Source organism: Hymenobacter puniceus (assembly GCF_014333525.1).
Taxonomy (GTDB): domain Bacteria; phylum Bacteroidota; class Bacteroidia; order Cytophagales; family Hymenobacteraceae; genus Hymenobacter.
Window position 1 is genome coordinate 403247 of the sequence record NZ_JACSCX010000004.1, and the last position, 57671, is coordinate 460917.

A 57671-nucleotide genomic window follows, 5' to 3' on the forward strand; every position below is an offset into this window, starting at 1 on the left:
CTGCAAAACGTGTGGAGCATCGGCGGCGAGCGGGGCTGGTATAAGGTGGACTGGCTGTGGCGCATCCGCGGCCTCATGGACAAGGTAGTGGGCGGCGTGGGCTTGCGCCGCGGCCGCCGCTCCCCCACCGACCTGCGCGCCGGTGACCCGCTCGACTTCTGGCGCGTGCTCGTGGCCGACCGCGCCCAGGGCCGCCTGCTGCTCTATGCCGAAATGAAACTGCCCGGCGAGGCGTGGCTGCAGTTCCGCGTGCTACCCAACGACGACGGCTCGCACACGCTGGAACAGCTGGCCGCCTTCCGCCCGCGCGGTTTGGCCGGGCGCCTGTACTGGTATTCGCTGGTGCCGTTTCATTTCATCATTTTCAAAGGCATGATTGAGAATATCGTGCACTACGGTGAAGCTATGCCGCTGCCCCAGCCCGCTGTGCCAGCCAAACAGCCTGCATAGGAGGGGTTGAGCAGCTATTGGGTAGCTGAAAACTGGATAGCTACCTCACTATTGGCCTTGTACCTGTTGGCGCTTTCATCCTGAAATATATTGCGTAAACAACAATACCATAGGACATCTTAAAGTCTCATAAGCTGACATTTAATCCACTATCAATCAAGTTGATATTTTACAATTACACTATACACAAAGTCTGACCGGGCCAAATTGTGGTTGGTAGCCGATGATGTGAAACGGTAGCTTAGCTCCCGTTACCACCCTATTCTTATAACAGCCAGTCCGGATTGGAGTGGCGCGCTAATTTCAGTGGCTCAGCAAGGTGTATGTGGCCGTCTTTCTACTGGATTGACGGCCATTTGATTTTACGCCGAAAGCTGCCCTGACTCAAGACTGGTGGGTACCTGTTTCTCCCGGATTTCTCACCGCTGCGCTTATGCTCTGCACCCTTACACTGCCGTTGCCCAGTGCCGTTGGGCATACCTATTACACGCTGTTCTACCTGCTGGCGTTTGCGGTGCAGCTGGTTTTACTGCTGCGGGCTGGCTATCGGCGTGGCTATCCGATGCGCACCTGGCTGATAGTGCTGGCTTGCACCACTCTGCTGTTTATTCTGGGCACCAAGCTGCTGGCGCTGTCAGGCACCGAGTGGCGCACACTGCTAAGCACTGGCCACTGGCCCGACTTCGGGGCCCGTACGGTGCTGGGTGGCGCTATTGCCGGCGGGCTAACGCTGATGACGTTGCGCCGTGTGTTCGGCTTTAGTCGGCATCTGTATGACGTCTTTGCGGTACCAATGTGTGCAGGGCTGGCAGTGCAGTGCCTGGGGTGTCTGTTGGCCGGCTGTTGCTTCGGAATTCCTACCAATAGCGGCGACTGGGGGTTGACGTACCGGCCCGGCACCCTACCTTATATAGCTCAGATAGCGCATGGCTGGCTGCCAGCCGGTGCGGCGCACTCGCTGGCGCTGCATCCTACGCAGCTGTACTCACTGGTGCTGTGCGTAGCAGTAGGCGCACTACTACTAGCTACGCGCCGCCACCCTTGGCCTGCCGGTAGCCGGCTTTGGCTACAAACAGGGTTACTGCTAGCCGGGCGCTTCATAATAGAATGCTGGCGCGACCCGTTCGGTGAGCCAGTGGGAGCTACGATGCGCACATTCGGTGGTGTGTCGCTGCTGGAGCTGCAATGGGCATTGCTGGTGCTGGCATCCGCTGTCCTAGGATGGTGGCTCTGGCAGGTTCGCCGGGCCCGGCACCAGCAACCAGAACCAGAGCTACTGCCGCAGCCCAGGTCGATTCTCACTATGCTGGTGATAGTAGGGCTACTGCTGGTAACTGCTTGGCTAGGGCCGCACACGCTGGCTTTGCCGGAGGTGCTGCTCGTGCAGGCACTGCTGCTGGCCGTCTTGGTGCTGGAGGCTGCCAGTTGGCTGCTACGTGCCGGGTTTGCGGCACAACCCGCCCGGTTTGCGTTGCCAGTAGGCTTGGCCTGCGTAGTGCTGGTGCTTACCAGTCAGATTTTGCCTCCGGACTCCGCCCGGCGCGAGCAGTACTATACTATCAGTGCGGGCGTGAGCCGGGGTTCATTTGAGCGCCTGCAAAATCGCGAAGACGACTGTGGCGGCAGCTCGGAGCTACTGCCCTATGAGCATCAATACACGGTTGGCACCCTGGATATATCACGCACTCAACTGCCGGGCACGGACCGTAAAGGTCGCCAGCACAAGTCGGAAATGACTTCGGGGATTCGCTTGCACGTAGGCACCGACCAGCAGGACGGAATGGTACCTGATTCGCTAACCGCGTTGATTTACCCAAGCTTCCGGCGTAGTACCCCCATCGTCGCCGTCAACCCGTATTTCTCCGCTGAACGACGGTATTTTGGCCTGGGAATGGGCGTGGCATTCGGCACTTTGGGCTACCACCTCGGCAGATCCGGCAACGACGTCAGCGTAGCCGATGTGCATGCCTCCTTGCGGCTGGGTCCGCGGGAGTTGGTATATGCCCAGGCAGACTACAACTATATGGTCTACGGCACCGGCAACCCACCGCTACGGCTAGGGCTGGGCACGGGCTTGGGTGGTACGCGTTGGCAGCTAGTAGGCGGCGCAACGCTGGCTCGACATTATGACCTGCTACCGGGCGCCAGCCGTTGGGCGGGTTTCGCGGAAGCCAAGGGCCAGCTAACGCCACAGTGGGGCGCCAGCGCTTACCTCACGCTCGGCAACGACACGCAAAAACAAGTAGGCTTGCGACTAAGCCACCGACTCAAAAACTAAGCCTCTACTTACCCAGCCGCTGCCATAGCCATAGCAACCCGCTCAGCACCACACTCACCAGCAGCATCGACACGATGGGCACATAGAGCCGAAACCCCGCCCGCTCGATGCGGATGTCGCCGGGTAGCCGGCCGAACCAGCCTAGCAGACTGCCACCACCTAGCCACAGGAAAGCGCCGAGAGCAGCCAACAGTAGGCCTAAAATGACGAGTGATTTACCGAGTTGGGGAGGCATTGTGCGGTAATATTAGGGCATACTAAATTCAAACAGTAAAGCATATAAGCGCCTTAACCCAGTAGTGCCGATGCCATTGAGGTCCTCGATTATTTTACGTTTCCCATTATCGTACTCGATGGTGAGCGTAACGTGGGGATGATGATTCTGATACTCGTTACCATACGCGTTTTGCAGCCGGGGAAAGTCAAGATAATTCAGCAGTATCAATAGTTGCTGGTGTTGCGCGGGAGGTAGCGGCGTATGGTATTGCTGCTTCGTGACTTTAGTGGAATCGAGTATTTCGGTTCGGCGCTGCCAGAAGTGACTGGAATCTTCAGCAACTATTACTCGCGTTTTAACTGCCTGATGATACACAGAATGGCTCTCGTATATCACCCGCTGAATGTGGTGCTGAGCTGGTTTCGGATTGTAGTCTACAAACCCGCCTGACACGTATGCCAGCTGTTGCGTGTGTCGGTTACGCAACTGGCCGCGGGCCCCGCGGCTTCGGGCGAAGTCAGCGTATTCCAGTAGGTCATGGTTGCGCTGTCGTATGACGCGTGCAACCGGGCTGCGGCGCTGCCCGGCGGTAAAGAAATTGCGCACCACGCGTAGGCTGTCGTAGCCCATGTCCAGCACGCAGAACACCAGCGGAATATCCTTGCGGCGGGCCAGCACCAACAAATCAGGCCGACCATTCTGATCGAAATCGGCTTTGAACCATGTCTGCCCGCCACGCACAGCAAACCGAGTGAAACGGTACGGACTATATACTGTCCCGACAGAATCTCCCAGCACAGCTTGTTCATATTCCCACCCTAGCGGCCGAATGAGTTCCAACACCTGCGCATCGGTTTGCAGCGCAGCAATGCGGCTTACAGGATGCTGGGCCTGAACTATAGCAGCCCATACAATCAGTAACCCCACCAAGAAGTATTTGCTCATTAGATGGCGCATCAGTTCTGCCCGAACACCGGCTCTATCCGGCCTTCCGGATTAATCTGCAGCACGGCTTCGTAGTTCTTGCCGGTTTTGGCGGATACAAACCCGCGGATGACGCCGGTCTTGCCTTTGCGCAGCAACTGGTTCATTTGGGTGTCGGTGAGGGTTTTGCCGCCCCATTCGAACGGCACGCGGAACTGGCAGTCCTCGCGGAAGCGGGAGCAGCCCCAGGCGCTTTTGCCACGCAGCATCTGCCCCAGCCGGCACACCGGGCACGGAATCTGGCCGGGGTCCTGGGGCGTGGTGGGCTTGCTTTCAGCGGCGCGCACCAGCTCCAGCGTGCGTGCTGGCGTAAGGCGAATGGCGGCATCGAACTTCTGACCCATATCGTCCACGAAGCCTTTCATAACCGGCGTGCGGCCCTTTTTCAGTAGCTCGCCCACTTGCTTGTCGGTGAGCTTTTTGCCTTCAAATTCGGTGGGCAGCCGGAATTGACAGCCTTCTTTCCAGCGCGAGCAGCCCAGCGCCGACTTGCCACGCAGCACGTGGCCACTGCCGCAGGCCGGGCACGGTCCCAGCGCCCCCGGTACGGCCGGTGTGGCCGCCGCTTTCGGCGGACTGGCTTTGGCGGTGGCGCCGGCTTTCTGGCCGGTGAGGTCTGCCATTTCGGGCTTGAAGATGCTGATGCCGCGGCCCGAGCCGTCCTGTTTCACTTCCTGCACCATCTCGCGCACCAGCTGCTGCAACTCACCCAGAAACTGGCCTGAGTCCAGCTGGCCGCCTTCAATCTGGCGCAGCTTCCGCTCCCACTGCCCGGTCAGCTCCGCCGATTTCAGTGTGGGGTTGCGAATCAAGCCAATCAGCTCGACGCCGGTGGGCGTGGGCACGATTTTCTTTTTATCGCGCCGGATGTAGCCGCGCTTGAACAGCGTTTCGATGATGGCGGCGCGGGTAGAGGGGCGGCCGATGCCGTTTTCCTTCATAGCCTGGCGCAGCTCCTCATCGTCGACGTTGCGGCCGGCGGTTTCCATGCCGCGCAGCAGCATGGCCTCAGTGTAGTCGCGCGGCGGCTGGGTCATTTTGGCGTCGAGGCGCGGTTTGTGCGGGCCGGTTTCGTCTTTCACAAAGCTGGGCAGCACGGTATTCACCACGTCGTCGTCGCCTTCGCCAGCTGCTTTCGGAGCCGAGGGCGCCTGCTGCTTTTCCGGGTCGCCGTACACCTCGCGCCAGCCGGGGCTGAGGATCTGGCGGCCCCGGACGCGGAACGTGCGCCCGGCCACGTCGGCCGTCACGGTGGTGTTCGACACTTCGCAGTCGGGGTAAAATGCGGCCAGAAAGCGCCGCACAATGATGTCGTAGACGTTGCTTTCGGTGCCGTGCAGGCTGTTGGCACTGGCGCCGGTCGGGATAATGGCGTGGTGGTCGGTGACTTTGTTGTTGTTGAAGACTTTGGTGCTTTTGCGGATTTTGCCGGCCGCCAGCAGCGGCGCGGCCAGCGCGCCGTGTGCCCCGCCCAGCCCGCGCATAATGCCCGCAATTTTCGGGTACTGGTCATCGGGCAGGAAGGTGGTATCAACGCGCGGATAGCTTACCACTTTCTTCTCGTAGAGGCCCTGCACGGTCTTGAGTGTGTCTTCGGCCGAGAGACCTAGCTGGTTGTTGCACTGCACCTGCAATGAAGTCAGGTCGAACAGCGCCGGCGGGCTCTCCAGCGCCTTCTTGATTTCCACGTTGGTCACCGTCAGGGGCTGGCCGGTTACCTGGGCCATGGCGGCGTCGGCTTCTTCCTGCGTCACGAAGTAGCCGCGGGCTTTCAGGCGGGCTTTTTCGTCGGGCTCGTCGTCGTCCTTGCCCTTTTTCAGCACGGCCACGTGGCTGAACATGGTGCCGCGGTACTCGGTGCGCAGCACCCAATACGGCTCGGGCCGGAAGTTCTGGATTTCGTGGTAGCGGTCCACAAGGAGTGCCAGCGTGGGCGTCTGCACGCGCCCGATGCTGAGCACCTGCCGCTGGCCGGGCGCGTACTTGAGCGTGAACAATCGAGTAGCGTTCAGACCCAGCAGCCAGTCGCCGGCGGCGCGGCTTTTGCCGGCCTGGTAGAGGTTGTCGAACTCCGAGCCCTCGCGCAGGTTCTGGAAGCCCTGGCGGATGGCTTCTTCGGTGAGCGAAGAAATCCAGAGGCGTTTGAATGGCTTGCGGTACTTGGCTTCCATCAGCACCCAGCGCTGAATGACTTCGCCTTCTTGGCCAGCGTCGCCGCAGTTTATCACCTCGTCGGCGTTGGCCAGCAGGTTCTTGATGACGTTGAACTGGCGCACCACGCCGTCGTCGCGGCGCATGAGCTTGATGCCGAACTGCTCGGGCACCATGGGCAGGTCGTGGATGCTCCAGCGCTTCCACTCGGGGCGGTAGTCTTCGGGCTCGCGCAGCTGGCAGAAGTGCCCGAACGTCCAGGTGACCTGGTAGCCGTTGCCCTCATAATAGCCGTCCATGCGCCGGTCGGCGCCCAGCACACTGGCAATTTCGCGGGCCACGCTGGGCTTTTCGGCAATGCAGACTTTCAAAATCGCAGATGTGGCAGAGTAAACACTGATTTCGCAGATGTGGAAGTCAGCGGGGAATCAACAAAGATAAGGTGCGGAAAGGTCGATTTGAAGCCAGTGAAAATCACCTTTTCGCCCCAACGTTGTTGCCTCATATTTGCTTTTGCCGTCGCCGTTTCCGTGGTTGGCAGTGTGAATTGACGTTGCCTACTTCCGTTTACTTCGCGCATTCCGTGACACCAGCCATTCAGCCTGAGTTGTGGGACAAAATCCAGCGGTTTGAGCTGGATGACACGGCCGCCGCGTTTTCCTTTACCGACCGGCTAGCCCGCGAAAATGGATGGAGCCTGCCCTTTTGCCTGCGGGCCGTGCTGGAGTATAAGCGCTTTATTTTTCTGCTCTGCGTCATCCAGCAACCGCTTACGCCTTCCGACGAAGTAGACCAGGTCTGGCATCTGCACTTGCTGTATACCCGCTCCTACTGGATTGATTTCTGCCAGCATACGCTAAGCCAACCCATTCACCACGGCCCCACCCGCGGCGGCAGCCAGGAGCACGCCAAATTCGACGACTGGTATGCCCGCACACTCACCCACTACACCGCCGTGTTCGGGCAAGCGCCGCCGCCCGACCTGTGGCCGCCGCCCGCCGTTCGTTTTAAGCCAGCTCATTTTCAGCGCGTCAACTTATCTACCCACTGGCTACTTTCCCGTTTATGGCCACTCCGGCGCTTTCGCAACCGCAACAAGTAGACGATTTCCTGATCGACGCCCGGCCTACAGAGCTGTTGCTGCTACTGGCTGACGCCACCCCGCCACTGCGGCAACAACTACGACTCACGTTTCTGGAACTGCTGCGCCGGCAAGTGCTGGTACTGGAAAACCGCGCCGTGCAGCCCCACCCCTCCGACCCGATTAGCTACAGCAGTTACCTACGGCCCGGCCCCACTTTTACACAGTATCAGCCCCGCCCTTATGAAGCGCTGCTGCTACGCCCATTCACGCAGAATTCATTGCCTGAAATACTGCTCAAGCATTTCGTAAAGCTAGCTTTTCGGGCGGCGCAGTCGGCGGGGCAGTTTGGGAAGCTGGTACGCCAGCACCGGACCTTGGTCGGCCTGTACAAGCTTAGCTGGTGGCGCTGGGCACTAGGGCTTTGGCACCTAACGCCAGCTGGTGCCACGTTACGCCATCAGCTGGAAAGCAGGCTTATCGGCTACGACACGACTTTAAGCCAGTTGACCTTGCAAAATGCCGCTGCCGCCACGGCGCTGGCTGCTCAACTTGGGGGAGTGCTGTTTTTGCTGCCCACGTTTCAGTCGCCCGATGGCCACGTGCTCGACCAGGAACTATATCGGGCCCAGCGCGAGCAAGAGCAAACCAGCGGAGCCGATTGGTCGGGTGGCAGCAGCGACGGCATCGACTCCTGGCACGACTGCGGCCACCACTTCGATAACCACGCCGATGGCGCTGATAGTGATGGTTCCGGTGGCTCCGGGTGCGGCGGTGACTCAGGATGCGGGGGCGATTCAGGATGCGGTGGTTGCGGCGGTTGCGGCGGTGATTAATTCGCCGTTATCAATCACAACCCGGATCCTGCAATACCTTTTCGGAACACCAGTTGAGCACAGTGAAATACTCACTAGAAGTATGAGTACTACAGATTGCAGAAAAGAAAGTTGAAATACTTGTACGCCTACTTTACTGCCCTACCCGCCGCACCATGCGCACCGTGGCTACGCAGCGGAAGCCCAGCCAGCTTTGCGGGCCTTGGTAGAGCTGTTGCGACTTTAGTATCAAGCCCAGCATAGAGCTTTGAAACGAGCCGCCTTTTGCTATGCCTTTTGTGGCCGTCATTTCGGCGGCGTTGCCGATGATATTGTAGAGGCCGAGGTAGTTGGCGGGGTTTACATACACGTATTCCAAGCCCAGCAGGCTGGGCTTCGCCGCACACTCAAATACCTGGTTGGTTTCGGTTGTGTAATAGTTTTCGCGCAGGTTGTAGGGCAGCTTGTAGATGGTGCTAGCAGCCGGAATCTGCAGCGCAACCAGGCAGGAGTCGAGCCCGGGTTCTTTGCGCGGAGCGACGGGCTTTAGCTTGGCTTTAGGGCTGAGCGGTACCAACGCGGCCGGCGTATGGCCGCTGCCGAGCGGACCTGCGGCGGCCTGCTGCCACTCGGCTTCGGTAGGCAGGCGGTATTCCACCGTCAGGTCGTAGTCGCGCAGCTCGGGGTGTTTCTTGCGGAACTCTGGTCCTTGACGCAGCAGCTCATTGACGGTGGCGCTGCGCCACTTGCAGTAGGCAGCCGCCTGCTCGTAGCTGATGCCCACGGCCGGATAGTAGCGGAAGCCCGGATACCGGAAGTAATACTCGGTGCTGGGGCCACCGGCCGCTCCCGCCGGTGGCGTAGCCGTCAAGATGGTCCAGGTGGTAGAGTCGGGTAGCTGGCTGCGGTAGAAGGCGGTAGAGGAATCCAGCCGGATGCGCTGCAGGTATTCCAGCCAGTGAATGTTGGCCACCTCCGATTCGTCCACAAACAGGTTGTCGGCCAGTCGGATGGTGCCGGGCGGTTCGGGCGGCCGGGGCGTAGCCCCAACTTGCCCACGCTGGGCTACTGCCAGTTGGGTTAGCAGCAAAATAGCAATCAGCAGCAATGAGTTTTTAGCGCTATGTTTCATGGAATGCAGACAAGGATACTGCCCAATCGGGCTTTTACACTTAGTGGCAGAAAGAATTATTGGCGCTCTATATAGACTGGTAGACAAGGCTTTTGGCAGCTTCTTACCACCGAAAGACTACCCGGCTGCGTACGCTACTGCACAGTCATTCTTTATTCGTGTGTATGTGGGTAGTTTTTTCGTTGCTGGCGGCTTTGTCCGCAGCGGTAGTAGTCACACTTTCCAAAGTAGGAGTCAAAAACATTGAACCCAGTGTGGCCTTTGCCATCCAATCGGTGCTGATTGTGAGTGTGGCCTGGGGCGTGGTGGCGTGGCAGGGACATCTGCCCCAAGTTGCCCAGATTGACCGCCGCACCTGGCTGTTTCTGATTGCCGCCGGCATTATCACCTGTGCTTCGTCGCTATTCTCGTTTCAGGCCCTGAAAATGGGGCAGGCTTCGCGCACTTCGTCGTTCGACAAAATTTCGCTGGTATTTTCGATTCTGCTGGCTGTTTTTTTCCTGAAAGAAAAAGTAACGTGGCAGGTGGTGCTTGGCGCGGCCTTTATGGCCGGCGGTGCCATTCTGATAGCCTTCACCAAGCCCGCCGACTGAGTTGCAGACATATTTCGGCAAGCATAGTAGCCTCACTGCTTTTACACCGTCGTCACTACTAGTTTACCCGCAAAGCCCCCTTTTTCGCTGAGGCGGTGCGCGTCGGCAAGATCGTGCAGGGCGAAGGTTTTGTGAATAAGTGGCTTGATGGTGCCCGCTTGCAGCCACGCCGAAATCAGGGCCATATCGGTACCGCTATTCTTGGCCAGAAACATAGCCTGGCTTTTATCGGAAAAGGCCGTAGCCAGTGCACTTGTCACGAAGGCAGCCGGATCGGGAATGGTGGTAACGTATCGACCCAGACGGCGCAAGGCTCCGCTGCTGGCGCTGAAGCTGCTTTTACCAGCTGCGTCGAACACTACATCGTAGCGGCTGTGGTCCTGCGTGAAGTCGTGCTCTTCGTGGTTTAGTACTCGGTCGGCGCCGAGTGTGCTCACTAATTCCTGGTTGTCGGGTCCGCACACACCGGTAATCTCGCCGGCGCCCAGTGCCCGGGCTATCTGCACCGCAAACGAGCCCACACCACCGGAAGCCCCATTGATGAGCACCCGGTCGCCGGAAAGCAGGTGCCCGTGGTGAAAGAGTCCTTGCAGCGCCGTAAGGGCTGCTAGTGGCACAGCAGCAGCCTGCTCCAGGCTCAGCAGCGGTGGCACAAACGCGGCGCTGGTTTCGGTTAGCACGGCATACTCGGCGGCGGCCCCACCTACTCCATCCGCCATGCCGTACACCCGGTCGCCGATCTGAAAGCGCGTGACGTTGTCGCCGATAGCGGCTACTTCGCCGGCCACGTCGCGGCCCGGAATCTTGGGAAACTTGTGGCCCGTGAGCAGCTTCATTTCGCCCTGGCGCACTTTCCAGTCGATGGGATTGATGCTCGTAGCTCGGACGCGCACCAGTATCTGGTCGGCTTTGGGTACGGGCGTGGGTTGCTCGCCGTAGTGGAGTACGTCGGGAGAGCCATACTGCGTGTAGTAGGATGCTTGCATGGAAGCCAGGGGTTAAGGCAAAAGCTACACTCGCCTACGCAGCAACAGGGGTGGTAGGTTCGCCGAGGCTCCAGGATACGCCGGCTGCAGCCCGCAAAAAAACCGCCGTGGCCAAAGGCCACGGCGGTTCCAACCACACTTAACTACGTAAACTTGCCCAAGGGCAAGGCTGGGTGCCATTCGCTGGCTTTTTGCTGGCAGGCAGGCTGGAAGCCTGGGACACAGGGATAGATAAACCAAGCAGTGCGAAGCTGCCTAGTGGCCGAGAGCCTCTACCTGCTGAATGCCCCGCAACTCCAGTTTCACGCCCCGCTCGGGCGCCGATTGGCGGAAGTTTTCGATGGCCTCCAGCACGTCGTAGTCAATCATTTCTGACTCTGTACCGTCGAGGATGATGTGGCTGCCGGGACTGAACTGCTCCAGCATCCGGACAATGCTGGCTTTGTTAAGAAACGATACATGTTCGCCCAGCTTCAGGTAGTACACGCCTGCAGCCTGCAGCTCCGGCGTCTGGCGCAGAAAGTAAGCCGACTCGTAATGTGTTTTCAGGATGTAGAAGATGCCCACTACCAACCCAATCGTCACGCCCTTGAGCAAGTCGGTAAACAGGATGGCCACCACCGTAATGATGAAGGGTAGAAACTGCTGCCAGCCCAGCTTCCACTGCGTGCGGTACAGTGCGGGCTTGGTGAGCTTGTAGCCCACCACCAGCAGCACAGCAGCCAGCGCTGAAAGCGGAATCTTGTTCAGAATGGTTTCCATGAATAGCAAGCTGACAAGCAGCAGCAACGCGTGGATGAACGCCGACATGCGCGTCTGGCCGCCGGCATTGATGTTAGCCGAGCTACGCACGATAACGGCCGTCATGGGCAGGCCACCAATCAACCCGCTGATGATGTTGCCGGCCCCCTGGGCCATCAGCTCACGGTTGGTAGGTGTGGAGCGTTTGTGAGGGTCCAGCTTATCCACGGCCTCTACGCTGAGCAAGCTTTCCAGCGAGGCAACAATGGCAATGGTAAACGTCACTGTCACAAATCCGGGCTTCGAGAATGCCGACCAATCCGGGAAAGTGAATATGCCCACAAAGTCAGACCACGAACCAACATTCGGCAGCTGCACCAAGTGCTCCGGGCGAACCTTGATAACGGGCAGCGCAATATCAAGCAGAGAACTGAGCGCAATAGACAGCATAACCACTACCAGCGCCGACGGTACCCTCCGCAAAGCAGCAATGCGTTTGGCCAGCACGTTTTCCCAGAGTACCAGCACCCCCAATGACACCAGACCGATCAGGGCGGAGCCCCAGCCAAACGACTTGAGAGCACCAACCAGCGCCGTGAACGTGTTCTGGCCATCGAACTGCAGGAAGGTCATATCCTCGAAGTAGTCTGCATCAGCGCCCAGCAAATGTGGAATCTGCTTCAGAATCAAAATCAGGCCGATGGCCGCCAGCATGCCCCGAATAACCGAAGCCGGAAAGTACAGCCCGATGATACCAGCCCGCACTACGCCCATTATCACCTGAATAACCCCAGCTACCACGGTAGCAGCCAGTACCGCTTCAAAGGAACCCAGGGTTTGGAGAGCCGCCAGCATAATGGCTGTGAGGCCGGCAGCCGGCCCGCTCACGCTAAGCTGCGAGCCGCTAAGCCACGACACAATGACCCCACCGACAATACCCGTGATGATGCCTGCCAACAGAGGGGCACCTGAGGCCAGCGAAATACCCAGGCACAGCGGCAGGGCTACCAGGAATACAACCAGGCCAGCTGGCGCGTCTTTGCCCAGCGAGCTGAACGGGCCGCCAGCGGGAACAGAGGAAATTGGAGTGGACGCCGCTTGTTGCAGCGGAGCCGGTGCTATTTCGGGCATGAGGTAGAAAAGTGGAGTGGCATACACCAGCTATGTGCTGGCACGGATAGATTAGGAGCAGTCTACAAGTGTAAGTCCGGGCAATTAAGCCCCGGTTAAAAGGGTATTAAAACCAGATTAAATCGATGTGCCGTCGAATCACCACTTTGGTCTTTACTTTCTGCCGCTACATGCTACCCCAGCGCAGGCCATTCCAGCCACACTTGGGTGCCCTGCCCTAGGGTACTATCTACCCGGATAAGGCCGCCATGCAAGGCCATGATCTTGGAGGTGAGCGGCAGACCGATGCCGTGCCCGGGCACTGTACGAATGGCTTCGGCCCGGAAGAATGGCACGAACACCTGCAGCCGGTCGGCTTCGCTCATTCCCACTCCCTGGTCGCGCACTTCCAGCACCACCCGTGAGGCAGTAGTGGTAAGGCTGGCCACAATAGGTGACGCCGCATTCTTCGAGAATTTGCAGGCGTTTTCCAGCACGTTCAGAAACGCCGATAGCAGCAGCGCCTCGTTGCCGCGCACCGCAAACGGCTGGCGCACCATAGCCGGCACGTCGCCAAAGTCCAGATCAACGCGGCAGGTAGGGTTGCGGCGCTGCACTTCCTCGTGGGCCTGCAGCAGCAGCTCGTCGAGGCGCAGAGTAGTCAGGGGCACCTGGGAGGGGTCGTCGGAGGCGCGCGCAATCTGCAGCAAGCCGTTGGTGAGGTCCTTGAGCAGGCGAGCGGCATCGAGGGTACTTTGCAGCACGCGGCGGTATTCCTGGGGGCTCCGCTCTTGCAGCAGCGCCACTTCCAGCTCCCCGATGAGCACCGTAAGTGGCGTGCGCAACTCATGCGACGCATCACGCACAAAGGTGCGCTGGCCGGCAAAGGCGGTTTCCAACCGGTCAAGGAGTTGGTTGAAGCGCTGGGCCAAGTGCGCAATTTCGTCGTAGCCATCGGCCTGCGAAAGGCGGCGGTGCAGATCCGAGACGGTGATGCTGTCGACTTCGCGCACCACTTTCTGAATGGGCCGCAAGGCCATGCCCGCGAAAAACCACCCCCCGATACTCACAATGATAAACGACGTCAGCAGCCCGAAAGCCAGGATACTACCCAGGCTGGACAGCTTGTCGCGGCTATCGGTGTCCACGGACGAGGCCACTACCACGAAGTCGCCCCGGCGGGCGTCGCGGTACAGCAGCCCCACCGTTTGGTGATAGTTAGGACGCAACTGCACCTCGCGGCCCTCCTGCCGCACCGCGCTCAGCAAACTCACCGGCACCGGCACATCCGTCAGCTGTCCTTCCCGAAACACCACTTTGTTGCGCGCATCATACACGCGCACCTCTTCTTCCGGCAGCGTACGGTAGAACTGGCGCAAATAGCGGCGATACGAAGCCCGGCTAACCTCATCGGCGCGGCCGGTACCATCAAGGTAGACGTGGGCCACAATGCGGGCCCGGGCAAACAGGTTTTCGGTGAACGACTCCTGCCGGGCCTGGGCCGTGAAGAAGTAGATAACCAGCGAAAACAGCAGCAGCGTAAACGCCAGAATAGCCGCAAACTGCAGCGCCAGCCGAAGGCGAATCGTCATAAGAGCAGAGCTAAAGCAATAGTAACGGGCAGCAAGCTCCCACAAAAAAACCTCTTGCGCAGGGCAAAAGGTTTTGTGGGAGGGAGAAGGTGGGCAGTGTAGTCGTTGGACTGTGCCGAGTGACAGTAGGAAAACCTAATATCACCACGTCCTTATCTCCAACTTCCGTTTACGAACCCAGCGCCTCCAGAGCCAAGCATTAAACCAATTAGCTTTTGCGGGCCACGGCCCATCCTGAGCTTGATACATAGATGACATAGAAAGCTTGCCATCTTTGGTCCAGACAGCTAATGCGGACTCGCCGGAAATCAATTTTTGAGTATAGTCAATGGCTTTTTCCACATCATCCAATGGATATCCGCCCACCCCACCTTCCCCATCGAAACTGGTGAAGTGGCAGTGGTGTTCAGAGAAATACACTGTTAGCTCTTTATTCTCAGAGGAAATGAGAAAAGGCCAGCCGGAAGGCGACGTTAATTGTATGGTGAAATAACCTTCCTGAACGTTGGCGGAGTTCTGAAATTCCGGAAATGCGTCGAGGAGAATAGAGAGGATTTGAGCTGAATACGGGGAAAGCATCAGTAAATAAAGTTAGAAAGCCTCTGCATACAACATACAGAGGCTTTCCCTTGAAATATAGCAGCTAAGGTTACTCAGTTAGTGCCTGCTTCACAGTCATTTGCTCATACTGGCGGGCTCTGCCAGGCAGGGTTTTGTGCTTCTCCTTGCCCAAAGCAGCGGCGGGCTCGGGCACCCAATGGTGGCGGCCGCCGGCTTTTTCGTCGTTGAACTCGGTGGGAATATTGCCGGCCGCAGTGCGCTCCTTCCAGGTGACGTGCTGGGTGCCGTCGTCTTGGCGGTCCATGGTGATGCAGTCCTCGACGGGACAGACCAACGAGCAGAGGTTACAGCCCACGCAGTTTTCCTCGATGATTTCGGGGATGCGGGTGCCGGCGTTGAGCTTAATAGCCTGGTGGGCACCGTCTTCGCAGGCGGTGTAGCAGAGCTGGCAGCCGATGCACTTTTGCGCGTGGATGTTGGCCGTCACCTTGTACTGCATGTTCAGGTCTTCCCAGGGCAGCACGTTGGGCAGAGCTTTACCCACGAAGTCGTAGATGGTGTGGAAGCCTTTGTCGGTCATGTATTGCTCCAGGCCGCTGGTCATTTCGCGGATGATGCCGAAGCCGTAGTGCATGGCAGCGGTGCAAACCTGCACCGAACTCGCGCCGAGCAGGATGTGCTCCACTGCGTCGCGCCAGGTTTCGATTCCGCCGATGCCGGAGATGGGCAGGCGCACGTCGGGGTGCTGGGCGCAGTTCTTGAGCATGTTCAGGGCAATGGGCTTCACGGCCGGGCCGCAGTAGCCGCCGTTCGAGCCCTGGCCGTCCACTATCGGGTAAGGCGCGAACTGGTCGATATCCACGCCCACAATGCTTTGAATGGTGTTGATCAGCGAAATGGCGTCGGCGCCACCGCGGCGGGCGGCCATGGCGGGCTCGGTGATGTCACTGATGTTGGGCGTGAGCTTAACGATAACCGGAATTTTGGCCACTTCCATCACCCACTCCACGATGGTCTGCAGCACGGCGGGCTCCTGACCCACGGCCGAGCCCATGCCCCGCTCGCACATGCCGTGGGGGCAGCCGAAGTTCAGCTCAATGCCGTCGGCGCCGGCGTCCTGGCTTTGGCGCACGATGTCGTGCCACTCCTGCCGGCTCTGCACCATCAGGGAGGCAATGACGGCATGATTCGGAAAGCGCTTCTTGACTTCCTCAATCTCGCGCAGGTTGTCGGCCAGGGGACGGTCCGAAATCAGCTCGATGTTGTTGAAGCCCATCATGCGCTTGTCGCGGTAATTCACGCTGCCGTAGCGGCTCGACACATTCACGACGGGCACGCCCAGGGTTTTCCACACCGCCCCGCCCCAGCCGGCGTCGAAGGCTTTCATCACCTGGTAGCCGGAGTTGGTCGGCGGCGCCGAAGCCAGCCAGAACGGGTTCGGGGACTTGATGCCGGCGAAATTTATGGAGAGGTCTGGCATGAGTTGTTGTTTAAAAAGACGGTCATTCCGAGCGCAGCGGAGCGGAGTCGAGGAATCTCGCGTGCAGTGCTAATCAACTGGCAATACAATGAAGCGGTAGAGATGCTTCGGCAAGCGGACGCCAGATGAAGCAGGACGATACTGTTGCAACATCAGCACGCGAGATTCCTCGGCTTCGCTAGGAATGACGTTCTTATTTGCTCGTTTGCCCGGAACGACGTTCTGGTTACTTGCGGGAAAGGTATTCGTGGATGCCGCGGGCGGTGGCTTTGGATTCGGCGGCGGCGTTGACGACTTCTGCGCCGCCATTGCGGGCGTCGCCGGAAGTGAAGTACTGCGGGTTGGTGGTCTGGCCCGTGCGCTCATCGGCGATGATGCAACCTTTGCCATCGGTTTTCAGGCCTTCGATTAAGCTCAGGAACTGGGTCTGTTTGGCTTGGCCGGTGGCTTTAATCACCATGTCGCAGGGCTCGATGAACTCGGAGCCGGGCACGGTTGTCACCTGGCCTTCGTGCAAAGCGGTGCGGATGAACTTCACGCCTTCGACCTTGCCGTTGCCCACGATTTCGACCGGGGCTACATTGAACAGGCCTTTCACGCCCACGCCTTTGGCGAGGTCGTACTCGAACTCGTAGGCGCCCATATCGTCCTTGCCGCGGCGGTAGGCTAGGATTACCGAATCGGCACCCATGCGAGACGATTCGGAGGCGGCGTCCATGGCGGTGTTGCCGCCGCCAAGCACGATGACCTTGCGGCCGACGGTGGTGGCGTGGTGGTTCATGCGCAGCTGCTCGATGAACTCGACGGCGCCGATACAGTTTTCGCGCTCCTCTCCGGGCAGCAGCAGGGCGTTGGTGCGGCCCAGGCCAATGCCCAGAAAAATAGCGTCGTACTTGGCTTCCAGCTGCTGCAGCTCCACGCGGGAGCTGATGGGCGCGTTGTACTGCATCGAGTAGCCAAGCTGCTGTTGCAGGTAAGCCATTTCGGCCAGCACTTCCTCGTTGGTTATTTTGTAGGGCGCCACACCGTACACCGTCAGACCCGAAGGCTGACTTTTGGCCTCGAATACGTCCACCTCATAACCCAGCATCCGCAGCTCACAGGCCGCCGAAATGCCAGCCGGACCGGCCCCAATGACGGCGACCTTGCGGCCATTGTCGGGGCCGGGGGTGAACAGCGGCTTTTCCGCGTCGATGGCCTTGCGGGTGGCAAAGCTCTGCAGGCGCCCGATTTCGATGGGCTTCACGTCCTGCAGATTGTACACGCAGGCGCCTTCGCAGAGCACTTCCGTGGGACAGACCTTGCCGCAGGCGTTGCCGAAGTAGTTGGCCTCGTAGATGGTACGGGCCGCGCCGGTGTCGTTGCCAGTATTAATCTGGCGGATAAACTGCGGGATGTCGATACCGGAGGGGCAGGCCTGGATGCAGGGCGCGTCGAAGCAGAACAAACAGCGCGAGCTTTCGAACAGTGCCTCGGAGGAGTTCATCCGGGGCTTGAGCTGGGTGAAATTCGCTTGGAATTCCTGCTCGGAAGTTGGGGTAGCGTATTCGGCCATACGGCGAGTGTTGCGGTTGTGAAAAAGAAAAACCGTCTGTCATCCTGAGCTTACGAAGGATCTTGCCACGTCAGCGGCTAACTATCTGATCAGCACGCGAAATATCTCACTGCGTTCGACATGACGCGCTGGTTGATCGTTGACGCTTGATAAGGTCCTTCGCTCTGCTCAGGATGACAGGAAAACCAATGGCCTACAGCTCCACCAGCTTCTCGTAGGTTTCGGGGCGACGGTCGCGGAAAAACTGCCAGGTGTTGCGCACTTCCTCAATCATGTCGAGGTCGAATTCGGCGATGAGCAACTCGTCCTTGTACTCGTCGGCCTGGGCAATAATCTGCCCGCGCGGGTCCACGAAGTAGCTGGTGCCGTAGAAGCGGCCCAGGTTCCAGGGCTTCTCCTCGCCTACGCGGTTGATGCAGCCCATAAAATAGCCGTTGGCCGCCGCGTGGGCCGGCTGCTCCAGCTTCCAGAGGTACTGCGAGAGGCCGGCCACGGTAGCCGAAGGATTGTACACGATTTCGGCGCCGTTCAAACCCAGCACTCGGGCGCCGTCGGGGAAGTGCCGGTCGTAGCAGATGTACACGCCTACCTTGGCGTACTTGGTCTGGAACACGGGGTAGCCCAGGTTGCCGGGCCGGAAGAAGAACTTCTCCCAGAAGCCCGAGGTATGCGGAATGTGGTTTTTGCGGTACTTGCCCAGGTAGGTGCCGTCGGCATCAATTACGGCCGCCGTGTTGTAGAGGAAGCCCGCCGATTCCCGCTCGTAGATGGGCACAATCATCACCATGTTGTACTTCTTGGCGTACTCGGCCATGCGGTCCGTAGTCGGGCCAGGCACCGACTCAGCCGAGGCATACCAGGCTTTGTCCTGGCCGGGACAGAAGTAGGGCGTATTAAATATTTCCTGCAAACACAGAATCTGCACGCCTTGGCGGCCGGCTTCCTCAATGAGCGGAATGTGCTTCTGCACCATGGCTTCCATAATTTCGGTAATGCTGCCTTCGCCTTCCGTCATGGGCAAGCTCATCTGGATCAGGCCGGATTTGATAATTCTGGGCATTGGGAGAGAGAGAAAGGGTTGGGGGAATGAGTTTGAATGTCAGTTGTTAGACCGTCATGCTGAGCTTGCCGAAGCATCTCTACGGCTTCGTTGGCCTCACCCCAACCCCTCTCCAGAAGAGAGGGGCTTAGGTTAGCATTACACCGTCAGCACGCGAGATTCCTCGCGCTGCTCGGAATGACGTTCTGGAGAAGTCGTTCCTAAAATGCCGTTTTGCCGCGCTTGATGAACTGCCCGTAGCCGCGCCCAACCTTGGTTTCGCCAGCGTCCACAGCTACCTGGCCACGCAGCAGCACGGTGTCGATTTTGCCAGTCAGCTCCCAGCCCTCGTAGGCCGAGTAGTCGACGTTCATGTGGTGTGTGTCGGCCGAAATCGTGTGCTTTTTCTCGGGGTCGAAAATGACCAGGTCGGCGTCGGCGCCGATGCTGATGGTGCCCTTTCGCGGGAACATGCCGAAGATCTTGGCCGCGTTAGTGCTGGACACTTCCACGAACTTCTGCAGCGAAATCCGCCCCTTACTCACGCCCTCCGAAAACAGCAGCTCCATGCGGTGCTCGATGGCGGGGTGGCCGTTGGGAATCTTGGAAAAGTCGTCCTTGCCCATCCGCTTCTGCGCCAGCATAAACGGGCAGTGGTCGGTGCCCACCACCTGCACGAGTCCTTGGTTGATACCGGCCCAGAGCGTCTGCTGGTCCTTTTTCTGCCGCAGCGGCGGCGACATAACGACTTTGGCCCCGTTGGCCTCATCCTCATACAGCGAGGCGTCGAGCACGAGGTATTGAATACAGGTTTCTACGAACACGCGCTGGTTGCGCTCCGTGGCCCGACGCACCTGGTTTAGGGCACCCTCGCAGGTCAGATGCACGATGTAGGCATTCACGCCGGTGTAGTTGGCAATGTCGCAGAAGCGGCCTGAGGCTTCGGACTCCGTGACTTCGGGCTGGCTGAGGTAGTGGTAGAGCGGCGTGAGCTTGCCCTGGGCGCGGTGCTGGGCAATGAGCGTGTCAATCATGTCGCCGTTGGTGGCGTGGGCCGTCACGAGGCCGCCGTGCTGGCGCACTTCCTGCATCAGCCCCACCATCTGCGCATCGTCAATCATCAGGGCACCCTTGTAGGCCATGAAGGTCTTGAACGAGGTGATGCCCTCGGCTACCATGTCCTTGATTTCCTCCTTGGTGCTGGGGTTGAAATCCGTCACGGCCATATGGAAGCTGTAGTCGCCGACGGCAGTACCAGTGGCGCGGCCCTGCCACTCAGTAAGGGCTTCGCGCAGGCTGTGGCCCTGCTTCTGTAGCACGAAGTCGATGACGGTGGTGGTGCCGCCGTGCAGGGCGGCGCGGGTGCCGGTTTCGTGGGTGTCGGAGCTGAACGTGCCCATGAACGGCATGTCGAGGTGCACGTGTGGGTCGATGCCGCCGGGCACGATAATCTTACCAGTGCAGTCAATGGTTTGGTCGGCCGTCACGGGCAGGTTGCGGCCGATGGCGGCAATAGTTTCGCCTTCGATCAGGATGTCGCAGATGGCGTCCGAATCGGCGGTAGCAACGCGGCCATTTTTGAGCAGTACAGACGCCATCAAAAACTAGTTAGTGAGAGGGTTACGACTGGAAAAGCTATTGATTTTCAGCTCCAAAAGCAAGAAATAACGCCTTAAATCCGGCAACAGCAAGGGCTAGGCCGATTGGCAACCGGCAGGGATAAGCAGCAGGAAAAGGAGGCGAAGCTGGTTGTATTCGAACGTCATTCCGAGCGGAGTCGAGGAATCTCGCGTGCTGACGTTGCAGTACTAATCAGTACCGTTGAAACGACGCAAGCGGGATGCTTCGGCTGCGCTCAGCATGACACTTACTGTTGCAGCATCAGCACGCGAGATTCCTCGGCAAGCTCGGAATGACTGTTCTTGTAAGTGAGGCCTACTGCACGTGGGCGTCAGTGATTTTCAATGCTTCACTGATAATGGCCAGGCCTTCATCCAGCTCCTCGCGGGTGATGCACAGCGGCGGCGCAATGAAAATATAATTCCAACGCACGAAGGTGTACATGCCCAGCTCCTTGATTTTGGCCATCACCTGGTTCATGATATCCATCTGGTGCGGGGCCGCGTTCCAGGGCGCCATCGGCTCCTTGGTTTGGCGATTTTTCACCAGCTCCAGGCACCCAAACAACCCCGTGTTGCGCCAGTCGCCGATGCTGGGGTGCTGGCCCATCAGCTCGCAGATTCGCTCGTCGAGGTAGCGGCCCATCTGCACGGTGTTTTCGAGCAGGTTGTCTTCCTCATAGATGTCGAGCACGGCCACGGCGGCGGCGCACGATACGGGGTGAGCTGAGTAGGTCAACCCCAGCGGTAGTGGCTTGTCGTCGAAGTGGTGCGCAATTTTCTCGTCCACCATCACCGCGCCCAGCGGCAGGTAGCCGGCCGTAATGCCTTTGGCCATGCACATCAGATCCACTTTCACGCCGTGGTGGTCGGACCCGAACCATTTGCCGGTGCGCCCGAAGCCGCTCATTACTTCATCGGCCACCAGCAGAATGCCGTGCTGGTCGCAGATTTCACGGATGCGCGTCCAGTAGCCGGGCGGATACTTGATGCAGCCCGACGTGCCCGACTCGCCTTCCAGAATGATAGCCGCAATGCTGCCGGGATTCTCGTAGCCAATGATGCGCTCCATGGCGGCGGCGGCGCGCTCGGCGCACTGCTCGGGCGTCTCGGAGTACCAAGGGCAGCGGTAGAAATACGGATTCTCGACGTGCACCACGTTGGGCATGGCCTGGCTGTCGACGGCGAATTTGCGCGGGTCGCCGCCGGCACTCATGGCCCCGTAGCTGGCCCCATGAAACGATTGGTAGAGCGTCACGATTTTGTGGCGGCCAGTATACACCCGCGCCAGCTTGATGGCATTTTCGATAGCCTCGGCCCCGCCCAGCGTGAAAAAGGCTTTGGTGAGGTTGGCTGGCGTAATGTCAGCCAGCTTGCGGCCCAGGTCACCGCGGGCTTTGGTAATCATGCCCGGATACACGTAGCTGACTTCGCGCATCTGCGCGGCTACAGCCTCGGTCACGCGCTGGTCGCCGTGCCCGATGTTCACGTTCATTAGCTGCGAACTGAAGTCGATGTAGCGCTTGCCGTCCCGGTCCCAGAGGTATACCCCCTCCCCTCTCTCGGCGCTGATGGGGTTCAATCCCGCCTGTTTCGACCACGAGAATAGCGTGTGGTCGAGGTTGTCGTGCAGGATCTGGTCTTGGTCGGTGGCGAAAGTGGTTTCCATGGGAAAGGGGGATTTTCTGACTACCTAAATCAGACCGTCCTGCTGAGCTTGCCGAAGCATCTCTACCACTTGGTTGAATCGGTGCAGGCGAAGCGGTAGAGATGCTTCGGCAAGCTCAGCAGGACGGTCTAATAGAACCGTTCTTCTAGCTCATCCAGTTCACCCGCGACTCGGGGTTCCACTTGGTGGTGGTTTTCTTGAGCTGGGTCCAGAATTCGATGGAGCTTTTGCCGGTGATGTCGCAGGCGCCGAACTTGGAGTCGTTCCAGCCGCCGAACGAGAATGGCTCGCGCGGTACCGGTACGCCGATGTTCACGCCAATCATACCGGCGTTGGCGTGGTCCATGACGTAGCGGGCGTGGCTGCCGCTCTGCGTGAAAACGGCGGCGGCATTACCGTACGGGTTGGCGTTTTCAATGGCCAGGGCTTCATCCAGCGTGTTTGTCCGCATGATGGCCAGCACCGGCCCGAATACCTCTTCCTGCGCAATGCGCATGTCGGGCGTCACGTAGTCGATGACCGTCGCGCCCACGTAGTAGCCGTCTTCGTGGCCAGGCACCACGGCGTTGCGGCCATCGAGCAGCACTTTGGCGCCAGCGGCTTCAGCCTCTGTAATATGCTGCTCGATGCGCTCCTTGGCTTCTTTGCTGATGACAGAACCCAGGTTCTGGCCAACCACAATCTTGCGGGCTTCTTCCACGATTTTAGCCACGATGCCATCCACTGCGCCCACGCCCACCATCGTGGAGCCGGCCATGCAGCGCTGCCCCGCGCAGCCCGACATAGAGGCGGCCACGTTGGAAGCCGTCATTTCGGGGTGGGCGTCGGGCAGCACCATCAGGTGGTTTTTGGCGCCACCCAGGGCCACGCAGCGTTTCAGGTTGCTGGTAGCCCGGATATACACCACCTTGGCAATTTTGGTGGAGCCCACGAAACTCATGGCCTGAATAGTGGGATGGTCGCAGATGGCTTCCACGATTTCCCGGTCGCCGTGCACGATGTTGAGGACGCCGTCGGGTAGGCCAGCTTCTTTGAGCAGCTCGGCAATGCGGCCGGCACTGAGCGGTACTTGCTCCGAGGGTTTCAGAATCATGGTATTGCCCAGTACCAGCGCGTTCGGGATGGTCCAGTGCGGCACCATGTTGGGGAAGTTGAACGGCGCAATGCTGGCTACCACGCCCAGCGGCTTACGCTCGGCGCGGGCTTCCACTCCTTTGCTGACTTCCAGAAACTCGCCCTGCACCAGCTGCGGCAACGAGCACGCAAACTCGGTCAGCTCGATGGCTTTCTCCACTTCGGCGCGGGCCTCGTCGAAGGTTTTGCCGTTTTCCTCGCGCACCAGCTCGGCCAAGGCCTGCATGTCGCGCTCCAGCAGGGTTTTGTAGCGGTAGAAAATCTGGACCCGCTCCTTAATAGGCGTGGCCGCCCACCCCGGATACGCCGCCTGCGCGGCCTGCACGGCGGCATCAAGCGCAGCAGAGCTGCTGCGCGGAACGGTGGAAATCAGCGTGCCGGTCAGGGGACTGAAGACATCCAGCGTCGCGCCCGGGGCATCATCGGCAAACTGGCCCGCTATGTAGTTGCGTAAAGCAGGGTACTTGAGGGTTTGCACTTCCATGTTACGGGAATGTTAAGTCCCTGGCAAGCTAGGAGTTTTGCATCAATTTGCTAATCCCTCCGGAAGTCTTCGCAATGATTTTTACTTTTTTAATGAAAATGGCAAAACACAACCCCGCTCCAGTGGTTGCCGCCCATTACTCTGCCAGCCTCAACGACGCCCATTAAGCTTCTCTATTCTTCCTTCATTACGTAGCCCATGCCCACCAGCGTGTGAATCAGCTTAGGGGTGAAATCCTTATCGATTTTCTTGCGCAGGAAGTTGATGTACACGTCAATGACGTTGGAGCCCGTATCGAAAGAAGTTTCCCAGACGTGCTCCAGAATATCAACGCGCGAAATGACGCGGCCTTTGTGGCGCAGCAAGTATTCCAGTAGCGAAAACTCTCGTGCCGTGAGTTGAATGGGCTGCCCGGCGCGCTGCACCAGCTTGCTGCCCGGGTCCAGCGTGAGGTCGGCGAGTTGCAGCACGGCGGCCGCGGCGGCCGCTTCGGGGCGGCGGCGGACCAGTGCCCGAATGCGGGCCAGTAGCTCCTGGAAGGCAAACGGCTTCACTAAGTAGTCATCTGCGCCGGCATCGAGGCCCCGGATTTTATCGTCGGTTTCGCCTAGGGCCGTGAGCATCAGAATAGGCACGGCTGGGTTATGGGCCCGCACCTGCCGGCATACTTCCAGGCCGCTCAGGCCCGGCAGCAGGTTGTCGAGAATGATCAGGTCGTGCTGGCCGGAGAGAGCCAGCCGCAGGCCAGTAGGTCCGTCGATGGCTACTTCCACGTTGTGTTGTTGCTCCGTCAGGCCTTTATGCAGAAAGGCGGCCACTTTGGGCTCGTCTTCTACCAGCAGGATTTTCATGCAGCGGGATGTTAAGGATGATACCGGAATCCGACGGGCCGAAGGTACAGCCTTCCGCTTATCCAGCCCAGCAACCTGCCGACGCCTATCTAGACAGCTGAAACATAGGTTTTTAACTATTAATAAGGCTATAACGACCTGCTATGAGTGCAATATTTTATTTAAAAAATTTAATAAACACTTGCTTTTACAATTTCAATCCAACATTTTTATAAAAAAGTGCCAGTATCAGAAATATGCAGGTTTTTGTATTGCTGACCTTTTCCCGCCCTGCTGCTTCTCCACCACCACGTGCCACTTCTCATGCTGTATTCCGCTGTTCGTCTGCTGTTGCTGGGTGTGTTGCTGTTGAGCATTTCATTGGTTTCATGCGTGCCGACGCGCGACGTTACGTATCTGCAAGGCCCCTACTCGGCACAGCCGACTAGTGTGGTTAACCAACCCACAGAGTACCTGATTATGCCCAATGATGTGCTGTACATCCGGGTGCAGAGTGCGCAGCCCGAACTGACCAAAGCATTCAACCTGCACGAAAACGAAATGCTTTTCGGCCAGTCGGACCCCGGCTCTTTGTATGTGAATGGCTATATGGTAGACAACAGCGGGCACATTCTGGTCCCGACAGTGGGCAAGGTGCTGGTGAAAGGCCTCACTATTAGCGCCGCACAGGATCTGGTACAAAAATCAATTGCCAACTACGTGCGCAATGCCACTGTGGTGCTACGGCTGGTAAGCTTCCGGGTAACCGTGCTGGGCGAAGTGAAAGCGCCTGGCCGCTATACCATCTTCAACGACCGGGCAACGGTGCTGGAAGCCCTGGGTTTGGCTGGCGACCTGACGCCGCTGGGCAACCGGCGCACGGTAAAGCTGATTCGGCAAACCAAAGATGGCTCGCAGGTGATGCTGCTGGACCTGACGCGTCCGGAGTTGCTTAGCTCGCCCTACTATTACCTGCTGCCCAACGATGCTCTGTACGTGGAGCCGGTGAAGGCTCTCACCCAACGCGGCAACTCTGTGAACCTAGGGCTGCTGTTTTCCGGCCTTGGCACAGCCGCATTGCTCTACGGGCTCTTCCGCTAAAGTGAAATCAGGTTCGCGGAAACAAATTCATATAAATAAATCAATTTTTAATATAACAATAGTAAATTCAGTTTTCGGCCATCCGCCCCTGCCAGCCCTACCAGTATCCGGTGGATTTCGGGTAGGCTACTCTTCCGCCTTTCTCCTGCTGCTATGTCTACTAATCAAACTCCTTCCACCGCCGACGAGCTGAACCTGAGCAACATGCTGTTCAAGCTTCGGGCGCGCTGGTACTACTTTGTGGCCTCTCTGGCCTTGGCTATGGCGGCGGCGTTTTTCCTGGCTCAGCTGATGCCCGTGCGCTACGGATTTCATTCCACGCTGATGCTTTCTGACCGTGCTACCGGTTCGCGCCACACGCAGGACTTGCTCACCACCGACAACAAAGAACACGAAACCAAGACTGAAGACGAAATCGGCTTGCTGACGTCGGCGGGTCTGATCAACCAGACGCTCCGCAGTCTGGATTTTGGGGTCAGCTACCACGTAGTACCTGATGTGTGGGTGAATGCGCTGAAGCCCCTCAAAACGCAGGAAATCTATGGCGCGGAAGTGCCCATTCGGGTGCGGCTAGACAGTGCTGCGCCCCAGGCAATCGGGGTCCGCTACTTTGTGGAAACGCTGCCCGACGGACGGCTGCGCGTACAGGCTGAAGGCAAGCAGGTGCCCGTAGTGCAGTACCAGACCGGCGCTATGCTGAACACAATACCTGAGTTTAATTTCGAGCGCACAGTCAGCCCTGGCGAGACAATCCAGGGCCCTTACTCGCGCTTCACTATTGAGGGTAGCACGGTGGCGCTGGGAAACCAGAAATTCTTCTTCGTGCTGCACTCACTGCCCGAACTCACAGATACGTACCGCAGCAGCCTTACCGTTAAGCCAATTGAGCGTTACTCGCGGGTGCTCAACCTAACTACCAAGGGCGCAGTGCCAGCAAAAGAGCTGCGCTTTCTGGATGCCCTGATGCAGACCTACATTGTAAACGACCTTACCGACAAAAACCGGGACGGCCGCACTGCCTTGGCATTTATCGACTCGCAGTTAGGTAAAGTAGGCGACTCGCTGCGCCGCGCCGAGTCGGCGGTGGCTACGTTCCGGGGGCAGCGGGGCCTGGTAGATGCCTCGCAGCAAGCTACTTCGGACCTGCAAATGCGCAGCCAGCTGGAAAACGACCGGGCCCGGGTGCTGAACGCGCGCCTGGCTTACCAGAACGTGTTGAGCTACCTGCGGGCCTCGCCCGATGGCGACGCCGTTAGTTCGGCCACTGGCCTGGGAGTAGAAGACCCCGTACTCAACAGCCAGATTATGGAGCTGGCCCAGCTGAACAGCCAGAAGGCCGGGCTGGCGGTGGAAGCGTCCGAAGGCAACCCCGTAGTGCAGGCATTGAACAACAAAATCCAGAGCCGGCGCGCGGCGCTGCTGCGCAACCTTACCAACCTGATCCGCTCGTCGGATGTAGCCCTGCAGGGCTACGACCAACGCCTGGGAGCCGTACGCAGCAGCATCAGCCGGATGCCGGAAAATGAGCGTCAGCTGGCACTGCTGCGTAGCCAGGCCGATATCAACGACAAGAACTACACCTTTCTGCTCCAGAAAAAAACGGAAGCAGCCGTGACACTGGCCACCAACACCAGCGACAAGAAAGTGGTGGACCAGGCCGCCATGGAAAGCAACGACCCATTGCCGCCCCTGCCCTCGCAGCTCTACCTGATTGCGCTGGTGCTGGGCCTGATGATACCGGCGGGCTTTATCCTGTTGCGCGACCGGGCCGACCAGACCGTGCAGACCGTGGACCAGATCAAGAATGTTACAAACGTTCCGTTTCTGGGCCTGATTGCCGACGCTGGCAAAGCGACGAAGCTGGTGCGCCACGAAATGCCCAAATCGGCTGTAACGGAGTCGTTCCGAACGGTACGCATCAACCTGCAGTATGTAAGTGGTGGCACGCAGCAAAAGGTCATCGGCTTCACTTCTTCTGTTTCTGGAGAAGGCAAGACCTTCTGCTGCGTCAACCTGACGGTGGAACTGGCCTTGTCGGGCAAGCGCACTGTGTTGATTGAAACCGACCTGCGCAAGCCCACGATGAGCGCCTACTTTGGCTTCTCGGCGCGACGAGCGGGGTTGTCATCGTATCTGCGGGGCGAAATCACGCTGGCGGAAGCCATGCAGCAACCCGACCAGATTCCGAACCTGGACGTGCTGGCGGCCGGCCCCATTCCGGATGATGCCATGGCCCTGCTGGAAAACCCGCGCTTTGGCGCCCTGATTGAGCTACTCAAAAAGGACTACGACTATGTGGTGCTGGATGCGCCGCCGGTAGGGTTGGTAGCAGAGTATCATATTCTGCGGCAATACATTGATGTGTCGGTATTTGTGGTGCGCCACCGCTACACCCAGCGCAACAGCCTGCAGCACCTGCATGAACTGGCCGATACTGCCCAGCCAGGCACCCCGGCCGGGCAAGTGTACGTGCTGCTCAACAACGTGAATTTCCACGACACCTACGAATACCATTACAAAAGCCAGGCGGCCTACTACTCGGTATGAGGTGAAATGGCCGGAGAAGCAGACGCTGGGCTAGCCGTGTCACTGGTGCCCTCAGCGCCGCCCTGCGCCGCCAGCACGGCAAATTCACCTATCCCACAACCTCCCCATTTCCCCCTTATGGCCATTGTAACGAGCCTTTGTGTGGACACTGCCGGTACGCCTGCTTCGGTTTATCCGCAGCTGCTGGATGTGGGCGTGCAAGAGCGACGCCGCCTTTACTGGCAGTGCACAGTGGTGTTTTTTGCTACTTCTGTGCGCTGCAACCCAGGCGTAACGCATCTGTTTTATACTAACGACGAGGCACCAGCCTGCTGGGGAGGCATTGATTATCGGGCGTTTCTCGAGCAACTGGGCGTGCAGACGCGACTATTGCCGTTCGAGGAGTTCTGCCCGCCGCCCGCCTTCGGCACCGAGTTTCGCAATGCATTCTACAAGCTGGAAGTATTGCGCGAAATGGCTCGTCCTGAGGCTGAAGACGGCAGCATCCTGCTCGACTCGGACTGCGTCTGGACGCGGCCGGCGCCGGCTTTGCTGGCCTTACTGCGCCAGCCCGGCACGCTGCTTTTGCTGGACGCCGAGCCCGACACCGGCCCCGACACCAAGGTGCATGGCCTCAGCCGCCGCGACATTGGCAACCTGTACCGGCAGCTCGACCCTACCTATCCGGTAGCGGTGCCCCACCACTATGGCGGCGAGCTGTTGGGGGGCAGCCGCCCACGGCTGGCTGAGGTAGCGGCGGCGCTGGAGGTTTTTTGGAAGCTAGTGCTGCGCAGCCACCCAACGGCCGCACCCCGCTTTGCCAGTGGCCGCAGCCTCTTCGATGGCGACGAGTACCTGACCAGCTTCGTGTACAACCGCCTGGAGCGGCCCGGGGTAGATGCCAGCCCGTTTATCCGGCGCATCTGGACTTCCTACCGCAAAACCAATGTGCGCCCCACCGATCTGCAGCTGCCCATCTGGCACTTACCCAACGAGAAAAACCAGGGCCTGCCTATTCTTTGCCAGCGGGTGCTGAACCCGCACAGCGCCTTCTGGAGCACGCCTACCACCGACCTGGCTACTTACCTGGGGCGTTTCCTGGGAATTCCGCAGCCCTTGTGGCACCCGCAGCGCCTACTCATTATGGCCCGGAAGCTTCCCCGCCTGCTGGTCTTGCTCCGGCGGCAGCTTTCGCCGCCGGCCCGGGTGGCGCTTAGTCCCGGCTAGCAGCCAGGCCGCTTTGGTTCTTCTTTCTTCCTCCGCCGCTCCTGCCAACTATCCTTCTGCTGTGCAGCCCGTTGCTTTTGCTTCTGCTATGCCTGCCGTCTCTACTTCTGCCATTCCGGCCAGCACCCTCCGCGGGCTGCGCTGGAGCCTGATTGCTACCGGCCTGATTGCCGTGCTGCAATTCATTTATTCCGGTATCATGTCTCGTCTGCTTTCGCCCACTGATTTTGGGTTGATGGGTATGGCCATGGTTGTTATCAGCTTTGGCGGCTATTTTGCTCATATGGGGCTGGAGCAGGCCCTCATTCAGCGGGCCAATCTGGAACCGGTACACATCCGGGCCACTTCTACGGTTGCCATTGCCCTGGGCATATGCGTGACCAGCCTGATGTGGGGGCTGGCCCCGCTGGCCATGCTGCTGTTTAAGGAGCCTGGGGTGGTGAGTGTGCTGCGGGGCATGTCGCTGACGTTTGTCCTGAACAGCCTTGGGGCCACTTCGCAGAGCCTGCTGCGCCGCCGCATGGCCTTTGATTTGCTGGCCCGCATAGAGCTAGGAGCTTTTTTGGCAGGCTATGGCGTGGTGGGGCTGGGCCTGGCCTGGGCGGGCTGGGGCATCTGGAGCCTGGTGGGCGCTACCCTTTCCAACCTGCTGGTGAAGGCCGTGGCGGCCTGGCTTTGCGTGCGCCACAGCTTGCGCCCCCCGTTGCGCTGGGCGCACTATCGGCCGCTGGTCAATTTTGGCGGGGCCGTATCGGTGGTAAGCTTGCTGGAATACTTCGGCGCCAACCTCGACCGGCTCAGCATCGGGCGGCTGCTGGGTACCTACACGCTGGGCCTCTACAACCGCACCTTTTTTCTGGTTCAGCTGCCGCTCTACCAATTCACCGACAGTATTTCGCGGGTGATGCTGCCCTCCTACAGCAGCCTGCAGCACGACATTCCGCGCCTGCGGCCGCTCTACCTCACCACGCTCAGTTTGTCGGCGTGGGTGATGCTGCCGATGGCGGCCGGCATGGCTACCGCCTCCGACCCGCTGGTGCGGGTGGTGCTGGGGCCGCAGTGGCTGGAAGCGGTGCCGCTGCTGGGGCCGCTGGCCCTTATGGTGGGGGCGCATCTGCTTACCATCTACAGTGGTTCGCTGTGCGAGTCGTTGGGCAGGCTGAAGTTCAAAGTATGGCTGCAGCTAGGCTTCATTGCCGGATTGGGCGCCGGCCTGCTGCTGGCAGCGCCCTACGGGTTGCGCGCGGTGGTGCTGACGGTGCTGCTGGCCGAGGTGCTGCGCCACCTGACGTACCAGTGGGCCATTCGCCGCTACCTCCACATTCCGGTGGCCAGTCTTTGGGGGGCCTACTGGCCGGCGCTGTGCACAGCGCTGGTGCTGGCAGTGGTGCTGAGCACAGTGCAAACCGGCCTGGCCGAACTACAGGTGGCAGCGCTGCCGCAGCTGCTGCTGCTGATGGCGCTGGGCGTGGTGGCGCTGCTGGGCCAGCTGGCCATGCCCTGGAACCGCAGCATCCGGGTTTCACTCTACCACGAGCTGGAAGCGCATCTCAGCGCCGGCCAGCTACGCAACCGGCTGCTGGCGTTGCTGGGGCCCACACCCGCCATCGTCAGCAGCAAATAGCAAACCCCGGACAGGCACCACTACTCAGGCCCTTGCCTATTGCACTGTAGCTCTTTCTTCCTATCACGCTTTTCCTTACTGGCGCTTCACACGTTATGAAAATCGGGCTGGCCACACCTATTGATATCGAAGTGCTGAGTCCGCACCTAGACCTGGCGGCGGGCACTGTGCCGCCGCAGGGCCTGGGAGGCAGTGCCACTACGCCGCTGGTGCAGGGGCTGCTGGCGGCGGGCCACACGGTATCGGTGTACACCTTGGGCCGCAATATTCCAACGCCTGTGGTGCTGCGCGGGCCCCACCTCACGGTGTATGTAGGCAACTTCCGCGCCCGCGCCCGGCAATACTGCCCCGATTTATTTGCGGCGGAAGCAGCCGTTATCCGCCAGTTCATTGACGTGGATCAGCCGGATATCGTGCACGCGCACTGGGGCTACGAGTTTGCCCTGGGGGCTCTTGAAAGTGGCCGCCCTACCCTTATCACGCTCCACGACGACCCCTGGACCGTGCTGCGCTACCAGCCTGACCTCTACCGCGTGGTGCGGCTGCTCCTGAAGATGCGGGTGCTGCGCCGGGGCCGACATTTCACGGCTGTTTCGCCTTATCTGGCCGAGGCATTGCGTAGCAGCACCCGCCACCCAACGGTGGTGCCAAATGCTGTGCTGCCGGGTCCTGGCGGAGTGCGGCCTTTTCCGGTGGGGCCGCAGCGGCGCATCATTTCCGTTCTCACGGGCTGGTCGGCACGGAAAAATGCCGACACGGCGCTCCGGGCATTTCAGCAGGTGCGGCGGCAGCTGGGCTCCGGCACCGAGTACTGGCTGTTTGGGCCCGACTACGGCCCTGGAGAAACGGCGGAGCGCTGGGCCCGGGCCCAGGGCCTGGCCGACGGCGTGCATTTTGCCGGGCTGCTCGACCACGAAGCGCTGCTGCGTGAGCTCCCTGGCTTTGACGTGCTGCTGCACCCGGCCCGCGAGGAGTCTTTCGGGCTGACGCTGGTGGAGGCCATGCAAGCCGGCCTGCCGGTGGTGGGGGGCGCGCATTCTGGGGCAGTGCCGTGGGTGCTGGCAGAAGGCCAGTGCGGCGTCCTGACGGATATAAATTCCGCTGACGCCACGGCCGCCGCACTTGTGCAGCTCCTGACACAGCCCACCTTGTATGAGACGCTCAGTGCCCGGGGTGTGGTGCGGGTGGCCACACAGTTCTCTCAGCAGGCCGTGACAGCCGCCTACGAGACCTTATACCGCCAAGTGCTGGAGCGGCAGCAGCTGACTTCGCCCCTCCCCCAGCCAATAGCCGCACCCTCTGTTTACCGCCAGCAGGCGGCTGCCCTACTGCTATGAAAATCAACCTCCGCTTTCTTTATCTGCTCGGGATTCTGATTTTGTTTTTCTCGGACCCTATGTTTTCGGATCTGCTCACGGGGCATGCCGCCGAAGAAGACACGGGCCCACATCCGGCCCACGACTACAACGTGCTGTACTCGCGCCTGTTCGCGTTTCTGTGCGTGGGCATGAGTGTATTTTATTACCGGTATCTGAGCGGAGTGGTCCGGCTGATGTTCTGGGTGGGAGTGGTTGCTACAGGCCTGCTCGCTGCCGAGTCGTACTGGTTCTACGAGACGCCCATGGTGTATCCGCACGTGTTTCAGAAGCTGCTGGTGCTGTTTGCCATTCCGGCTTTTTATGGCCTCTACGCCCGCTTCGGCCGCATTACCATAGCCGACATCGTGCCGGTAATCTGGCTGGGACTGGCTCTGAACCTGATTTTCATCAATGCAGAAGTGGTGAGCATCGGCGCCTTCCTGGCCCACAACCGGGGCCTCTATGCATCCTCGGCGTATCTGCTGATGATACCGCTGCTGCACCATTTCAACACCTATCTGGCGGGCCGCAAAACGCGGCATCTGGCGCTGTTTTTTCTGGCGGCGTTTGCCATCTTCTTTTTCCAGCACCGCACCGTGTGGGTAACGGCTGGTGCCGCACTAGCGCTGAATGGGCTGCTGGTGATGCGGGCGGCCCCGCGGCGCCTGGGCGGCCTGGCCCTGCCGGCGCTGCTGGGTGTTCCGCTGCTGCTGTTTTTTCTGACAGCCTCCTTCATTTTTGTGTCATATCCAGAAGTGCTCGATAAGCTAGCCGCCAACTTCTCCGACATCGAAAACCACAGCACGCAGGGAACCGGCTCGTGGCGGCTGCTGCAGTTTGAATCGTACTGGCCGTTTGTAGAGGAAAATCCGCTGCTGGGGATGCGCCTAGCGGGTTTCGAGCTGCCGGTGCAGTTCTACAATCCCGAAAGCCACACCACTTTCTTCGAGGACGGACACGGCCACAACCTACACAGCTTCTACCTGGAAATTCCCTTCTATTTCGGGGCGGTAGGCATGTTCCTGTTTGTGCTTCCTCAGCTGAGTCTGGCGTTGCAGCTGGTTCGCCGCGCCCCTGCGTCGCCTGAGGCGCTTTCCTGGGCGGTGCTTATTGTCACGAGCCTGGTGTACGCCTACTCCTACTGCCTGCCGTCGTTTTTCTTCGGTTTCATTGGGTTTGGCCTGCTGCGCATTGCGCAGCAGGCGCCCGCCTCGCCTCTCCAACAGGCGCCCTTAACCCAGCGTCCTGCGTCTGCCGCTCCAACACCTGCTGCCCCTTCCGTTCCGCTTCCTTTTCCGGTCTGAGCTATGACAACTTCTCCTGTTCCTGCCATCCGGCCTCCCCTGGCCTCGCCGCCCCGGGCCGCGGTACTTTTCATCATCTTCAACCGGCCCGACGTGACGCTGCAGGTGCTGGCGGCAATCCGGGCGGCCCGCCCGCCCCGCCTCTACGTGGCCGCCGACGGCCCCCGCGCCCAGCGCCCCACCGAAGCAGCCACCTGCGCTACGCTGCGCCAGCAGGTGCTGGCGGCTGTAGACTGGCCCTGCACTGTGCAGACGCTGTTTCGGGAGGAAAACCTGGGCTGCCGCCGGGCCGTGAGTGAAGCCATCAGCTGGTTTTTCGAGCACGAAGAAGCCGGCATCATCCTCGAAGACGACTGCCTGCCGCACGCCAGCTTTTTCCCTTACTGCGAAGAAATGCTCCAGCACTATGCTCCCGATACGCGGGTGCTGCACATCAGCGGCAGCAACCTGCTGCGGGGCTGGACCCGCGACCCGGACTACTCCTACTTCTTCTCGCAGTACGTGGGTATCTGGGGCTGGGCCACCTGGCGCCGGGCGTGGCAGCTCTACGATGCCGCCACGCCGCTACTGCCTGAGCTGGACCGTAAGGGCTATTTCTGGCGCCGCTTTTTCCATAGCCTGGAGCAGCGCATGGCGTTGCAGCCGCTGTGGGCCACACACAACGGCCAGCTCGACACCTGGGACTACCAGTGGGCCTTCACGCTGCTCAGCCAGTCGGGCCTGAGTGTTACGCCGGGCGTGAACCTGATCAGCAACATTGGTTTCGGCAGCCAGGCCACGCATACCCACAACGTGGGGCACCCCTGGGCCAACCTGCCCACCCAGCCTATGCAACTGCCGCTGCGGCACCCCGCTTTCATGATGCGCGACACACTTGCTGACTACCGGCAATGGCGCTCCATGCTGCGCGACAAAGCCGTGGCCCGGGTGCGCCAGCTGGCCGCCGTTTTTTCCGTGACGCTTTAAGTCTTCTTTCTTTATCCATCCACTTTCCTTGCCATGGCTGCTCTCCAACTCTCCATCATCGTTCCGACCTACAACCGCCTGCCCGATCTGCAGCGGGTGTTGGGGCAGCTGCAGCGCATGTTGCGCCCGCCGGGTTTGAGCCTGGAAATTCTGGTCAGTGACAACTCCACCGAAAACGACACCCAGGAGTGGTTTGCGCGCGAACAGCCGGCCGGCATGGCCTACCACCGCAATGCGCGCAACCTCGGCCAGTACAACAACTGCAACCTGGCCATTCGCCGGGCCCAGGGCGAGTGGGTGCAGATTCTGCACGACGACGATGAAATAACCCCGGACTACCTGTATGCTCTGCAGCCCTACCTCACCGACCCCGGCCTGGTGCTGGTGACGGGCCGCAGCATCTTTGTGGGCACCAACGCTGCGCAGGTGCAGCAACAGCACGACCTGCGCCTGCAGCAGCTGAACTTCACATACCCAAGCCGGCTCGATGGGCGGCAGCTGTTCACCCAAACGCTGCAGCTGGGCTGCCCCTTCATCATTTCGCACTCCCTGATGCGCCGCGAGGCCGTGCTGGCGGCGGGCAGCTTCAAGGAGCAGCTGCGCTACACCGGCGACTTTGATCTGTGGCTGCGCATGATGATGCGCGGCGACTTTCAGGTGGTTGATGCTGTGATGGGCAACTACCACCTGCATCCGGGCAACCAGATTTCCACCCGCTCCACGCGCTGGGCCATGTACACGGAAAGCTACTGCCATGCGCTCTACTACCTGGCCCCTCTGCAGCACTACGACCCGGCCGGCGCAGCTGCCTTTCGCCAGACGCTTTCCAGGGAAGTATCCAAACTGCGTTTTATCTCGGGGCAGCTGCTGCACAACCGCAGCCTGAGCCGGCGCCTCGATACGCTGCTACAGCGCCACCAGCTCCACCCTCGCACCACGCCGTCGTCGTTGCCCTACATGCTGCTCAATGCCTTGCCTGCCGACCTGGGCGGCCAGCTCTACCGGGGCCTGATGAGCGCGCTGCCCGCTTAATAAGCCGTTTTCCTTTCGTTTTCGCTGTTTTTCAGGTTGCGCGCTATGCTTTACATCGTCATTCCGGTTTTCAACCGCCTTGCTTACACCCGAGCCTGCCTGGATTCACTACGCCAGCAGTCAACCCAGGACTTCAGTACCATTGTTGTAGATGATGGGTCCACTGATGGCACAGCCGCCGCACTGGCTGCCGACTATCCGGAGGTAACCGTGCTGCCGGGCACTGGCTCATTGTTCTGGACGGCCGGCGTAAACCTGGGTTTGCGCCATGCACTTGACCAGGGTGCCAGCTGGCTGATGACTATGAACAACGATGTGGTGGCGTATCCCGACTTCGTGGCCCAGATGATGGCAGCTGCCACCAGCCGTCCGCCGGCCTTGTATGGTGCTTTTGAGTTGGATGCGCGTACGCAGGAGCCTATCTATGCCGGCGGCTGGCTGAACTGGCGCACCGGCAGTTTCCGGCGCCTGCTCGATGAAATACCAGCCAGCCAGCGCCACGGCCAGCGCCCCACCGAATATCTGCCCGGCCGGGGGCTGCTAATCCCGCGGGTGGTGTTTGAGCGCATCGGGCTGTTTGCGGCCGAGCTGCTGCCCCACTACTACGCCGACTACGACTTTACGCATCAGGCCCGGCTGGCTGGGTTTGAAGTGTACCTGAACTTCGACGCCCGCCTGGGCACCTACCCAGACGAAAGTGGCGACCAGCAAAACCGGCAGCACCGGACACTGCGCAACTATTATCAGCATTTGTTCAGCATTCGGGGCGGGGCCAACCTACGGGACTTCACGCAGTTTGCACGGCGCAACTGCCCGCCGCGCGACCTGCCGCTATGCCTGCTCACTGGCTACTCACGCCGGCTGGTTGGCTATTTTCTACGGTAGCATCTCATTGCTGATGCTGGCGGCAGCGGGCTGGCTAACGCTGACTGTGAGGCGAGCTAGTTGCTTTTAGACATAATGAGTGGCGTATTACCGGCGAAAAAGCGGACGTCAGACTCTCATTTCAGCGCGGTTTACGCTTGTGCGCAATGCAGTATTTGTCTTCATATTCAATGATTTGCCTACCCTAATGCTTTAATTTCTGTACATGATTTTGTCCTGACTACCAGTGCCGCTTTCCGCGCAGCAGAAGTTGAACCAACGAATACGGATTGTCAATCTTTACCAGCAATAATTCAACCCTCATTGGGCTACTCCCTGAAATTCCTATTCAGCAGAAAAATATTTCAACTATTTCAACGGCATAATTCAATTTTATACAATTCCTCAACTATCATCGATTCCTAGTAGATACATGATTTTTCTAATGCATGAACTTATATATACGATTCATATGTATGCTATTACTACGGCATTACGGGCTTTTATGAATAGCAGCCTGTAAGACGATATGAGTTTTCTTGTTTAACTTTGCCGTAGTAGAAACATCCTTTTCGTCCTTTCACATCTTAAAAAGTGCAAATGCTGAAGAAAAAGAAATTAGGATTGTCTGCCTCTATGCAGACATACGTGTCGTTGGTTGTGTTGCTCTTTTTCACCACGTTTTGCGTCCAAGCTCAATCAGACGGCGGCCTGACTGGCCTGACGGCCAGCGCGCCCATCAACCTGACCGGCCAGAGCAACCGGGTGATTGAAAATCTGGTGATTACCAACTTCTCAACCACGCCGGCCATCAAGCTCACCAACTGCTCTAATATCACCATTCGGCGGGTATCGTTGCGCAACGGCCAGAAGCTAGGCGTTGACCTTTATGGCTGCTCGAACATCACCATCGAAGACTCGTACTTCGAAAACCTGATTGGGGGCATCTATTCCCAGAACGGTACGGGCGGCATGGTAGTGCGCCACAACAACTTTAAAAACATGAACATGGCGGACGCCCGCGGGCAGTTCATCCAGTTCAATAACTGCACCGGTGCCGGCAACGTCATCGAGTACAACTACGGGCTGAACATTGCGGGCCAGAGCAATCCGGAAGACGCCATCAACATGTTCATGACCAGCGGTACGCCCACCAGCCCGCTGATGATCCGCTACAACTACATCAATGGTGGTGGCCCCAGCCCGTCGGGTGGTGGTATTCTGGTAGGTGACACTGGCGGCTCTTACTGCACCATTGAAAGCAACGTTGTTATCAACCCCGGCCAGTATGGCATTGCCAACACGGGCGGTACCGGCAACAAAATTCTTAACAACATAGTATTCGGCCGTCAGCAGAGCTTCACGAACGTGGGCATCTACCTGTGGGGCGGTCCGCGGGCAGTGGAAAACTCCACCGTAACCGGCAACAAGGTGTTCTGGGTGAACAGCGCCGGTCAGCAAAACCCTTTCTGGACGCTGAACACGCCTGGCCTGGTACAGAACAACAACAGCTGGGGCGACGCATCCATTACAGCTAGCTATCCGGCTCCCGCTGGTGCTGGTATCCGCCTGAATGGTACCAGCGCCCCCGCTCCTACGCCAGCTCCTGCACCGGCTCCGGCCCCAACTCCGGCTCCGGCCCCCGCTCCTACGCCTACCACTCCGGTAGCCGGCACGGGCGCACTCTACCGTGCCATTAACTTCAACGGCAGCGCCACCAGCATTGATGGCAACAACTGGGAAGGCGACAACGCTCCGAACATAACGCACAACGGGCAGCGGTTCAGCAACAACAACGTTGCCCTGAACCCCGCTACCGACGCCGCCCGCACCAGCATGATTCGCTCGTCGATTTACAGCAACGCATTGCAGCTCACAGTAGGCAACGTACCTGCCGGCCAGTATGCCGTGTATGCCTACGTTTGGGAAGACAACTTCGCAGGCATTGTGAACCTGAACGTACAGGGCCAGCGCGTGCTCAGCAACTTCAATACGGGTTCGGCTGGTAGCTGGCAGCGGATTGGCCCGTTCGCCGCTACGGTAGGCACCAACGGCCAGCTCCAGCTCACCTCTTCGGGTGGCGACCTGAACATTTCGGGTCTGGAAATCCGCACGGCTGGCACAACTGGCACGACGCCAACCGCACCAGCTCCTACAGCCAACGTAGCACCCCGCGCCCAGCTGACTACCTCGGCTTCGACCCTGACGGCGGGCGGCAGCGTAACGCTGACAGCCACGGCCTCAGACACCGATGGCTCGGTTAGCAAGGTGGAGTTCTTCCAGGGCACAACTAAGCTAGGCGAAGACACAAGCGCTCCGTACACCTTCACCTGGAGCAACGTAGCCGCCGGCTCGTACTCGCTCACGGCTAAGGCTACCGACAACAGCAACGCCAGCGCCGCCTCGGCAGCAGTCGGCCTCACTGTAACGGCTCCGGCCCCGGTTGCTCCGGCTTTCTACCGCGCCATAAACGTGGGCGGCAGCGCCACTACGCTGGATGGCAAAGCCTTCGGAGCTGGCAACAGCGCTAATTTCTCGGTAGTATCCGGCAGCCCGTTCACGGCCAACAACGTTGCCCTGACGCCTGCCACCGACGCCACCCGGGCCAGCGTGATTCGCTCTTCGGTATGGAGCCGCAACCTGGACGTGCGCATGACGGCCGTACCGAATGGCACCTACGAGGTGTACCTGTATGTGTGGGAAGACAACTTCGCTACCACATACAACATGGCAATCAATGGCCAGACCGTCGTATCGAACCGCAACAGCGGCTCGGCCGGCAACTGGGCTAAGATTGGTCCGTTCGTCACTAGCGTAACCAACGGTACCATTGCCGTAACTTCTACGGGCGGCGACGCCAACCTGTCGGGCATTGAAGTACACACCCGGCCCGCAGCCCGCACTGCCAGCGCTACTACTACCACTTCAACCGGCGCAGGCCAGTAGCAGCAACATCGTTTCTGCCACGCACGCAAATGTCGTCAACAAAAACGCCCGGCCGTATGGTCGGGCGTTTTTGTTGACGACACTTGCGTGCTAGTGGTGTTTGCTATAACAAGTACTGGTCGGCCATGCGGCTAAGTGACTTTTTAGCGGAAAACTTCTTTTTGTAGAAGGCAAATGCCTTGGTTCGCCAGTCTTCCAGGCGCCCGTCCTGTTTCATGGCATGCATTTCCAGCAGCGCTTCATCGAAACGCTCGGTGTCGGGGTTGATCCAGAAGCCATAGTTTTCGGCGGGGTTGTCGGGCCGAAAGTCGTTCATGCCCCAGCCTTCGTACAGAATAACAGGCACTTTGCAGGCAATGGCCTGCAGAATAACATTGCCGAGGCCTTCCCAGTGTGAGGAAAAAATAAAGCCATCGGAAGCCCAGAACACTTTGGGCAGGTAGTCGATGTAGTCAAGAAATATTACGTGCTGCTCGATGCCCAGTTTTTGCACGTAGGCGCGTTCCTGGGGCAGGTTTTCGCCGGTGCCGCGGTGCAGAAATACCAGGTTCGGCAACCGGTCCTTCACCCGCGCCACGGCCTCAAATATTTCGTTGTGGCACTTCTTGTCGTTGCAGGTTCCCACGGTCAGCACCACAAAGGCGTCGGGCGCAATACCTATTTCCTGGCGTGCGGCAGCCATCTGCTCGGGTGTCGGGGGCCGAAACTCGTTTTCATCAATCCAGTTGTAGACGATGGTGGTAGGATTGTGGAAATGCTCACGCTCCACCGTCTGCACCGACTCGCCAATAGCCACGTGCCGCACATCCAGTACATGCGTGGCCAGCCAGCGGTGGAACGTGCGCTTCAGGCGCAGGTAAGGCCCGTATTGGAAATACACATCGTGGTGCGTATGCACAATGCGCGCCTTGGGAAAAGCCAGCCGGATGGCCAGGCAATGCCAGATAAACAGGCCCTCCAGATGCAGGTGCACCACATCTGCCGGATGTTGGCGCAGATACCGGTAGAGCTCAATAAATGAGCCCAGGTTGCGGCGGGCGGGCAAATGCTCTACCGGGTAGCCGGCCCGGGCCAGCGTTGGGGCATACGGCCCAAATTCCGGCCCACGGGCTACAATGGACCCGTGCAGGCCCCGCGACTCGAAGTATTCCTTGGCATCATACACCATTACCTCGGCGCCGGAGTAGCGCAGTTCCCACAGCAAATGCAACAGGCGGTGAGTAGGTGGCTGCTGAACGACAGTGGCTGGGGCAAGACTTTCCGGCTCAGATAAAACCGGAGCAGAAGGATACGTTAGGGTTTCCATATGAACTGGATTGGCAAAGCAGTGAACACTCGGCGACAAACTGCAACAGACCAATCAGGGCCTGGCAGCACACGTTTTAAATTTACCATAACTACCACACCTCACAAACTATTATCATATTTTTTATAAATAAATTTTAATTTATTACTCTATATATTCACTGCCCTTGCAAGCCCCTTTATCCACTATAGGCATCAGCAAGAGGCAGCCAATCTTTCAGATACACTCAACCCACTGTCCATCAGGCGTGCTCGTATTGCACGGGTGTGGCGGCAGTAGTCAGTTGTGTACCACGCGCTTCGGCTACCACGGCTTCGTACAGGCGCAGCAGTATTGCGTAGTTGGTGGCGGGCGTATAGAGTGCCTCATATGTTGCCCGGCCGGCCGCACCAAGGTGGCTGGCTAATGCGGCATCTGCCAGCAGGGCCTGGGCTGCCTGCGCCAAGCCTTTGGCGTCGCCGGGTTCAAATAGCAGCCCATTGACACCCGACTGCACCATTTCGCCAGGGCCGCCGCGCCGCGAAGCCAGCACCGGAGTGCCGGTGGCAAAGGCTTCCAGCACTACCATCGGCATACCTTCCACACATTCTGAGGGCATCACCAAAGCCCGGCACCGGCGCATAGCAGTGGCCACTCCGGTGGCATCGGCAGGCCCAAGGTAGCGGACCGAAGGCGCGGCAGCCGCACAAGCTTCTACCTCAGACCGCAAAGGTCCGTCGCCCACTACCAGTAGAGGCAGCGCATAAGTAGCCGCTGCTGTCAGCAGCGTGTGCAACCCCTTTTCGGGCGAGAGGCGGCCTACAAACAGCAGGTGCCCGTCGCGCTGGTTGCCAGGGTGCGGCGCGCCTGGGTCAGAGAGGAAATTGGGTTTGTAGGCCAATTGGCTGGGCTGCAGCCCCAACGAAGAATCCAGAAAGCGCCGACGGGCAAATTCGGTGAGCACGAGGTAGCGTGCCACGCCGGTCCGCCACGTGCCCAGCAGCTTGTGCAGGCCGGTAATGGCCGCCACAGCTGCCGTCTGGAGCATAGAATTGCGGTAGAGCCGCCGCCGCACAGCATCCCAGGGAAACAGGCGGTGCACGCTTTTCTCATACAGCTGCCCACCCGTGTACAGCAACGCACCGGGGCAGATAAGGCGGTAGTTGTGCATCGTCATTACTACCGGTACCCCAGCTTGGCGGGCCGCCCACAGCACAGCCGGCGAAGCCACCGGAAACAGGTTGTGTATGTGAATGACATCGGGCTGAAAGGCCTGGATGGCAGCTCTTAGCCGGCGTGCACTGCCGGGGTTATAAAACCCCAGGAGGCCGGCTTTCACCTTGTCCCACAGGCTAGGACCAATCTGCTGATTATGAAATTCCAGCGTTTCCACCGGGTGGCCGCGGGCGCGCAATAAGTCCCGCTCGGCCCGGAACACGGCATCTTCGCCGCCGGGCTGCTGGTAGAAATTATGCAGGAGCAGAATGCGCAACATAGGATACAACATCAGCAGTCAGAAACGCCGGAAAGCACATAAGCAGAAGCAGGCTACGGGCTACCGCACGCGCAGATGGAAACTACCACGGGCTAATTGCGTGTGCGGTACACCGATTTCACCGGGGCGCCCACTAAGTAGTGCTCTACACCATTTTCCAGTGCCTGGCGGTACACGCCCAGCACCTCGTAGAGTTGCTCCAGCACTTGGTTGATGATGGCCGGGGTGTGCGAGTAGTTGACAATCAGTGACGGCATAAGCAGGCCGCGCCGCATGGTTTCCTGCAGAAACAGCGTCCGCAGAGCGGCCGAGTGCTGGCCGGCAGCGTCGCGGGTGGTGTAAATGAGGCCGCAGGGCTTCCCTACGGCCTGCACCTGGGCCTGCACTCCTTGCTCGCAGGCGGCCTGGTACAAGCCTGCCGCCAGCTGCCGGCCTACGCTCCAGAGGTGCTCTACCACCGGCTGGGTGCGGTATTCGTGCATCACGGCACGGGCGGCGGCCAGGGCATGCGTTTCGGCCCCGTAGGTTGTGGAAAGCAGAAATACCCGATCCTGGGCGTGGTGCAGCCCGCCCAGTTCCATCAGTTCGCGGCGGCCGGTCAGGGCGGCCAAACTGAACCCGTTGGCCAGGGCCTTGCCCCAGGTGCTGAGGTCGGGCCGAACACCGTGGTAACCTTGCGCCCCGTGGTTGTGCCAGCGGAAACCCGTGATGATTTCATCGAAGATGAGCACCGCACCGTGCTGGTCGCAGAGGTGGCGCAAGCCGGCCAGGAAGCCTGGCGCCGGGGGCACGTCTTTCTCCACTTCCAGCAGCAGGCAGGCAATCTGGCCGGGGTATGTGGCAAACAGCGTTTGGGCGCTATCCAGGTTGTTATAGCGGAAGCCCACAGTGAGGGCCTGCACCGCCTGCGGAATGCCTGCCGCCAATGGTGTGGTGCCCATAAACCAGTCGTCGCAGGAAAAGAACGGATGGTCCTGGCAGATAGCCACCAGGTCGCGGCCGGTAGCGGCGCGGGCCAGCTTCACGGCGGCACTGGTGGCATCAGAGCCATTTTTGGTGAACTTCACCATGTCGCCGGCCTGTGTGAACTCCAGAAAGTCTTCGGCGGCTTCCAGTTCCAGCACGGCCGGCCGGCCGAAGTTCACGCCTAGCTCCAGCTGCCGACGGGCCGCGGCCACCACCGGGGCGTAGGCATGGCCCAGCGTGACCGAGCGCAGCCCGGCCCCAAACTCAATAAACTCGTTGCCATCCACGTCCCAGACCCGGCAACCGTCGCCCCGCACGATATAGGGCGCCATGTGCTCTGGGAATTGGTCGTCGCCTTTGGCATACGTGTGTGCCCCTCCCGGAATAGCCGCATGGAACCGGGCCTGCAGTGCCTGAGAGGCCGCAAACCCGAGAGGTGGCGAAGCCAGGGCTGGTGACGGAGATACGAAGGTGGTTTCCATGAGCGACGTTACAAAGTACTGAGGCAGAACCTCTCAGGTGAAAGGCCAGGCAGCGGGTTCGGGGGCCGCAACGGCCAGCAGATCGGTAGCGGCCAGGGCCTGTGCGGCGCGGTGTAGCAGCTCGAAAGGCAGCCCCGATCTGGCGGCTACATCCAGCAGCGGCGTCTGGCCATCAGCGAGGCTGAGTACCCACAGCAGCGCCATCTGCCAGTCTTGTCCTTCGGTGCCGCCGCCCACGCCTTTGTAGAGGCCGCGGCGGCCCAGTTGCGGCTCGCCGTAGGGCTGCAGATTGCGGTAGCAGCGGTTGTGGTCGAGCGTCTGGCAGAAGCGCAGCACCAGCTCCACTGACTCCTGTAGCTGCGACGCCTGCACGAATTCGAGGTTGTCGGCTGAGGTGTGGTATTCAGCAAACTCGCCGAACGGCGTGCGCGACAAACAGCCCACCGGCAGATTGAACCCTGGCGAGCAATACTGCCGCTCATCGTAGCCATAAGGCAGCCAAGGCCGTATTTCGGATGCGGGAGCGTGGCGGCCCAACACCAGGTTTGCCACGGCATCAACGGGTGCATTGCCTCGCCGGCTTTGCTTGTAGGTGAAGTGCCCTGGCCCGCCAAGCAATGCAAGCACCAGCCCGTGCCGGATACGGGCAATGGCATCAGGATTGAGCGCCAGCCAGGTGATACTGCCAATGGTACCCGGCCCAAATACAAACCGATATGCGTAGCGGCGCTCCGGCAGCGCGGCCAGCTGCTGGGCCAGTGCCACAGCCACCACCAGCCCCGACAGGTTGTCGTTGGCCAGGGACGGATGGCAGCAATGGCACGAAAGCAGCACTTCGCCAGCATCGGGCCCGGCCGCAGTGGCAGGCAGCAGCAGCTCACCGTACGTTAGCGAGCCGGCGGCATCCAGGGTACTATCGATGCACACTTCGTAATAGTCGTCCTGCAGCTGCAGCCGGTTGTGGTGGGGCAGGCAGAAGCCCCAGGCGGGCTGGTAGTAGCTGGTGCGGTACGGAATAAGGTCGGGCTGCTCGGGCAGCGAATACAGGTGCTGGTCCAGCTCCTGCCGCGAGAACCAGCCCCGCACTGGAGTGCTGTAGCCCAGCACGTGCAGGGTGTGCTGCGCAAAGTCAATAACCCGCTCCCCGGCAGCGTTTTTCACCCACGCCTCCCGGATGTTCCACTCGGCCGGCACGGTCCAGTCCAGCACCGGCGTGCCGCTGGGCACCTCGTGCACCTGCAGCGCCGGCAAATACTCGCGCACAATAGCCAGCGTTTCGCGCACCCCGTCGCCGGTGATGCTCCGGCAGATTGGAAACAGGCGGCGCAGCAACGCCTGCATATCGTCGGCCGAAACCAGGGCCGCAGCTGAAACGAAGGGCGCAGAGGTGGCTAGCACAAGGGTGAAGTAGAGAAGTAATAAAAAATGATTCGGGTTGATGTGGTCAGGGCTTTTGCGGGCGTAGACTGACAGGCGTTTTCTACTACCAGCCCAGCACCTCATTCATACACCCGTACTTCCGGAATGGGCACTACAAACTGCCCGCCCCACTCCCGGATACCGCTCATCTGCTCCATTATTTCCTCGCGCAGGTTCCAGGGCAGAATCAGCACGTAATCGGGGCGGGTGCTGAAGATGCGGTCGGGGTGGCAGATAGGAATGCGGGAGCCGGGCAGAAAATTGCCTTGCTTGTGGGGGCTAACATCCACGGTATACTCCAGAAAGTCGGTGCGGATGCCGCAGTAGTTGAGCAGAGTATTTCCCTTACCGGGCGCCCCATAGCCCACCACTGTTTTGCCGGCGCGCTTGACGTCAATCAGGAATTCGAGCAGCTTGCGCTTGGTTTCCTTGGCTTTCTCCTCAAAGTCGGCGTAGTAGGCCAGCTCTGTGATACCCAGCACCAGCTCCCGCGTCCGCAGCTCCGTCACTCGGGCCGTTACGGGCCACGCATCTGATGCTGCGTGCCGGGCGTAGATGCGCAGTGAGCCCCCGTGCGTAGGCAGTTCGTCTACATCAAACAGCGTAAGGCCATGGTGTGCGAAGATGCGCTCCACGGTGTAAAACGACAGGTAGCTGAAATGCTCGTGGTAGATGGTATCAAACTGGTTGCCTTCCATCAGGCGCAGCAGGTGCGGAAACTCCATTGTGATAACGCCATCGGGCTTGAGCAGCGTCTGCATACCAGCCACGAAGTCGTTGATGTCGGGCACGTGGGCCAGCACATTGTTGCCCAGCAGCAGATCGGCCTGGCCCATGGTGCCGGCAATCTGGGCTGCCGTGTCGTGCCCGAAGAACTGACCTAGTGTGTTGATACCCTTGGCGCGGGCCACTTCCGCCACATTGAGGGCTGGCTCCACGCCCAGCACCGGAATACCCTTGGCTACAAAGTATTGCAGCAGGTAGCCATCATTTGAGGCCACTTCCACTACCAAGCTGTCCTCGTTCAGGCTGAAGCGCTTGGCAGCCATATCGGTGTAGCGGCTGGCATGGCGCAGCCACGAGGCCGAGTAAGAAGAGAAGTAAGCGTACTCGTTCTGGAAGATTTGCTCAGAAGTCACAAACTCATCTAGCTGCACCAGAAAGCACTCCCGGCACACCCGGGCGTGCAGCGGATAAAACGCTTCGGCACGGTTGAACTCGTGCGGGCGCACGTGGTGCTGGCACAGCGGTGAGGTGCCCAGGTTAACGAATGTAGTATCGAGCGGAGCGCCACAGAAGCGGCACGGGCTGGCCGGTGGCTCTACCGGGCTGGCCGAAGCCGGCATCACAGCTTCGGTAAGCGCAGTAGCCTCTGCTGACCGAAGCTGTCTTGCAGCAGTTTCATCAAGTGGATAAGCAGTTAGCTTGTTCATAGTAGCAGTGAGGAGAGAGCAAGTAGAGCAGCAATGAGGGCACGGCCGGGGTTGGCACGCAGCTTACCGCAGCACCGGAGGCGGCAGGGCCCGATCGGTTAATGAGGCCACGGCACCGGCGAAGTATGCCGTTTGCTCGGCCCGCAGCTGATCAATCAGGCGGCCCTCGGGCAGCACCACATCGTCGTAGGTTAGCACTTGGTCGCGCTGAACATCATGCCGTAGCACGCAGCCCTCTGCTACACCAATGGGCAGCAGGTTGTCGCGCTCCGTGATGTCAGCATTTTCGGCCAGGCCGTAGGTGTGGTAGTGTCCGATGCCGTCGAGGGTCTGGCCGGCAAACAGGTCTATCTTGGCAGCCGTCACCACTTCCACCCGCATAGGGCCGGCCGGCGCCAGCGTGGCATCCTGAAACAGCACGGCGCGGGCCACCGAAGTCGGGGTTTCAAAGTGGCACAGGTGATACGGTGTATAGAAGCAGTAGAGCGGGCCGGGGCCCAGCTTATAGAGTTTGAGGTAGTGCTGCTGCACGGCATCCTCAACGGTGCCCAGCACAAATACGCCCGGCCCGGGCTCGGCTCCCACCACATAATCGACGAGGCCCGGGCCGCCACCAAGCAGCAGCTCCTGCGGATACCACTCGGCGGCCTTGCTGACAGGCGTGCCCGGCGCTACGGTAGGGCCCAGCATACCGCGCCGCGCCACGCGCATATCCAGCGCATTGGCAATAACGGCTTGCTCGAAGCTGATTTTGCTGCCGTCGGCAAAGCTCGTAACCATGCTGGGGTTCTGGCCCCACTGCCGCGCAAAGCCTTCCTGCGTGGTGGGGTTGCGGTACGGGTCGTGCAGGCCTTTAATGTTGCCACACAGCACCGGCGTCACGCCCAGGCCCTTCACGAAACGGGCCAGATTGAGTGTCACGCCGGGCTGGTCGCCATCCGAAACGGTGTAGATGACGCCGGCCCGGTCGGCGTACACCTTCAGGATAGGGCCGACGGTGCCATCCAGCTCGGCATTGAGCAGAATAATGTGCTTGCCATGCCGGATGGCTTCCAGCACCACCTGCGCACCATGCTCCACGGCGCCCGTCACCTCAATAATGGCATCAATGCCGGCGGCGCAACTCAGTAGCAGCGCATCGTCGGTGATGGCCGGCCGGCCCAGCGCAATGCAGGCTTCCAGCTGCGCCACCGAAGCCACTTCTTGCACTTCCGGCACGCCGGCTTCGGCGAAGATAGCGCGGGCGCGGTCGGGCGTGCGGTTGGCAATGGCCACCAGCTCCATACCGGGCACGTAGCGGCAGATCTGCCGGGCCACGCCCCGCGCCATGAAGCCGGCGCCAATCATACCAACCCGAATCGGGTTGCCGTCGCGCTGCCGCTTTTCCAGAGCTTTATCAATGATTAGCATGCGTTTTCAATTAAAAATTGAGCATTAAAAATTAAGAATTGCCGACGGCCTGAGTGCCCTGACGGCTCGAGAAGGCCATTTTTACTTCTCAATTTTTAATTACTTCCAGCTCTTCCGGCACTCTCAGCTGGAAGTCAGGGTGCTGCCGGTCTTTTTCCGACACCAAGGTGGGCTGCAGGGGCCACTGAATCCCGATGGCGGGGTCGTTCCAGCGCAGGCCCCGCTCGGCTCCGGGCGCGTATTTGGCCGACACCTGATAGCACACATCGGTATGGTCGGTGAGGGTGATGAAGCCGTGGGCAAAGCGCCCCGGCACAAACAGCATCCGAAACGAGTCGGCAGTCAGCTCCACGCCCAGCCACTTGCCGTAGGTTGGCGACTCTTCGCGCAGGTCCACTATCACGTCGTAAATGGCGCCGCGGGTGCAGCGCACCAGCTTGGTTTCTTCGTGCGGCGGCAGCTGGTAGTGCATGCCGCGCAGGGTTCCTCGCTGTGGGTTCGAGGAGACGTTGGCCTGCAGCGGCGGCATGAGGATGCCATGTGCGGCAAATTCATCTTCGCACCAAGAGCGCGCAAAAAAGCCCCGCTCATCGGACATGCGCTCCACATCAATGATGAAAGCGCCAGGCAACTCAGTTTCAGTGAAAATCATACGAGAGTCCATTTGGGAAGAGTAGCAACGGTGGAATGTTGGGCAAGAGTAACCAGGCTTGGTCAGACCAGGACAGCGGGACCAGGCACCACCGTCGGCAGCGCCCAATTGAGTTCGTCGGTTAGCTCACCGGCTTCGCGCAGCGCCGTGAGCACCCGCAGCCGCATCAATTGCGACGTGCGGAATGTGGCGTCGCGGAAGTTCATGGCCAGCAAACCGTCGCGCAGCTCGTCAATGGTATCGGGCAGTGTCCGCCGGGGCTGGTGGGCGGGGGCCAGGCGGCGGTACAAACTAAAATCGACGCGGTAGGAGCGTTTGTCGGGGGGGGCAGCAGCATTTAAACTTACTTCTGTACCCGGAATACTCTTAGCAATGGCGTGGGCCAGGTCGCGCACCTGGTAGTTCCAGCTGTCGGTACCGGTATTGATGGCCAGAAAGGCCCCACCCTGGCTAACCTCACGCCCGAGGGCCCACTCAATAGCCCGGGCCATATCCTGCACATGAATCAGGGGCCGCCAGGGCGTGCCGTCGCTGAGGATACTGATGGCACCCGCCGCTACAGCCCCGGCCACAAAATCATTGACGACCAGATCCAGGCGCAGCCGGTCGCTCCAGCCACAGGCCGTGGCAAACCGCAGGCAGGTTACACAGAACTCGTCATTGGCTAAAGGGCGCAAATCCAGCTCGCTCTGCACCTTGGAGCGGGCATACGCCGTAAGTGGATTCACTGCGGAGGTTTCTGTTTTGGCCCCTTCGCCCCCCGCCCCATAGATGCTGCAGGAGCTGGCAAACACAAACGCCCGCACCCCGGCCGCCTTAGCCTGCCGGGCCAGCCGGATGCCAGCTTCGTGGTTTACCTGCATCGTAACGTCTTCGTAAGTCTGGCCCATGGGGTCGTTGCTGATGGCCGCCAGGTGCACGACACCATCGACACCGTCCAGCAGCTCTGCAGGCAACTCACGTACATCACCAAAAAGCTGGCGGTCCAGCCGTGACTCCGGCAGCCGGGAAGCACCGGTCAGGCAGTGCGCAAAGAAGCCCATGTCGTAGCCAATCAGCTCGGCCTGCGGAAACTGGCGGCGCAGGTGCTGTACCACGCCGGGCCCTACATAGCCCATATTGCCGGTTATAAGGATGCGGTTCATTGGAGAGCAGAAGAAGTGTGGCAGAAAAGAGTGCTCGTAGGGCAAAGAGAGGCCCTGCAGCCCCTGTAGAGCAGGAGCTGATTGGTTGGTGGGATGTGGAGTGAGGAGGCGGCAGCTAGCTGGCGGGCACCACGGTGGCCGCGGCTACACGCTGGCCCTGCGGCGCCTGCACCGGCGTGGCCATAATCTCGGCCAGTACGGGGTCGGGCACTGCAGCAGGTTGCGGGGCATTATCCCAGACTTTCCACTGGGCTTGGTTTTTCTGCCAGAGCTCTTCCAGCATGTTCCGGTCGCGGAGGGTATCCATAGGCTGCCAGAAGCCAGTGTGGCGGAAAGCCGCCAGGTGGCCTTCGCGGGCGAGGCGCTCCATTGGCGCTTTCTCCCACATGGTGCTGTCGTCATCAATGTAGTCGAGGACGCTGGGCTCCAGCACGAAGAAGCCCCCGTTGATCCACGGCGTCTCGCCGCCTTCAGGCTTTTCGGTGAAGCTCTCAATCCGGTCGGCGCTATCGTGCAGGTTGAATACCCCAAAGCGGCCAGGCTGCCGGACGGCCGTGAGCGTGGCCAGCACGCCCTGCTCCTGGTGGTAGCGCACGGCGGCACTAATGTCTACGTCCCCTACCCCGTCACCGTAAGTAAGGCAGAACGTGCTGTCATCCAAATACTCCCGCACCCGGCGCAGGCGGCCACCGGTCATGGTTTCCTGGCCGGTGTCCACCAGCGTCACATTCCAGGGTTCGGTGTTGTTGCGGTGCACCTGCATTTCGTTGCGGTCCATCCGGAACGTCACATCGGCATTATGCAGGAAGTAGTCAGAGAAATACTGCTTGATCATATGGCCTTTGTAGCCACAGCAGATTATAAAGTCGCGGATGCCATGATGCGCGTAAATCTTCATAATGTGCCACAGAATAGGTTTTCCCCCTATTTCCACCATAGGCTTCGGGCGCACGCCGCTTTCTTCGCTGATGCGGGTGCCGTAGCCCCCCGCCAGAATTACCGCTTTCATGACTGCAACAGGTTTGGAAACGTTTGGTATTCAGAGAACTGACAAGCCGAGAGAAGTCTAAATAACCTGCATTCATAAGCATAGTGGCTGATGAATATACTGGCTAGTGAAAGGTAACAATATTTATAATATTGCCAACAATTTATATCAATAAATAATAATAAATAACAAATAAAGATTCATTTAGTCCATATACAATCTTCAGCAGTATACACTTGCTGTTTGTTGGCCGACGCGTGTATAGCTGGATGGAACCACACGATATAAGGCAAGGCAGACTGCTACTCGTTGCAGACTGCGTGCGCTTCAGGCCGGCCCACGCTCATGGCTACCAGGCGACGGGTCACCAGATACAGAAAGCGGGAATTGGTGAGCAGGTACCGCCGCCACAAGCGGCGGGGCTCCAGCCACAAGCGGTACGCCCATTCCAGCCACAGCCGCCGGGCCCACAGCGGCAGCCGCTGCTCCAGGCCGGCATACACCGGAAAGGCCTGCCCTACGCCCAGCATACAGGCCCTAATTCGGCCACGATGAGCAGCCATCCAGTTTTCCTGTTTCGGGCAGCCCAGCGCCACAAACAACAGATCGGGGTCGGCGGCGTTGATGGCGGCTGTTTCCGCTTCGTCTTCTTCGGGCGTGAGCGGCCGGAAGGGCGGCGCATAAGCTCCCACAATTCGCAACTCGGGTAGCTCGCGCCGGGCTCGGGCCAGCATTGCCTCCAATACCCGTGGCGTGGTACCATAAAAATATACCGACTGCTGGCGCTGGGCGGCTTCAGCCAGCAAGGCCGGTAGCAAGTCCATGCCGGCAATGCGCGCCTGCTGCTGGCCTGTATTAAACCAGCCTACTGCGGCGGCCACCGGGCTGCCATCGGGGGCAGCGATGGTTGCCTGATTAAGCACTTGCCGAAAGCCCGGGTCGCGCTGCGACTCTACCAGCATATGTACGTTTGCAAAACACACGTAAGCCGAGCAGCGGGCGGCTCCCAGCTGCAGAATAGCATCAACGAAATGAGCGGATGTACCCGTAGAAATACGGGAATCGAGGACGTAGCGCTTGGGTAGCATAAGCGGTAACGAATGCAGGGCATGCTTTTACACCGTACTGCCCGAGCAGGTAGCCCTCGGGGCGAGGCGGGCTGATCAGCCAGCTACCTGACAGGTGATTAGTACGCGTTTTTTTCGCCCCGAACCATGTTCCAGACGGTTTGCCCGATAATTTTCATGTCCATCCCGAACGACCAGTTTTCCACGTACTTCAGGTCATATTCCACCCGTTTTTCCATGGTACCGGCTTCCCGGGTTTCGCCCCGGTAGCCATTCACCTGCGCATAGCCGGTGATGCCAGGCGTGACGGCGTGACGCAGGTGGTAGGTGCGGATGTGTTTGCTGTATTCCTCGAGTTGGGAAATCATGTTGGGCCGTGGCCCCACCACCGACATGTGCCCCAGCAGTACGTTGAAAAACTGAGGTAGCTCATCTAGGTTGTACTTGCGCAAATATTGGCCCACCCGCGTTACACGCACGTCGTGCTTGGTGGCCTGCAATTCGGGGTGGCCGTGGCTGGCCTGCATGGTGCGCAGCTTGTAGCACGGAAACAGCTGGTTGCGCTTGCCAGGGCGCATCTGCCGGAAAAACACCGGCCCCGGCGAATCCAGCTTGATAAGGAGCGCCAGCACAGGCATAATAATTGGAAATATGGTGCAGATAACCAGTCCGGAAAACATAATATCAAAAAGCCGTTTCATTACCTGATTGGTGCGCATCCCCAGCGGCTCATGCCGGATAGTGAGGATAGGCAGGTGGTCGTAGAAATACACATTCACATCTTTGTGCACCGTTCCACGGAAGTCAGGCACGATCCGGAAGGAGAGAAAATTATCGTCGGCGAAGCGCGAGAGTTCCTCGATAAGATGGCGCTGATCAAGTGGCAGCGCGAAGTAGATGTCATTGACTTGTTCGCGCAGGCAATAACTCTTCAAATCGGCCAGGCGCCCACGAACCACCGTCTGGAGCTTTACGGGCAGGGCTTCATCCGAAAAAAACCCCATAAACTCATTCCCGATAGGATCGTGCGAAGCCAGAAAACGGTAAAGCTCCTGGCCACTGTCGCCGGCTCCAATGATGACATACCGGCTGTTGGCACGCGCAAAGTGCTTGTGGTAAGAGCGATAAAGAAACGTCAGCAGAAACCGGCCCGACACAACCCCAACCATGGCGAGGCTGTACACGGAAAACAGGTATTCGATGGGAGGCCAGTGCGTGCCGCCTGCCGCAACTGCCAGTAGCACAAGAGCTGCATGAAGCAAAAAGGTGCGGATCAGATGCACCAGCTTCTCCGGATATGTAATCAGCCGGTCTACCCGGTATATGTTGGCATACTGGCCTGACAGAATCCACCAGAGCAGCCCGAAGATGATAAAGAAAAAGGGATAGTAGCCGCCAAAATCCCAGTCACCCAGGGTGATACGGCCAGCTAGCCGGAAAGCTCCGAAAATAAGGAGCACATCAACGAACAACAGGATGACGCGAGAAGCGTCCGTGTAGTGTCTGTAGCGTTCCATGGAGACTGCTGAGTAAAGGAGGAGGCGCGGACAATAGGTGGAATTGTAGGATGGTACGCGGAGCAACAACAATACAAATAAACATTAATTATTCTTAAATCAATAATTTATATAACTTTATTTTACAAAAGGATAATAATATCTATGAATGATTCCCGATTACCCTCCTCAGTTCGAGGATATAGGTTTATAGGTATATCATGGATAAAACCACTGATCAGCAGTCTGTTTGCTTAGACTGGGCAGTAGACAGTGGTGCTTTATATCACTGGACTGCTACAGTACTGAGTCGGGAGTGAGTTCAGCAAGCCACAGAAATGCACTTGACGCAAATGATGTGTCATTGCTGAAACCTGGCAGTACCAAGTCAACACCATATAAATGACAGCCTTGGTTTTAGAAGTGGGCCCAACCAAGACACAGCAGCGGGTGTGGCTTTGGATGGCAGCAGTTCCAACAGCCTACGCGCGGCGCTCGATGCCTGGGCACGCGTAGCTAAACTTGTCTTACTTAAGAGCCTTAAGAGCAAACTAGCTCAGGAGGTGGAATAGCCGAAGCGTCTTGCTCTTTCACAACCGAACATACGGCTGCCCCACGCCTGAATCACTGTGAAAAGGGCCTTATGCACAGCATGCATTGTCGCTGACTATCGAAACTCGACAATTATCTCCTCCTATTTCAACACCCTAAGCTGCTGGTGGCGGGTACCTGAAGACGAAATGCAGGTGTCGACAAGGGTCTACTCTGCTTATCCATCGACTGGTGATGACAAACACGCATTTAGGCTTCACCTGCACTACAATACTGGCCGGTCACCAGCAGGGCTGATGTAGGCCAGGTGCAGCGGTGGGAGCTGTATGCCACAAAACCAGGCTTACTCCCGCTGGTGCCGCTATCAGTGTACCTACAGGAGCCTTGCCGAGAGTTGGAGGTATACACGGGTGGGTAAAACTATTCGAAAGGGCCAACGCAGCATATTGCGTTAGCCCCTGCTAGATGTCTTAGCGAACCTTCTTTCCTGCACTTATTGCTTGATTGATGATTTGTATACGTGGCAGCATCTGTGCATCGATGCTGTATAGGTTTTCTATTTTTTCTAATCCTTTCCTAGACAACAGCTCCAATTCAGCAGGATTATGATAATAATACTCTACGTAGTCATAAATGTTATCTACGTCATTTTCAATCAGGACTATATCCGTCTTATGTTCAAAATACAGGTTCTGCCCTAACACATCCGAGCAGAATAGTGCAACACCCATTAAGCCAGCTTCAATGCAGCCACCTGTAGGAAATCCATCAAACGCACCATTTCCTAATTTAAAAGGCACATTAGGCGAAACAATAATATCCATCTCAGCATAGAACTGCGCAAAGAAACTGGTTTCGCGCGGACCATAGAAAATGATATTATTATATCCTTCGACATCGATATCGGTTTCGTCGAACGTTCCGACAATGTGAAATTTAATATCCGGGTATTTCAGGCTAGTCTTTTTGGCCAGCGCAATAAAGGTATCGTAGCCTTTATCAATACCCAACGGCATGTATTTATTGGCCACAAAGCAAATTTGAAGGCTCGTGTCCTTTCTTGCACTCCTTGTTTCCTTCTTTTTACTTAAGCTGAGATTGTCAGCAGGCATCACTACACCATAAATCAGTTCTATCCTATCGGATGGGCAGAAGTTGTTATCAACCAAGTAATCGAGCGTTATCTTCTGGGTGACAATAACTTTTCTAAAAAATGGAGAGCTAAAAATTTTTCTTAATTGCCCCTCCACCTGCTCATCGTGCATCAAAAATCCTCCACCTGGATATAATGTAAAGACGAAAGGCGTTGAATTTGCTTCGATTGTTGGAAGAAAGTTATGCGTATTGTGCAGGAAAGTAAGATAAACTAAATCAGCCTTTATTTTACGATATGGACTAAATTTTAATATTCTACCGACATGCTCTGTGTACGTTTTAAGATGGTTAGCCACCACTTTCTCTATACTGTCGTACACCTTCAGATACGAAAGAGAAGATCCAGTTGTATAAACAATTGAATCTGGAAAAACAGCTAGGTAATAGTTGAATTCTACAAACCTAAACGTGGATAATGGCAATGGATAAATATCATCGATAATAACCAGACTATGCTTCCGGTTGCGGAGATAATTAGCTGGAAAAAACTGCCAGAAGTTTTTCTGTTTATTGAAAAGGCTTTTAGACTTTCTTTTAAATATTTTGAGCATACCGGCAAAGACTGAAATCCATTTTTTGTCGCAATATAACGAAATTGCCTGTTTTCAGCCCTTCTGACTGGCTATTCTGCCGGAACACAAGCGTAGTTTAGTAGCCCCCACATCCGGCCCCACAGCGCGTAGAAACGTCAGTTGAGAACAGAATTGCAAGCAGCCAGCATATTGGAAATTACTCGCCTAATAGAAGTTCAGGATGCCACATTTTACCATCAGCAACACCCAAGCACCAGCACCTTCTAATTGCAGTAGTCGCCGGCACCGTCGGCAGTACCGGCCAGTATAGTGGCATAACGTGGCACATCAGCCGCAACTTCCGGTCAACAGGCAACGCGGAGCAATTCGGTGGTCTGGGCTTCTTTAGTGGTAGTAGCAGAACAACTCACAGTCTACGAAGCTACCGTTTTGAGCACCTCAATCAGAATACGCGCAAATTGAACAAGTCCTTAGTGCGAACTTCGTCACCTGATTGTTTTATCGATGCTCTACCAATCGAAAGCAAAATCCCTCTTTCCGGTATGGAAAGAGGGATTTCAACTTCAATGGGTGGGCCCAACTGGAATCGAACCAGTGACCTGCTGATTATGAGTCAGCTGCTCTAACCGATTGAGCTATAGGCCCGGTGCGTTACATGCTGCGACAAGGGTGTAGCAGCGCGCTTCGACGTTGCAAACTTCGGCCATTGCCGCCGCATTTGCAACGCGAAATTGGTATTTGCTGGCGCGGATCAAGACTTTTGCAGGCAGTAACCATCTTGCCGGGCAGCCGACGAACTTTTCAACTGACTTCTTTATGCCTCACCAACTGCCAAACTTGCTCTTCGATTTTGGGGGCGTCATCATCAATATCGACTACCAGCGCACCCTGGAGGCAATGGGCCGCCTGCATCAGCACGGCAGCACCATCGAGTTTACGCAGGCGGCGCAGTCGGAGCTGTTCGACCAGATGGAAATGGGGCGCCTGACGCCGCACGAGTTCCGGGAAGGGCTGCGCGCCACTTACGAGCTGCAGGCCACGGATGAGGACCTGGATGCCGCCTGGAACGCCATGCTGCTGGATGTGCCGGCCGAGCGGCTGGCTTTGATTGCGGAATTGCGGGCCCGGGGCCATCAGACGGCCCTGCTATCCAATACAAACCAGATTCACATCGACCAGATCAACCGGGTCCTGCGTACGCAATACGGTTTCGAGCACGGCATTGCCGATTGCCTGGACCGGGTGTTTTACTCGCAACAGGTGGGCTTGCGCAAGCCGGGCGAAGAAATATTCCGGCACGCCTTGCGCGAGATGAACTGGAAGGCCGAAGAAACTCTTTTTATCGAGGATAGTTTGCAGCACATCGAAACGGCCCAACGTATTGGCCTGCACACGCTGTTTCTGGCTCCGCCCCTTACCCTCACCGACGCACTTCCTGCTGCCCTCCGTGCCTTCCCCAACCGAGAACCTTCCCCCAATACTCCCCTCTCCTGACGCTGCGAACCTCGGAGTACCTACTAAGCCAACACCTACCGAACCGGAGGAGTTGTTGGATGCTTTGTATTCCGAAAAGCCGAAACCACCACAGTGGCGGCGCTACGCGCTGCATCTGGGGTTGTTTCTGCTTACGCTGCTGACCACCACGCTGGCCGGCGCCGAGTGGATGACCGGCAAGTTTACGTTTGAAGGCCTGGGCTTGACGCCAGCAGAAATCTGGCAGGGCTTATGGTTTTCGGTGCCGTTTCTGGGAGTACTGACGGTGCATGAGTTTGGGCACTACTTCACGGCCCGGCACCACCGAGTACGCGCCACGCTGCCGTATTATATTCCGTTTTTCACGGGTATGTTCAGCACCATCGGGACGTTTGGGGCAGTTATCCGCGTCAAGGACCGGATATTCTCGCGCAAGGAGTTTTTTGACATTGGGCTGGCCGGCCCCCTGGCGGGGTTTCTGGTGGCCGTGCCGGTGCTGATTTACGGCTTTACGCATCTGCCAATTCAAGGACAGATTCGGGTTGAAGAATTCTATGATCATGAGGACCTCGAATACGCTGTTATTTTAGCGAAGCCATTGTTGTATCGCCTTCTGGAGCACGTATTCGCCGATCCAAATCGATTACCCTTAGATATTCACCTGATTCACT

Annotated in this window: 44 protein-coding genes and 1 tRNA gene (2 of these 45 running past the window's edge); 17 read left to right on the forward strand and 28 right to left on the reverse strand. The window is 58.7% G+C overall.

Annotation, left to right across the window (positions count from 1 at the left end):
• Both H8B14_RS13990 and H8B14_RS13995 read left to right on the forward strand, forming a co-directional pair.
• Window positions 1–450 carry the end of an SDR family oxidoreductase gene (locus H8B14_RS13990; protein ID WP_187316254.1) on the forward strand. Its footprint begins 1044 nt before the window's first position, so the window shows 450 of its 1494 coding nt (coding positions 1045–1494); its start codon lies beyond the left edge, outside the window; the stop codon is at window positions 448–450.
• Window positions 451–883: 433 nt separating this feature from the next.
• Window positions 884–2728: a prolipoprotein diacylglyceryl transferase gene (locus H8B14_RS13995; RefSeq protein WP_187316255.1), complete on the forward strand. Its 1845-nt coding sequence runs from the start codon at window positions 884–886 to the stop codon at window positions 2726–2728.
• Between the two features lie 4 nt (window positions 2729–2732).
• On the opposite strand, the gene H8B14_RS14000 is transcribed toward H8B14_RS13995, so the two are convergent.
• Genes H8B14_RS14000 through H8B14_RS14010 form a run of 3 tightly spaced genes read right to left on the reverse strand, consistent with a single transcriptional unit; the run spans window position 2733 to window position 6451 of the window.
• Window positions 2733–2963 (reverse strand): DUF2905 domain-containing protein, encoded by a 231-nt coding sequence (locus tag H8B14_RS14000; RefSeq protein ID WP_187316256.1) that lies wholly within the window; start codon window positions 2961–2963, stop codon window positions 2733–2735.
• Between the two features lie 12 nt (window positions 2964–2975).
• On the reverse strand, window positions 2976–3890 hold the full coding sequence (locus H8B14_RS14005; protein ID WP_187316257.1) for a hypothetical protein: 915 nt from the start codon (window positions 3888–3890) through the stop codon (window positions 2976–2978).
• Window positions 3891–3901: 11 nt separating this feature from the next.
• The gene (locus H8B14_RS14010; RefSeq protein ID WP_187316258.1) at window positions 3902–6451 is read right to left on the reverse strand and encodes a type IA DNA topoisomerase; all 2550 of its coding nucleotides are present in this window, start codon (window positions 6449–6451) and stop codon (window positions 3902–3904) included.
• 212 nt (window positions 6452–6663) lie between these two features.
• Here H8B14_RS14010 and H8B14_RS14015 point away from each other — a divergent pair, with 212 nt between their 5' ends.
• Complete coding sequence (locus H8B14_RS14015) at window positions 6664–7182, forward strand: glycine-rich domain-containing protein (RefSeq protein WP_187316259.1); 519 nt, start codon at window positions 6664–6666, stop codon at window positions 7180–7182.
• Entirely contained in the window at window positions 7146–7997 is an 852-nt protein-coding gene (locus tag H8B14_RS14020) for a hypothetical protein (protein WP_187316336.1), read from the forward strand. The genes H8B14_RS14015 and H8B14_RS14020 overlap by 37 nt, the downstream gene beginning before the upstream one ends.
• Window positions 7998–8130: 133 nt before the next feature.
• Here the strand turns inward: H8B14_RS14020 and H8B14_RS14025 are convergent, their stop codons facing one another.
• On the reverse strand, window positions 8131–9108 hold the full coding sequence (locus H8B14_RS14025) for an SUMF1/EgtB/PvdO family nonheme iron enzyme (protein ID WP_187316260.1): 978 nt from the start codon (window positions 9106–9108) through the stop codon (window positions 8131–8133).
• 164 nt (window positions 9109–9272) lie between these two features.
• Here H8B14_RS14025 and H8B14_RS14030 point away from each other — a divergent pair, with 164 nt between their 5' ends.
• Complete coding sequence (locus H8B14_RS14030; protein WP_187316261.1) at window positions 9273–9701, forward strand: EamA family transporter; 429 nt, start codon at window positions 9273–9275, stop codon at window positions 9699–9701.
• A gap of 41 nt (window positions 9702–9742) precedes the next feature.
• Here H8B14_RS14030 and H8B14_RS14035 read toward each other — a convergent pair whose 3' ends face one another.
• The 11 genes from H8B14_RS14035 to H8B14_RS14085 all read right to left on the reverse strand — a co-directional run bounded on the left by H8B14_RS14035 (window position 9743) and on the right by H8B14_RS14085 (window position 24522).
• Window positions 9743–10687 (reverse strand): NAD(P)-dependent alcohol dehydrogenase, encoded by a 945-nt coding sequence (locus H8B14_RS14035; protein ID WP_187316262.1) that lies wholly within the window; start codon window positions 10685–10687, stop codon window positions 9743–9745.
• Window positions 10688–10942: 255 nt separating this feature from the next.
• Complete coding sequence (locus H8B14_RS14040) at window positions 10943–12559, reverse strand: SulP family inorganic anion transporter (RefSeq protein ID WP_187316263.1); 1617 nt, start codon at window positions 12557–12559, stop codon at window positions 10943–10945.
• Window positions 12560–12732: 173 nt separating this feature from the next.
• On the reverse strand, window positions 12733–14130 hold the full coding sequence (locus H8B14_RS14045) for a sensor histidine kinase (RefSeq protein ID WP_187316264.1): 1398 nt from the start codon (window positions 14128–14130) through the stop codon (window positions 12733–12735).
• Between the two features lie 141 nt (window positions 14131–14271).
• Complete coding sequence (locus H8B14_RS14050; protein ID WP_187316265.1) at window positions 14272–14709, reverse strand: hypothetical protein; 438 nt, start codon at window positions 14707–14709, stop codon at window positions 14272–14274.
• A gap of 70 nt (window positions 14710–14779) precedes the next feature.
• Window positions 14780–16171, reverse strand: coding sequence for an NAD-dependent dihydropyrimidine dehydrogenase subunit PreA (gene preA, locus H8B14_RS14055; RefSeq protein ID WP_187316266.1), 1392 nt, complete (start codon window positions 16169–16171; stop codon window positions 14780–14782).
• 226 nt (window positions 16172–16397) lie between these two features.
• Complete coding sequence (locus tag H8B14_RS14060; RefSeq protein WP_187316267.1) at window positions 16398–17726, reverse strand: NAD(P)-dependent oxidoreductase; 1329 nt, start codon at window positions 17724–17726, stop codon at window positions 16398–16400.
• Between the two features lie 193 nt (window positions 17727–17919).
• On the reverse strand, window positions 17920–18786 hold the full coding sequence (locus tag H8B14_RS14065; RefSeq protein WP_187316268.1) for a nitrilase-related carbon-nitrogen hydrolase: 867 nt from the start codon (window positions 18784–18786) through the stop codon (window positions 17920–17922).
• A 200-nt stretch (window positions 18787–18986) separates the two neighbouring features.
• A complete protein-coding gene (gene hydA, locus H8B14_RS14070) occupies window positions 18987–20363 on the reverse strand; it encodes a dihydropyrimidinase (protein WP_187316269.1) in 1377 nt (458 codons plus the stop codon).
• Window positions 20364–20700: 337 nt separating this feature from the next.
• Complete coding sequence (locus H8B14_RS14075; protein WP_187316270.1) at window positions 20701–22053, reverse strand: aminotransferase class III-fold pyridoxal phosphate-dependent enzyme; 1353 nt, start codon at window positions 22051–22053, stop codon at window positions 20701–20703.
• A 145-nt stretch (window positions 22054–22198) separates the two neighbouring features.
• A complete protein-coding gene (locus H8B14_RS14080) occupies window positions 22199–23671 on the reverse strand; it encodes a CoA-acylating methylmalonate-semialdehyde dehydrogenase (RefSeq protein ID WP_187316271.1) in 1473 nt (490 codons plus the stop codon).
• A gap of 173 nt (window positions 23672–23844) precedes the next feature.
• Window positions 23845–24522 carry a response regulator transcription factor gene (locus tag H8B14_RS14085; RefSeq protein ID WP_187316272.1) on the reverse strand — a complete coding sequence of 226 codons (678 nt, stop codon included), beginning with the start codon at window positions 24520–24522 and terminating at the stop codon, window positions 23845–23847.
• Window positions 24523–24825: 303 nt separating this feature from the next.
• On the opposite strand from H8B14_RS14085, the gene H8B14_RS14090 reads away from it, so the two are divergent.
• The 10 genes from H8B14_RS14090 (at window position 24826) to H8B14_RS14135 (ending at window position 39449) form a co-directional block, all read left to right on the forward strand.
• Complete coding sequence (locus H8B14_RS14090; protein WP_187316273.1) at window positions 24826–25602, forward strand: polysaccharide biosynthesis/export family protein; 777 nt, start codon at window positions 24826–24828, stop codon at window positions 25600–25602.
• A gap of 153 nt (window positions 25603–25755) precedes the next feature.
• On the forward strand, window positions 25756–28149 hold the full coding sequence (locus tag H8B14_RS14095; RefSeq protein ID WP_187316274.1) for a GumC family protein: 2394 nt from the start codon (window positions 25756–25758) through the stop codon (window positions 28147–28149).
• Window positions 28150–28266: 117 nt separating this feature from the next.
• A complete protein-coding gene (locus tag H8B14_RS14100) occupies window positions 28267–29355 on the forward strand; it encodes a hypothetical protein (protein WP_187316275.1) in 1089 nt (362 codons plus the stop codon).
• A gap of 88 nt (window positions 29356–29443) precedes the next feature.
• Window positions 29444–30979 carry a lipopolysaccharide biosynthesis protein gene (locus H8B14_RS14105; protein ID WP_187316276.1) on the forward strand — a complete coding sequence of 512 codons (1536 nt, stop codon included), beginning with the start codon at window positions 29444–29446 and terminating at the stop codon, window positions 30977–30979.
• A gap of 95 nt (window positions 30980–31074) precedes the next feature.
• Window positions 31075–32316, forward strand: a complete 1242-nt coding sequence (locus H8B14_RS14110) for a glycosyltransferase family 4 protein (RefSeq protein ID WP_187316277.1) — start codon at window positions 31075–31077, stop codon at window positions 32314–32316.
• On the forward strand, window positions 32313–33641 hold the full coding sequence (locus H8B14_RS14115) for an O-antigen ligase family protein (RefSeq protein ID WP_187316278.1): 1329 nt from the start codon (window positions 32313–32315) through the stop codon (window positions 33639–33641). Before H8B14_RS14110 ends, H8B14_RS14115 begins: the two co-directional genes overlap by 4 nt.
• Before the next feature lie 3 nt (window positions 33642–33644).
• Window positions 33645–34607, forward strand: coding sequence for a glycosyltransferase family 2 protein (locus tag H8B14_RS14120; protein WP_187316279.1), 963 nt, complete (start codon window positions 33645–33647; stop codon window positions 34605–34607).
• A gap of 33 nt (window positions 34608–34640) precedes the next feature.
• The gene (locus H8B14_RS14125; protein WP_187316280.1) at window positions 34641–35639 is read left to right on the forward strand and encodes a glycosyltransferase family 2 protein; all 999 of its coding nucleotides are present in this window, start codon (window positions 34641–34643) and stop codon (window positions 35637–35639) included.
• A gap of 45 nt (window positions 35640–35684) precedes the next feature.
• Window positions 35685–36524 carry a glycosyltransferase family 2 protein gene (locus tag H8B14_RS14130; protein WP_187316281.1) on the forward strand — a complete coding sequence of 280 codons (840 nt, stop codon included), beginning with the start codon at window positions 35685–35687 and terminating at the stop codon, window positions 36522–36524.
• A 615-nt stretch (window positions 36525–37139) separates the two neighbouring features.
• Entirely contained in the window at window positions 37140–39449 is a 2310-nt protein-coding gene (locus tag H8B14_RS14135; protein WP_187316282.1) for an Ig-like domain-containing protein, read from the forward strand.
• 103 nt (window positions 39450–39552) lie between these two features.
• Here H8B14_RS14135 and H8B14_RS14140 read toward each other — a convergent pair whose 3' ends face one another.
• The 13 genes from H8B14_RS14140 to H8B14_RS14200 form a co-directional block, all read right to left on the reverse strand.
• Window positions 39553–40755 (reverse strand): glycosyltransferase family 4 protein, encoded by a 1203-nt coding sequence (locus H8B14_RS14140; RefSeq protein WP_187316283.1) that lies wholly within the window; start codon window positions 40753–40755, stop codon window positions 39553–39555.
• 241 nt (window positions 40756–40996) lie between these two features.
• Complete coding sequence (locus H8B14_RS14145) at window positions 40997–42241, reverse strand: glycosyltransferase family 4 protein (protein ID WP_187316284.1); 1245 nt, start codon at window positions 42239–42241, stop codon at window positions 40997–40999.
• Window positions 42242–42321: 80 nt separating this feature from the next.
• The gene (locus tag H8B14_RS14150) at window positions 42322–43677 is read right to left on the reverse strand and encodes a glutamate-1-semialdehyde 2,1-aminomutase (protein WP_187316285.1); all 1356 of its coding nucleotides are present in this window, start codon (window positions 43675–43677) and stop codon (window positions 42322–42324) included.
• Between the two features lie 33 nt (window positions 43678–43710).
• Window positions 43711–45075, reverse strand: coding sequence for a DUF4910 domain-containing protein (locus H8B14_RS14155; RefSeq protein ID WP_222840605.1), 1365 nt, complete (start codon window positions 45073–45075; stop codon window positions 43711–43713).
• 101 nt (window positions 45076–45176) lie between these two features.
• Window positions 45177–46529 carry a class I SAM-dependent methyltransferase gene (locus tag H8B14_RS14160; protein WP_261990021.1) on the reverse strand — a complete coding sequence of 451 codons (1353 nt, stop codon included), beginning with the start codon at window positions 46527–46529 and terminating at the stop codon, window positions 45177–45179.
• 63 nt (window positions 46530–46592) lie between these two features.
• Window positions 46593–47939 (reverse strand): NAD(P)H-dependent oxidoreductase, encoded by a 1347-nt coding sequence (locus tag H8B14_RS14165; protein WP_187316286.1) that lies wholly within the window; start codon window positions 47937–47939, stop codon window positions 46593–46595.
• An 88-nt stretch (window positions 47940–48027) separates the two neighbouring features.
• Entirely contained in the window at window positions 48028–48591 is a 564-nt protein-coding gene (gene rfbC / locus H8B14_RS14170; protein ID WP_187316287.1) for a dTDP-4-dehydrorhamnose 3,5-epimerase, read from the reverse strand.
• Window positions 48592–48653: 62 nt separating this feature from the next.
• Window positions 48654–49736, reverse strand: coding sequence for an NAD-dependent epimerase/dehydratase family protein (locus tag H8B14_RS14175; RefSeq protein ID WP_187316288.1), 1083 nt, complete (start codon window positions 49734–49736; stop codon window positions 48654–48656).
• 115 nt (window positions 49737–49851) lie between these two features.
• Window positions 49852–50745 carry a glucose-1-phosphate cytidylyltransferase gene (rfbF, locus tag H8B14_RS14180; RefSeq protein ID WP_187316289.1) on the reverse strand — a complete coding sequence of 298 codons (894 nt, stop codon included), beginning with the start codon at window positions 50743–50745 and terminating at the stop codon, window positions 49852–49854.
• A gap of 281 nt (window positions 50746–51026) precedes the next feature.
• Window positions 51027–51812: a WecB/TagA/CpsF family glycosyltransferase gene (locus H8B14_RS14185; protein WP_187316290.1), complete on the reverse strand. Its 786-nt coding sequence runs from the start codon at window positions 51810–51812 to the stop codon at window positions 51027–51029.
• Window positions 51813–51910: 98 nt separating this feature from the next.
• Window positions 51911–53308 carry an exopolysaccharide biosynthesis polyprenyl glycosylphosphotransferase gene (locus tag H8B14_RS14190; protein WP_187316291.1) on the reverse strand — a complete coding sequence of 466 codons (1398 nt, stop codon included), beginning with the start codon at window positions 53306–53308 and terminating at the stop codon, window positions 51911–51913.
• Between the two features lie 1001 nt (window positions 53309–54309).
• Window positions 54310–55545: a glycosyltransferase family 4 protein gene (locus H8B14_RS14195; RefSeq protein WP_187316292.1), complete on the reverse strand. Its 1236-nt coding sequence runs from the start codon at window positions 55543–55545 to the stop codon at window positions 54310–54312.
• Between the two features lie 553 nt (window positions 55546–56098).
• A tRNA-Ile gene (locus H8B14_RS14200) sits at window positions 56099–56172 on the reverse strand.
• Between the two features lie 171 nt (window positions 56173–56343).
• Here H8B14_RS14200 and H8B14_RS14205 point away from each other — a divergent pair.
• Together H8B14_RS14205 and H8B14_RS14210 are read left to right on the forward strand one after the other, a co-directional pair.
• Window positions 56344–57021 (forward strand): HAD family hydrolase, encoded by a 678-nt coding sequence (locus H8B14_RS14205; RefSeq protein ID WP_410054458.1) that lies wholly within the window; start codon window positions 56344–56346, stop codon window positions 57019–57021.
• A 64-nt stretch (window positions 57022–57085) separates the two neighbouring features.
• Window positions 57086–57671, forward strand: the 5' portion of a protein-coding gene (locus H8B14_RS14210) for a site-2 protease family protein (RefSeq protein ID WP_187316293.1). Its footprint extends 515 nt past the window's final position; the window shows 586 of its 1101 coding nt (coding positions 1–586); it begins with the start codon at window positions 57086–57088; the stop codon falls past the right edge of the window.

What these genes read in the sequence shown, in the direction of transcription:
- preA (WP_187316266.1), bottom strand. Translation starts at nt 16,171, where the DNA reads ATGCCAGACCTCTCCATAAATTTCGCCGGCATCAAGTCCCCGAACCCG.
- H8B14_RS14125 (WP_187316280.1), top strand. Translation starts at nt 34,641, where the DNA reads ATGGCTGCTCTCCAACTCTCCATCATCGTTCCGACCTACAACCGCCTG.
- H8B14_RS14145 (WP_187316284.1), bottom strand. Translation starts at nt 42,241, where the DNA reads ATGTTGTATCCTATGTTGCGCATTCTGCTCCTGCATAATTTCTACCAG.
- H8B14_RS14050 (WP_187316265.1), bottom strand. Translation starts at nt 14,709, where the DNA reads ATGCTTTCCCCGTATTCAGCTCAAATCCTCTCTATTCTCCTCGACGCA.
- H8B14_RS14040 (WP_187316263.1), bottom strand. Translation starts at nt 12,559, where the DNA reads ATGCCCGAAATAGCACCGGCTCCGCTGCAACAAGCGGCGTCCACTCCA.
- H8B14_RS14140 (WP_187316283.1), bottom strand. Translation starts at nt 40,755, where the DNA reads ATGGAAACCCTAACGTATCCTTCTGCTCCGGTTTTATCTGAGCCGGAA.
- H8B14_RS14095 (WP_187316274.1), top strand. Translation starts at nt 25,756, where the DNA reads ATGTCTACTAATCAAACTCCTTCCACCGCCGACGAGCTGAACCTGAGC.
- H8B14_RS14195 (WP_187316292.1), bottom strand. Translation starts at nt 55,545, where the DNA reads ATGCTCAAAATATTTAAAAGAAAGTCTAAAAGCCTTTTCAATAAACAG.
- H8B14_RS14065 (WP_187316268.1), bottom strand. Translation starts at nt 18,786, where the DNA reads ATGCCCAGAATTATCAAATCCGGCCTGATCCAGATGAGCTTGCCCATG.
- H8B14_RS14185 (WP_187316290.1), bottom strand. Translation starts at nt 51,812, where the DNA reads ATGCTACCCAAGCGCTACGTCCTCGATTCCCGTATTTCTACGGGTACA.
- rfbC (WP_187316287.1), bottom strand. Translation starts at nt 48,591, where the DNA reads ATGATTTTCACTGAAACTGAGTTGCCTGGCGCTTTCATCATTGATGTG.
- H8B14_RS14035 (WP_187316262.1), bottom strand. Translation starts at nt 10,687, where the DNA reads ATGCAAGCATCCTACTACACGCAGTATGGCTCTCCCGACGTACTCCAC.
- H8B14_RS14135 (WP_187316282.1), top strand. Translation starts at nt 37,140, where the DNA reads ATGCAGACATACGTGTCGTTGGTTGTGTTGCTCTTTTTCACCACGTTT.
- H8B14_RS14000 (WP_187316256.1), bottom strand. Translation starts at nt 2,963, where the DNA reads ATGCCTCCCCAACTCGGTAAATCACTCGTCATTTTAGGCCTACTGTTG.
- H8B14_RS14075 (WP_187316270.1), bottom strand. Translation starts at nt 22,053, where the DNA reads ATGGAAACCACTTTCGCCACCGACCAAGACCAGATCCTGCACGACAAC.
- H8B14_RS14060 (WP_187316267.1), bottom strand. Translation starts at nt 17,726, where the DNA reads ATGGCCGAATACGCTACCCCAACTTCCGAGCAGGAATTCCAAGCGAAT.
- H8B14_RS14045 (WP_187316264.1), bottom strand. Translation starts at nt 14,130, where the DNA reads ATGACGATTCGCCTTCGGCTGGCGCTGCAGTTTGCGGCTATTCTGGCG.
- H8B14_RS14175 (WP_187316288.1), bottom strand. Translation starts at nt 49,736, where the DNA reads ATGAACCGCATCCTTATAACCGGCAATATGGGCTATGTAGGGCCCGGC.
- rfbF (WP_187316289.1), bottom strand. Translation starts at nt 50,745, where the DNA reads ATGAAAGCGGTAATTCTGGCGGGGGGCTACGGCACCCGCATCAGCGAA.
- H8B14_RS14110 (WP_187316277.1), top strand. Translation starts at nt 31,075, where the DNA reads ATGAAAATCGGGCTGGCCACACCTATTGATATCGAAGTGCTGAGTCCG.
- H8B14_RS14105 (WP_187316276.1), top strand. Translation starts at nt 29,444, where the DNA reads ATGCCTGCCGTCTCTACTTCTGCCATTCCGGCCAGCACCCTCCGCGGG.
- H8B14_RS14160 (WP_261990021.1), bottom strand. Translation starts at nt 46,529, where the DNA reads ATGAACAAGCTAACTGCTTATCCACTTGATGAAACTGCTGCAAGACAG.
- H8B14_RS14120 (WP_187316279.1), top strand. Translation starts at nt 33,645, where the DNA reads ATGACAACTTCTCCTGTTCCTGCCATCCGGCCTCCCCTGGCCTCGCCG.
- H8B14_RS14085 (WP_187316272.1), bottom strand. Translation starts at nt 24,522, where the DNA reads ATGAAAATCCTGCTGGTAGAAGACGAGCCCAAAGTGGCCGCCTTTCTG.
- H8B14_RS13995 (WP_187316255.1), top strand. Translation starts at nt 884, where the DNA reads ATGCTCTGCACCCTTACACTGCCGTTGCCCAGTGCCGTTGGGCATACC.
- H8B14_RS14130 (WP_187316281.1), top strand. Translation starts at nt 35,685, where the DNA reads ATGCTTTACATCGTCATTCCGGTTTTCAACCGCCTTGCTTACACCCGA.
- H8B14_RS14165 (WP_187316286.1), bottom strand. Translation starts at nt 47,939, where the DNA reads ATGCTAATCATTGATAAAGCTCTGGAAAAGCGGCAGCGCGACGGCAAC.
- H8B14_RS14005 (WP_187316257.1), bottom strand. Translation starts at nt 3,890, where the DNA reads ATGAGCAAATACTTCTTGGTGGGGTTACTGATTGTATGGGCTGCTATA.
- H8B14_RS14025 (WP_187316260.1), bottom strand. Translation starts at nt 9,108, where the DNA reads ATGAAACATAGCGCTAAAAACTCATTGCTGCTGATTGCTATTTTGCTG.
- H8B14_RS14080 (WP_187316271.1), bottom strand. Translation starts at nt 23,671, where the DNA reads ATGGAAGTGCAAACCCTCAAGTACCCTGCTTTACGCAACTACATAGCG.
- H8B14_RS14090 (WP_187316273.1), top strand. Translation starts at nt 24,826, where the DNA reads ATGCTGTATTCCGCTGTTCGTCTGCTGTTGCTGGGTGTGTTGCTGTTG.
- H8B14_RS14020 (WP_187316336.1), top strand. Translation starts at nt 7,146, where the DNA reads ATGGCCACTCCGGCGCTTTCGCAACCGCAACAAGTAGACGATTTCCTG.
- H8B14_RS14150 (WP_187316285.1), bottom strand. Translation starts at nt 43,677, where the DNA reads ATGGAAACCACCTTCGTATCTCCGTCACCAGCCCTGGCTTCGCCACCT.
- H8B14_RS14205 (WP_410054458.1), top strand. Translation starts at nt 56,344, where the DNA reads ATGCCTCACCAACTGCCAAACTTGCTCTTCGATTTTGGGGGCGTCATC.
- hydA (WP_187316269.1), bottom strand. Translation starts at nt 20,363, where the DNA reads ATGGCGTCTGTACTGCTCAAAAATGGCCGCGTTGCTACCGCCGATTCG.
- H8B14_RS14115 (WP_187316278.1), top strand. Translation starts at nt 32,313, where the DNA reads ATGAAAATCAACCTCCGCTTTCTTTATCTGCTCGGGATTCTGATTTTG.
- H8B14_RS14030 (WP_187316261.1), top strand. Translation starts at nt 9,273, where the DNA reads ATGTGGGTAGTTTTTTCGTTGCTGGCGGCTTTGTCCGCAGCGGTAGTA.
- H8B14_RS14100 (WP_187316275.1), top strand. Translation starts at nt 28,267, where the DNA reads ATGGCCATTGTAACGAGCCTTTGTGTGGACACTGCCGGTACGCCTGCT.
- H8B14_RS14190 (WP_187316291.1), bottom strand. Translation starts at nt 53,308, where the DNA reads ATGGAACGCTACAGACACTACACGGACGCTTCTCGCGTCATCCTGTTG.